Annotated in this window: 46 protein-coding genes and 2 tRNA genes; 31 read left to right on the top strand and 17 right to left on the bottom strand. The window is 38.9% G+C overall.

The features are described 5' to 3' along the window. Positions 1-357: 357 nt before the first annotated feature. The 4 genes from rlmN to ABD769_RS24310 all read right to left on the bottom strand — a co-directional run bounded on the left by rlmN (position 358) and on the right by ABD769_RS24310 (position 3,671). Positions 358-1,413, bottom strand: a complete 1,056-nt coding sequence (gene rlmN / locus ABD769_RS24325; RefSeq protein ID WP_344853967.1) for a dual-specificity RNA methyltransferase RlmN — start codon at positions 1,411-1,413, stop codon at positions 358-360. An 88-nt stretch (positions 1,414-1,501) separates the two neighbouring features. Then, positions 1,502-2,464 carry a 23S rRNA pseudouridine(2604) synthase RluF gene (gene rluF, locus ABD769_RS24320; RefSeq protein ID WP_344853966.1) on the bottom strand — a complete coding sequence of 321 codons (963 nt, stop codon included), beginning with the start codon at positions 2,462-2,464 and terminating at the stop codon, positions 1,502-1,504. A gap of 27 nt (positions 2,465-2,491) precedes the next feature. Next, complete coding sequence (locus tag ABD769_RS24315; RefSeq protein WP_344853965.1) at positions 2,492-3,013, bottom strand: NADPH-dependent FMN reductase; 522 nt, start codon at positions 3,011-3,013, stop codon at positions 2,492-2,494. A gap of 121 nt (positions 3,014-3,134) precedes the next feature. Continuing rightward, positions 3,135-3,671, bottom strand: coding sequence for a DinB family protein (locus ABD769_RS24310; protein ID WP_344853964.1), 537 nt, complete (start codon positions 3,669-3,671; stop codon positions 3,135-3,137). 137 nt (positions 3,672-3,808) lie between these two features. Between ABD769_RS24310 and ABD769_RS24305 the strand changes: the two genes are divergently transcribed. After that, positions 3,809-4,048, top strand: coding sequence for a hypothetical protein (locus ABD769_RS24305; RefSeq protein ID WP_344853963.1), 240 nt, complete (start codon positions 3,809-3,811; stop codon positions 4,046-4,048). Further along, positions 4,038-4,376, top strand: a complete 339-nt coding sequence (locus ABD769_RS24300) for a type II toxin-antitoxin system RelE/ParE family toxin (protein ID WP_344853962.1) — start codon at positions 4,038-4,040, stop codon at positions 4,374-4,376. Before ABD769_RS24305 ends, ABD769_RS24300 begins: the two co-directional genes overlap by 11 nt. Here the strand turns inward: ABD769_RS24300 and ABD769_RS24295 are convergent. Next, positions 4,373-5,062 (bottom strand): helix-turn-helix transcriptional regulator, encoded by a 690-nt coding sequence (locus ABD769_RS24295; protein ID WP_344853961.1) that lies wholly within the window; start codon positions 5,060-5,062, stop codon positions 4,373-4,375. The genes ABD769_RS24300 and ABD769_RS24295 overlap by 4 nt on opposite strands. A gap of 139 nt (positions 5,063-5,201) precedes the next feature. Here ABD769_RS24295 and ABD769_RS24290 point away from each other — a divergent pair, with 139 nt between their 5' ends. After that, positions 5,202-7,679, top strand: coding sequence for an ATP-binding protein (locus ABD769_RS24290; RefSeq protein WP_344853960.1), 2,478 nt, complete (start codon positions 5,202-5,204; stop codon positions 7,677-7,679). Here the strand turns inward: ABD769_RS24290 and ABD769_RS24285 are convergent, their stop codons facing one another. The 4 genes from ABD769_RS24285 to ABD769_RS24270 all read right to left on the bottom strand — a co-directional run bounded on the left by ABD769_RS24285 (position 7,680) and on the right by ABD769_RS24270 (position 10,185). Continuing rightward, entirely contained in the window at positions 7,680-9,011 is a 1,332-nt protein-coding gene (locus ABD769_RS24285; protein WP_344853959.1) for a sigma-54-dependent transcriptional regulator, read from the bottom strand. Between the two features lie 71 nt (positions 9,012-9,082). Next, positions 9,083-9,397 carry a hypothetical protein gene (locus ABD769_RS24280; protein WP_116169014.1) on the bottom strand — a complete coding sequence of 105 codons (315 nt, stop codon included), beginning with the start codon at positions 9,395-9,397 and terminating at the stop codon, positions 9,083-9,085. A 79-nt stretch (positions 9,398-9,476) separates the two neighbouring features. After that, a complete protein-coding gene (locus tag ABD769_RS24275) occupies positions 9,477-9,788 on the bottom strand; it encodes a hypothetical protein (protein WP_344853958.1) in 312 nt (103 codons plus the stop codon). An 82-nt stretch (positions 9,789-9,870) separates the two neighbouring features. After that, positions 9,871-10,185: a GDYXXLXY domain-containing protein gene (locus ABD769_RS24270; protein ID WP_147224473.1), complete on the bottom strand. Its 315-nt coding sequence runs from the start codon at positions 10,183-10,185 to the stop codon at positions 9,871-9,873. Positions 10,186-10,560: 375 nt separating this feature from the next. Here ABD769_RS24270 and ABD769_RS24265 point away from each other — a divergent pair. The 15 genes from ABD769_RS24265 to ABD769_RS24195 all read left to right on the top strand — a co-directional run bounded on the left by ABD769_RS24265 (position 10,561) and on the right by ABD769_RS24195 (position 25,325). Then, positions 10,561-10,633: transfer RNA gene (locus ABD769_RS24265), tRNA-Thr, on the top strand. Between the two features lie 120 nt (positions 10,634-10,753). Continuing rightward, positions 10,754-11,920: an amidohydrolase family protein gene (locus ABD769_RS24260; RefSeq protein ID WP_344853957.1), complete on the top strand. Its 1,167-nt coding sequence runs from the start codon at positions 10,754-10,756 to the stop codon at positions 11,918-11,920. Between the two features lie 182 nt (positions 11,921-12,102). After that, positions 12,103-13,239 (top strand): Fic family protein, encoded by a 1,137-nt coding sequence (locus ABD769_RS24255; RefSeq protein ID WP_344853956.1) that lies wholly within the window; start codon positions 12,103-12,105, stop codon positions 13,237-13,239. Between the two features lies 1 nt (position 13,240). Further along, positions 13,241-14,203: a D-2-hydroxyacid dehydrogenase family protein gene (locus tag ABD769_RS24250; protein WP_344853955.1), complete on the top strand. Its 963-nt coding sequence runs from the start codon at positions 13,241-13,243 to the stop codon at positions 14,201-14,203. A gap of 50 nt (positions 14,204-14,253) precedes the next feature. Then, positions 14,254-15,210: an NAD(P)H-dependent flavin oxidoreductase gene (locus tag ABD769_RS24245; protein ID WP_344853954.1), complete on the top strand. Its 957-nt coding sequence runs from the start codon at positions 14,254-14,256 to the stop codon at positions 15,208-15,210. A 66-nt stretch (positions 15,211-15,276) separates the two neighbouring features. Continuing rightward, complete coding sequence (locus ABD769_RS24240; RefSeq protein WP_344853953.1) at positions 15,277-15,549, top strand: acylphosphatase; 273 nt, start codon at positions 15,277-15,279, stop codon at positions 15,547-15,549. A 77-nt stretch (positions 15,550-15,626) separates the two neighbouring features. Next, positions 15,627-17,108, top strand: coding sequence for a lipopolysaccharide biosynthesis protein (locus ABD769_RS24235; protein ID WP_344853952.1), 1,482 nt, complete (start codon positions 15,627-15,629; stop codon positions 17,106-17,108). 74 nt (positions 17,109-17,182) lie between these two features. Beyond that, entirely contained in the window at positions 17,183-17,617 is a 435-nt protein-coding gene (gene dut, locus ABD769_RS24230; RefSeq protein WP_344853951.1) for a dUTP diphosphatase, read from the top strand. A gap of 125 nt (positions 17,618-17,742) precedes the next feature. Then, positions 17,743-19,437: a tetratricopeptide repeat protein gene (locus tag ABD769_RS24225; protein ID WP_344853950.1), complete on the top strand. Its 1,695-nt coding sequence runs from the start codon at positions 17,743-17,745 to the stop codon at positions 19,435-19,437. Continuing rightward, positions 19,415-20,206, top strand: coding sequence for a lipoprotein insertase outer membrane protein LolB1 (lolB1, locus tag ABD769_RS24220; RefSeq protein WP_344853949.1), 792 nt, complete (start codon positions 19,415-19,417; stop codon positions 20,204-20,206). The genes ABD769_RS24225 and lolB1 overlap by 23 nt, the downstream gene beginning before the upstream one ends. A 187-nt stretch (positions 20,207-20,393) precedes the next feature. Continuing rightward, positions 20,394-21,689 (top strand): murein hydrolase activator EnvC family protein, encoded by a 1,296-nt coding sequence (locus ABD769_RS24215; protein ID WP_344853948.1) that lies wholly within the window; start codon positions 20,394-20,396, stop codon positions 21,687-21,689. A 43-nt stretch (positions 21,690-21,732) separates the two neighbouring features. Further along, positions 21,733-22,092 carry a Sec-independent protein translocase subunit TatA/TatB gene (locus ABD769_RS24210; RefSeq protein ID WP_344853947.1) on the top strand — a complete coding sequence of 120 codons (360 nt, stop codon included), beginning with the start codon at positions 21,733-21,735 and terminating at the stop codon, positions 22,090-22,092. A gap of 11 nt (positions 22,093-22,103) precedes the next feature. Then, positions 22,104-22,304, top strand: a complete 201-nt coding sequence (locus ABD769_RS24205; protein ID WP_029986031.1) for a Sec-independent protein translocase subunit TatA/TatB — start codon at positions 22,104-22,106, stop codon at positions 22,302-22,304. 17 nt (positions 22,305-22,321) lie between these two features. Continuing rightward, entirely contained in the window at positions 22,322-23,740 is a 1,419-nt protein-coding gene (gatA, locus tag ABD769_RS24200; protein WP_344853946.1) for an Asp-tRNA(Asn)/Glu-tRNA(Gln) amidotransferase subunit GatA, read from the top strand. A gap of 181 nt (positions 23,741-23,921) precedes the next feature. Continuing rightward, positions 23,922-25,325 (top strand): lytic transglycosylase domain-containing protein, encoded by a 1,404-nt coding sequence (locus ABD769_RS24195; protein ID WP_344853945.1) that lies wholly within the window; start codon positions 23,922-23,924, stop codon positions 25,323-25,325. 181 nt (positions 25,326-25,506) lie between these two features. Here the strand turns inward: ABD769_RS24195 and ABD769_RS24190 are convergent, their stop codons facing one another. Continuing rightward, the gene (locus ABD769_RS24190; RefSeq protein WP_344853944.1) at positions 25,507-26,301 is read right to left on the bottom strand and encodes a hypothetical protein; all 795 of its coding nucleotides are present in this window, start codon (positions 26,299-26,301) and stop codon (positions 25,507-25,509) included. Continuing rightward, positions 26,298-27,527, bottom strand: a complete 1,230-nt coding sequence (locus tag ABD769_RS24185) for a hypothetical protein (RefSeq protein WP_344853943.1) — start codon at positions 27,525-27,527, stop codon at positions 26,298-26,300. The genes ABD769_RS24190 and ABD769_RS24185 overlap by 4 nt, the downstream gene beginning before the upstream one ends. Before the next feature lie 1,105 nt (positions 27,528-28,632). On the opposite strand from ABD769_RS24185, the gene ABD769_RS24180 reads away from it, so the two are divergent. From ABD769_RS24180 to feoB, 10 genes are all read left to right on the top strand, one after another. Beyond that, on the top strand, positions 28,633-30,954 hold the full coding sequence (locus tag ABD769_RS24180; RefSeq protein WP_344853942.1) for an NADP-dependent malic enzyme: 2,322 nt from the start codon (positions 28,633-28,635) through the stop codon (positions 30,952-30,954). Positions 30,955-30,960: 6 nt separating this feature from the next. Then, positions 30,961-31,545: a Holliday junction branch migration protein RuvA gene (gene ruvA, locus ABD769_RS24175; protein ID WP_086548088.1), complete on the top strand. Its 585-nt coding sequence runs from the start codon at positions 30,961-30,963 to the stop codon at positions 31,543-31,545. 12 nt (positions 31,546-31,557) lie between these two features. Continuing rightward, a complete protein-coding gene (gene sov / locus ABD769_RS24170) occupies positions 31,558-38,760 on the top strand; it encodes a T9SS outer membrane translocon Sov/SprA (RefSeq protein WP_344853941.1) in 7,203 nt (2,400 codons plus the stop codon). Positions 38,761-38,939: 179 nt separating this feature from the next. Continuing rightward, entirely contained in the window at positions 38,940-39,461 is a 522-nt protein-coding gene (locus ABD769_RS24165) for a hypothetical protein (RefSeq protein ID WP_344853940.1), read from the top strand. Positions 39,462-39,829: 368 nt separating this feature from the next. Next, on the top strand, positions 39,830-40,210 hold the full coding sequence (gene gcvH / locus ABD769_RS24160) for a glycine cleavage system protein GcvH (RefSeq protein ID WP_025145401.1): 381 nt from the start codon (positions 39,830-39,832) through the stop codon (positions 40,208-40,210). Between the two features lie 10 nt (positions 40,211-40,220). Continuing rightward, entirely contained in the window at positions 40,221-40,655 is a 435-nt protein-coding gene (locus ABD769_RS24155; protein ID WP_344853939.1) for a VanZ family protein, read from the top strand. Positions 40,656-40,916: 261 nt separating this feature from the next. Then, positions 40,917-43,733: an outer membrane beta-barrel protein gene (locus ABD769_RS24150; RefSeq protein ID WP_344853938.1), complete on the top strand. Its 2,817-nt coding sequence runs from the start codon at positions 40,917-40,919 to the stop codon at positions 43,731-43,733. 486 nt (positions 43,734-44,219) lie between these two features. After that, positions 44,220-46,979: an outer membrane beta-barrel protein gene (locus tag ABD769_RS24145; protein WP_344853937.1), complete on the top strand. Its 2,760-nt coding sequence runs from the start codon at positions 44,220-44,222 to the stop codon at positions 46,977-46,979. 97 nt (positions 46,980-47,076) lie between these two features. Beyond that, positions 47,077-47,292, top strand: coding sequence for a FeoA family protein (locus ABD769_RS24140; RefSeq protein WP_025145397.1), 216 nt, complete (start codon positions 47,077-47,079; stop codon positions 47,290-47,292). Between the two features lie 5 nt (positions 47,293-47,297). Beyond that, positions 47,298-49,412, top strand: coding sequence for a ferrous iron transport protein B (gene feoB / locus ABD769_RS24135; protein ID WP_344853968.1), 2,115 nt, complete (start codon positions 47,298-47,300; stop codon positions 49,410-49,412). Positions 49,413-50,175: 763 nt separating this feature from the next. On the opposite strand, the gene ABD769_RS24130 is transcribed toward feoB, so the two are convergent. Beyond that, the gene (locus ABD769_RS24130) at positions 50,176-50,652 is read right to left on the bottom strand and encodes an Lrp/AsnC ligand binding domain-containing protein (RefSeq protein WP_025145395.1); all 477 of its coding nucleotides are present in this window, start codon (positions 50,650-50,652) and stop codon (positions 50,176-50,178) included. A gap of 346 nt (positions 50,653-50,998) precedes the next feature. Here ABD769_RS24130 and ABD769_RS24125 point away from each other — a divergent pair. Next, positions 50,999-51,143, top strand: a tRNA-Asp gene (locus ABD769_RS24125). Positions 51,144-51,282: 139 nt separating this feature from the next. Continuing rightward, complete coding sequence (locus ABD769_RS24120; RefSeq protein WP_344853936.1) at positions 51,283-52,299, top strand: LacI family DNA-binding transcriptional regulator; 1,017 nt, start codon at positions 51,283-51,285, stop codon at positions 52,297-52,299. A 57-nt stretch (positions 52,300-52,356) separates the two neighbouring features. On the opposite strand, the gene frr is transcribed toward ABD769_RS24120, so the two are convergent. The 4 genes from frr to nagA form a co-directional block, all read right to left on the bottom strand. Continuing rightward, positions 52,357-52,920 carry a ribosome recycling factor gene (gene frr / locus ABD769_RS24115; protein WP_344853935.1) on the bottom strand — a complete coding sequence of 188 codons (564 nt, stop codon included), beginning with the start codon at positions 52,918-52,920 and terminating at the stop codon, positions 52,357-52,359. 42 nt (positions 52,921-52,962) lie between these two features. Then, positions 52,963-53,667, bottom strand: a complete 705-nt coding sequence (pyrH, locus tag ABD769_RS24110) for a UMP kinase (RefSeq protein WP_344853934.1) — start codon at positions 53,665-53,667, stop codon at positions 52,963-52,965. 158 nt (positions 53,668-53,825) lie between these two features. Then, positions 53,826-54,788, bottom strand: a complete 963-nt coding sequence (locus ABD769_RS24105) for an MBL fold metallo-hydrolase (RefSeq protein WP_344853933.1) — start codon at positions 54,786-54,788, stop codon at positions 53,826-53,828. A gap of 10 nt (positions 54,789-54,798) precedes the next feature. After that, complete coding sequence (gene nagA, locus ABD769_RS24100) at positions 54,799-55,890, bottom strand: N-acetylglucosamine-6-phosphate deacetylase (protein WP_344853932.1); 1,092 nt, start codon at positions 55,888-55,890, stop codon at positions 54,799-54,801. 85 nt (positions 55,891-55,975) lie between these two features. Between nagA and ABD769_RS24095 the strand changes: the two genes are divergently transcribed. After that, the gene (locus ABD769_RS24095; RefSeq protein WP_344853931.1) at positions 55,976-57,181 is read left to right on the top strand and encodes a metallophosphoesterase; all 1,206 of its coding nucleotides are present in this window, start codon (positions 55,976-55,978) and stop codon (positions 57,179-57,181) included. Between the two features lie 402 nt (positions 57,182-57,583). Here the strand turns inward: ABD769_RS24095 and ABD769_RS25045 are convergent, their stop codons facing one another. Further along, positions 57,584-57,667: an IS3 family transposase gene (locus ABD769_RS25045; protein ID WP_425568871.1), complete on the bottom strand. Its 84-nt coding sequence runs from the start codon at positions 57,665-57,667 to the stop codon at positions 57,584-57,586. Positions 57,668-57,671 lie beyond the last annotated feature (4 nt).

Genomic DNA, 57,671 nt, shown 5'->3' with positions numbered 1-57,671 from the left:
GTTTTACAGTTAAAGTTAAATTCCTTTTCTTAATGGCCTTAACTTCTTAATGATAAAAGGAACCTAAAGTATTTCTCACCATTAAGGAGTTTAGATAAGTTAAGGGTTGTTCCCGTAGATCATGCTGATTGCCGCAGAGGCAATTCCATCATCCGTTTTCCATCATATTTCTGTCATGGGTTAAATAGCCCTGATGGGAGCGGTATCCCTTTTGGGCAAAGATGATTGCTTATGTTAAAATGATTTCCCAAAAGGATTAAGCGTACAGCAGGACGGAACCCAACCCACACGCACAGAAACCTGCGCTCCAAAAAATATTTGAAGAAATACGGTTAAGAATAAAAACAGGGAAAATATTTAAGCGTTCGCCTCTTCTTTCACGGCTAACTGCCCACAGGCAGCATCGATATCTTTACCACGGCTACGACGGATGTTGGTATTAATTCCCTGACTTTTTAGGTAATTTGAAAATGCATCAATCTTATCTCCTTCAGCATTAGTAAAATCAGCAAAAGAAATTGGATTATATTCGATCAGGTTTACTTTACAAGGAATATGTTTACAGAATTTGGCTAAATCCATTGCATCCGATATCTCATCGTTAAAATGGTTGAAAACAATGTATTCGTAGGTTACCGGATTTTTGGTTTTAGCAAAATAGTATTTAAGCGCATCTGCCAGTGCTTTTAGAGAGTTGGCCTCATTAATAGGCATAATCTCATTACGCTTTTCATCGTTGGCAGCATGAAGCGATAGGGCAAGATTAAATTTAGCACCATCATCGCCCAGTTTTTTGATCATTTTCGCTATGCCTGCGGTAGATACGGTAATACGTTTATAGCTCATATTTAAGCCATCAGGAGCAGTGATACGCTCGATAGACTTTAATACGTTGGCATAATTCAATAATGGCTCTCCCATGCCCATATACACGATATTGGTAAGTGGATTATTGTAATTCAGTTTCGCCTGTTTATCAATCAGTACAACCTGGTCGTAAATCTCATCAGCGTTTAAATTACGCTTGCGGTCCATGTACCCCGTTGCACAGAATTTACAGGTTAAACTACAGCCTACCTGAGAACTCACACAAGCCGTCATTCGGTCTTCAAGAGGGATTAAAACCCCTTCAACAATGTTGCCATCGGCTAACCGGAAAGTATTTTTGATGGTATGATCGTTACTGAACTGGGAATTGTTCACCTGAACCGCATTAATGGCAAACGATTCATCCAAAGCCTTACGAAGATCTTTAGATAGATTACTCATTTGCTCGAAACTCGTAGCCGATTTTTCCCAAAGCCACTGGTAAATTTGCTTGGCCCTAAATGCAGGCTGTTGCATCGCTACAAGGTGTTGTTGCAATTGGGGAAGATCTAGTGCACGGATATCGGTTTTCTTTGCTGTTGCCATTTGTTGCAAAGGTACTTAAAAAGCCGTTAAGCTGAAAGACTAAAGCTAAAAGGCTACTAATCAGCACGTAATTTTACAATTGGTTGGCTTATCTTCCTCTGCCTCTTGTGTTTGACTTACCTTTTGCTGGTTTCGAATTTCTGTTGCCGGAATTACTTTTAACTGCAGGTTTTGGACCTGAATGACCACCTGGTTTCTTACCAAATGATTTTTGACCTGATGGTTTTGGTTTGAATGCTTTTTTAGGCTGTTCTTCTCTCAGTTCAGGGATTTCCTCCCAGGCATTTGTTTTTTTTCTGGTAGGGCTTTTGGTTTTGGGTTTAGCCTCAGAAGATGAGTTTTCGACACTTTTGGTAATGGCTTTCATCTCGTCTTCGGTAAGCTCCCTGAATTCTCCCGTAGGGATACCTTTAAGGTTTATATTCATAATCCGCGTACGCTCGAGTTTGGTTACTTCATAATCAAAATATTCGCACATTCTACGGATCTGCCTGTTTAAACCCTGAATTAAAATAATATTGAAAACAAATGTGCTGATCTGGCGAACCTTGCATTTTCGTGTATTTACCCCCAAAATTGGTACGCCATTACTCATTTCGAAAATGAAATCTTCGGTAATGGGTTTATTAACGGTAACCACATATTCCTTTTCGTGTTTATTCCCTGCCCTTAAAATTTTGTTTACAATATCACCATTATTGGTGAGGAAAATAAGGCCTGACGAATCTTTGTCAAGGCGGCCGATCGGGAATATCCTCTCACTATGGTTCACATAATCAACAATATTATCGCGCACACTGGCCTCAGTTGTACTTGTAATGCCAACGGGTTTATTAAAAGCCAGAAGAATAAAATTGCTTTCTTCTTTCGGCTCGATGTTGTGACCATTTACCATCACTTTATCGCCTGCAAAAACCTGATCGCCTACCTTTGCTCTTTTTCCATTGATGAAAACTGTGCCCTTTTCGATATAACGGTCTGCTTCACGGCGTGAACATAATCCACTTTCGCTGATGAATTTATTTAAACGGGTTGCAGAGTTATTGTTCATGCTGCAATTTTACGGAAATAAATTGTGTTATCCATTCTCTATGCCGGCAACAAATGCATCAATGGTATTTTTAAGGCTTGCTAAAGTTTGGTGATCTGTTACAATAGCATCATTATTAATCCGGGCTTTTGCAAACGGAATGAGCTGAGCAGATACCCTGGCCTCTAGAACGGTTAAAATATCGATAATAGATTGATAGGCTTTTTCTCCTTGTGTTGAAGCCACGATGGCTAATACGGGCTTACCAGAAAAAGATGCTGAACTCACGGTCCAATCAAGCAGGTTTTTTAGCGAGCCTGGTAAACCCATCGCATATTCTGGTGTAGAAATGATAACGCCATCAGCCTGCAGGATATTTAAGCGAAGATCCTGAATGCTTTGTGGTGGATTTTCCAGATCTAAATCAGGATTGAAATGTGGAATATCTGCAATAGACGGAAAAATTGTTACCTCATAAGCTGCCCCTAAAAGCTGGCTAATTGCCGAAAGGTAAAGTCCGTTGGTTGATGAAGCTTTTGTGCTGCCAGAAATCGCGAATATTTTTTTCATCGCTAAAAGTAGCAAAGAGGAGATAAATTATGAAAAAGGACTGGTAATCCGACCGTCATTTCGAATGAACCATTGAAACGTACCAGGTTTTCAATGGTTCATTTTAAAAAAGATTAAAAAGCTAAAAGTTCTGATCATCTGCACTTGGGCCATAACTTCCTGGGATTGGAATATCCAATAACCTTAAATATACACCCAATTGCGCACGGTGGTGGCTGGTTTGGCTAAGCGAGTGGCGGATGGTTTCATATTTAGAATAATCGGCAAGCACTTGTTTACCCATGCTCAGTACCCAGCGACCGTTTAAATTTTCTTCGGTGGCTTTTTCTAAATCTGCCTTGCCTTGTACGTAATTTTCCTCTAAAATTTTAACCAGGTCATCAGTACTTTCTACTGAAGGTTCTGTGTAAGGAGCCGTTTCAAAATCCAGTCCATCGGTAGTTAAAGCCAGTGTAACCCAGCGGGGCAAATCAGCAATGTGGACAGTAAGCGATTTCATTTTCATGCTTTTTTCATGTGGTGCCCAGTCGAATTTATCAGCGGGTACCAGTGCCAGGAATTTTTTTGTAGTATTAAATTCGGCTTCATACTCTTTCAATAATAATTTAATAATGTCCATATTTTTCTGTTTTGTTTTTTCTACTGTGTGTAATTCCATAAGTAATAAATCAGCTATGCTCATGATTTTTGATGTTGGTTTACACAAAGAAAATACGGGCTACTGACAACCCTATGGCAGTGTAAAAAAATAATTAATTAAGAAATGTTATATTCAAAAATTGTATTTTTGTGGTAATGACGACGTTAACAGTAAATATCGAAAACAAGAAATCTGAAAAAGCTGTAAAGGCTGTGCTTGATGCCTTGGGCTTGAACTACGAGGTCGCATCTAATATTAAAGCAAAAGAAAGAGCACCTAACAAGGCTGAACAGGCAATTTATAAACGTCTAAAAGATTCTTTTGAGCAAATCAAACTTCACCAAGAAGGAAAATTAGAATTTCGGGATGCCAAAGATTTTTTAGATGAGCTTTAAGGTTAAAACGGTTCCTAATTTTGAAAGGGAAGTTAAAAAAATCTTTAAGAAACACCGCTGCATAAAATCTGATTTATTAAAACTCATTAATGATTTAGAAATAAATCCTGAATTAGGGATTCATCTAGGCCAAAACATTTATAAAATACGATTATCCATTTCTGGTTCGAATAAAGGAAAATCCGGCGGTGCAAGGGTGATAACCTATGTAGTTATTGTTGAGAAGATGGTTTATCTTGCAGAAATTTACCTAAAGAGCAACCATTCAACTGTAAATATTGACGATGTTATATTACGTTTAAAAGAGGCCGGAATTATAGATTCTTAATAATTTACCGGCAGCAGATGCATGTAATCGCTTAATGGCATATGTTGCGTTTTCCTGAAAGGGACGCCCAGATTTTTTAGACAAACAATCCGCGTGAGGTTAAAATCTCGGTACTGGTTCCGGTAATGGCACCAGGCAATCAAATGCCAGCTAAAAGCGTAGAAAATTAAACCGATAGGCTCAACCTCTCTCTTACTTGCCTCACCCTTATTATTTTTATAATCGAGTTCGATGAGGTGTTTTTCGGCAATGGCGTGCTGAATAAGCGACAGGTATTCGAAGTTAAAACTTAATCTTTCAGGAATCTGTAATTTAATATGCTGGTTTAAAGTCTCCAGTTTTTCTTTCTGGCTTGTTTTTAATACCGCTTTTACCTTGGTTAGTGCAGAGGAGTAATGCGTTCGGATGGAGTTATCGGCAAAACCGTTTACCAAACTTTCTACCAGTAACAATGCATTGGCTTCGTCCATATTAAAAGAAACCGGCGGCAAAAAATAGCCCTGAACAAGATAATAACCTTTATGCTGCTCAAAACTTACCGGTATGCCCTGCTCGCAAAGTGCTTTAACATCGCGGTAAACCGTACGTACACTCATATTAAACCTTTCTGCAATTTTTTCTGCAGTAATATACTTTTTGGATTGGAGTAAAGTTAAAATTCCGAAAAGTCGGTCGATACGGTTCATGTCTGGTTTTTTTTAGGCTTGATAAAATTAAAGCTTTTTAACCAATTTTCTTGTGGTACGTTATTTGTAAACGATAAACAGATATCATTTCTAAACGATAAACCGTTATTATAATGGTTTAAGATATAATCTGAATTAAATGGCGGCTGTTATTCAAAAGCGTTTCTTCCGGGCAATAAAAAGTAAAGTAATTATAGGTTTCTTATTTGCCTGTTTTGCGCTGCTATTGGCATGGGGCATCAGCAAGTTTGCTTTTACACGGATGCTTAATACCGTTGAAGAAATTTCGGCGCCGAACGACCGATTAAGAATTGTTAATGATCTTTCGCATAAAATTGCAAGGCTAGATCAACTACAGCGCGATGAAGCCTTTAATAAACAGGGTACCTATAGTTTTCTTAAGGAATCGCGTAAATTAAGATCCAGCCTGGATACCTTACGGAAACTATACCGTGGCGATTCTGCCCAGTTGGCCAGGATCAAATCAATTAAAAATTTACTCTCAGACCGCGATAAACAGTTTGTAAATTACCTTAAAGTGCGCGAAACGCTGGTAAATACCAAATCGTTCTCTGATGAAGTTCAAAAACTAAATGAGCTGGTGGCTACAAGGGCAAGGCAAACCGATAGCGCTGTATTAACTACCGAAACCACCACCTCAACCACCACTGTAGCGCCAGAGGAAGAACAAAAATCGCGTGGTTTTCTGAGTAAACTTTTTGGAAAGAAAAAATCCGACGTTTACAAAATCATTAACGAGGAATTTAAAGTTAAACGCGATACCTTAAATGCAAAAGCTGAAGACAGCATCATGAAAAGCATGACGGGTTCATTAAAAAATATAGAACTCGAACAACGTCAGAAGAGCCAGAAGTTTTTAAAACGCGAAGCCGATTTATCAAGCGCCAGTAATGCTTTAACGGCTAAAATGCTGCAAATTTTGCGTGAAGTAGAAGGCGAAGCCGTAGCACAGGTAGATTTAAATGGCATCCAGGCCAAAGAAGTGGTTAACGATGGGATTACGCAAATCACCACCATTATTATCATTTTCTTTTTGTTGACGGTAATCCTGCTTTACCTGATCCTGGCAGATATTACCAAGAGCAATAGATACAGAAAGGCCTTGGAGCTGGCGAAAGATGAAGCTGAATATCATGGCAAAGCAAAACAGCGTTTCCTTTCTAACATGAGCCACGAAATCAGAACACCATTGCAATCTATTTTAGGTTATGCCGAATTGATTACCCAGCAGGATGTGCCCAATAAAAAGGATGTGGATGCCATTTACCAGTCCTCTATCCATTTATTACAAATTGTAAATGAAGTATTGGATTACAACCGGATTATTTCGGGCGAATTTAGTTTCAATAACCAGGTGTTTAATATCAGAAAAGCTTTAGATGAAGTGGTTTCGGTTATGAGGCCTTTGGCAGAACAAAAATCCCTTCAGTTAAATGTAGCCCTCGATCTGGCTAACCTCGAATTTGTAAAGGGCGATGCTTTTAGACTCAGGCAGATCTTATTTAATTTATTGGGTAACGCCGTTAAATTTACGCTGAAAGGCGAAATCGGTTTATCTGTTTCTTACAAAAGGCAGGGAGATGACCTGCATTTTCATTTTACGATAAAAGATACAGGGATTGGTTTCGAAGAAAAAGATATTCCTAAAATATTTAATGAATTTGAACAGATCGAATCTCCTGAAAAATATATCATCAATCAGACAGGTACAGGTTTAGGCTTACCTATTGTTAAATCATTGATCGAAACACAAGGTGGCCGGATTTACGTGAAAAGTAAGCCTGGCATCGGAACCACTTTTAATATTTTCATGAAATATGAAAATACAACTGAAAGGGTAAATGATGCGCTGGATTTGGAACATTATGCCATTATTAATCCTGGTACCGTATGGGTAATTGACGATGATAAACTGATTCTCGACTTATGCGGAATGATTTTTCAGAAAAACAAGATTCCTTTCAGAAGCTTTACACAAGTTGCCGACATTCTACACGCTGAAGCTGACCCCGATTTAAAATACGTTCTGGTTGATATGCGGATGCCTGAAATGACCGGTTTCGAACTTTGCCATTTATTAAAAAAGAAACTGCCGCAGCATGTAAAATTCTATGCTATTACCGCACAGGTTTTGCCAGAAGAACGTGAAATGGTTTTGAGTGAGGGTTTTGACGGGCTGATTATGAAACCGTTCAGGGCAGTGGATATCCTTTCGATTTTTGATAAAACAGAAATATTAGCCGAACAGCCCGAATTTGATTTTTCATCTATCGAAAAAATGACTTTTGGAGATCAGCAGATGCTTGAAAAAATCCTGAACCGTTTTAAACAGGATTCTATTGATGATGCTGCAGAACTGAAAAAGCATCTCCAGGACAATGATCAGGAAAAAAGCAGGTTACTGGTTCATCGTTTAGCAGGGCGTACGGCACAGATGGGTTCTAAAACTTTAGCGAATGCATTCCGCACTTTAGAGATAGAAATTGCCGAAAAAGGTTTAACGGATAAAACTAATGCTGAGGTTTTGGAACAAATTAAAAAATTGGATAGCCTGATTGCTTTTATTGAGCAAATGGATTATGCAAATGCAGAATAATTATTCAATCCCATAGCGCTCCATTTTTGCATAAAGCGTTTTGCGGTCGATATTTAAAATTTTAGCAGCTTTTGATTTGTTGTGTCTAACCTTAATGAGTGTTTCGGTAATCAATGTTTTTTCGTTCTGTTCGTTTACCGCTTTTAGGTCCGAAGAATTGCCCGGGGCCGATTGGTGCTGAACAGAAATCATCATTTCATCTGGCAATGCTTCAATCTGGGCAACATCACCAGGACTCAATAACACCATACGTTTAATCACATTACTCAGTTCGCGCAGATTGCCAGGCCAATCGTAACTTAACAGTAAGGCTTTAGCTTCTGCAGATACACTTTTAACATTCCGTTCCAGATCGCGGTTCGATAACTGGATAAAGTGGTTGATAAAGAGTTCCAAATCTCCACCTCTATCGCGTAATGGAGGCAACTGGATCTTAAATTCATTTAAGCGGTGGTATAAATCTTCCCTAAATTCTCCTTGTTGCATGCTATTGGCCAGGTCATCATTTGTAGCCGTGATAATGCGAACATTTACAGGAATCTGTTTAGTACTGCCCAATGGCTGTATTACCCTTTCCTGCAAAGCCCTGAGGAGTTTAATCTGTACTTCATAACTCAGGTTACCCACTTCATCCAGAAACAGTGTTCCACCATTGGCTGCCTCAAACTGACCTTTTTTATCATTCAAAGCACCGGTAAAAGCACCCTTAACATGGCCGAATAATTCGCTGGCGGCTAAATCTTTTGATAAAGCGCCACAATCAATGGCTACAAAAGGTTTATCTGCACGTTTGCTCTGCTGATGCAAAGTTCTGGCGGCAAATTCTTTCCCTGTTCCACTTTCTCCCTGTATAATTACCGACATATCGGTAGGTGCAACCAGGTTGATGTGTCCATATAACTTATCGGCAATTGCACTTTTGCCTTTAATAAAATCGCTGTTTGTTTCTTTTGGAGTAATGCTTTTTAAATCCTTTTTAGCCAAAGAATTTTTAATTACCATCAGTAATTCATCAGGGTTAACCGGTTTGGTAATGTAATCGAAAGCACCTAACTGGATTGATTTAACAGCCGTGCGTACATCATTAAAACTTGTCATGATGATAACCGGGATAGAAAGGCCCAAATCGCGGAGGTGAGTAAGCACTTCGAAACCGGTTCCATCAGGCAGCCGGTAATCAATTAAAAGTAAGTCGAATTCGCTGCTCTCCACTTGTTTAAAAGATTGCTTTACATGGGTTACAAGGGTAATCTCATGACCGTTTTTTGTTAAAAAACCTTCAAGTAATTGAGCAAATGTTGTATCGTCTTCTAGAATCAGGATTCTCGCCATGTAACAAAAATAAGAAAAGCCGGACATAATCCGGCTTTCTTTTGTAATAGGTAGATGTAATATTTGGGTTTTTATTGTACGGGTTTACCGTCTTTATCAATTTTAACCGAACCAGTTTCTGCTTCTTTTTTAACATTGATTAAGTAGTATTCCTTTGTTCCTTCTTTAACAGACCATGCTTCAGTAGCGGTCCAGCCTTTATAAGCATCAGATTTTAATGCTGTTGTTACCGGCTCAGGTAATTCTTCCAGTTTAACCGGAGTTTTAACTGCACTATCCTGAACTGCAACAATTGCAGCGTTTTTAATTGTATTTACTTCACTTGCCTGTACTGCTGAGAATCCTGCAAAAGCTAAGAACGCAGCTGATAAAATTAATTTTTTCATCTTGTTTCTTTTTTAGTTTATGCGCAGCCCGAAGGCCGCGCTTATGTTGATTATGCCTTTATGGCGTATTTATTTGAGATTATTGAACTGGTTTACCGTCTTTGTCGATTTTCACCGAACCGGTTTCAGCTTCTTTTTTAACGTTGATTAAATAATACTCTTTGGTACCTTCTTTAACCGACCAGGCTTCAGTAGCGGTCCATCCTTTATATGCATCAGATTTTAATGCGGTGGTTACCGGAGCAGGAAGCTCTTCTAGTTTAACCGGAGTTTTTACTGCACTATCCTGAACTGCGATAATTGCTGCGTTTTTGATTGTATTTACTTCACTTGCTTGTACTGCTGTAAATCCTGCGAATGCTAATGTAGCGGCTAAAATGATCTTTTTCATGATATTCTGTTTTAATATGATTGGTAACTTTCGTTACTGTTTAAATACTTGTTAATTACGGAGCGCTAATTTTTTATGTTGATTATTGAACTGGTTTACCGTCTTTATCGATTTTTACCGAACCGGTTTCAGCTTCTTTTTTTACGTTGATTAAATAATACTCTTTAGTACCTTCTTTAACCGACCACGCTTCTGTAGCGGTCCAACCTTTATATGCATCAGATTTTAATGCGGTTGTTACTGGCTCAGGTAATTCTTCCAGTTTAACCGGAGTTTTCACTGCGCTATCTTGAACTGCAACAATTGCAGTAGTTTTAAAATCTTTTACTTCACTTGCCTGTACTGCTGAGAATCCTGCGAATGCTAATACTGTAGCTGCTAAAACGAATTTTTTCATGGTATATATTTTAAAATTTATTTGTGTAACAATACTTGCTAATGTTTCATAATGGTGCCAAACAAATATTTTTATTTAAATAATTGATTTTCAGTAATTTATTGTTGTGCCAAAGTTTTAAAGTTGTGGAATTTCTCCACACTTTGTGGTGAATGACTACAAGTTTTGCAGTTATTTCTAACAGAAGTTCTTAATCTTTAGCATGCAGTTGGATGTTACCATACGACCGGGAGGGCAATTTTCAGGTAAAGATGAAATAGCTGCATTCTGAGATTACATAACTATCAGATGGAAACATCAGATAATGCAAAAAAAAAATAAATTTCAATTTTTGAAAAAAGAAGATTTTTTTCTATCATTGCAGCCCGATTAAAAGCCTCCTTAGCTCAGCTGGTAGAGCAACTGACTTGTAATCAGTAGGTCATTGGTTCGATTCCGATAGGAGGCTCTTTTTCTCTCCCGCTTTTCTAGTTTATTTAGAAAAAATCCTAAAATCATTTCATTTTCAAAAACAACCCAGGCGTAGAAAAATATTTTTTTTGCTGCTGTTATTGCGCTAATTTGCATCATGCTAAAATATTTTTCAGCCGATTGGATTTTTCCTGTTGCTTCGGCTCCGGTAAAAAATGGGGCGGTGGCTGTACGTCCGGATGGTGAAATTGCAGGAATCTTAACTGAAGAAGAGATTACAAACCATGGTCTGGACATCATAAAATACAAAGGCGCTATCGTTCCTGGTTTTATTAATACCCATTGCCATTTGGAACTTTCGCACATGCAGGGGCAAATTCCCGAACGCACTGGATTGGTCGAATTTGTGCGGAGCATTATTACAAACAGGCAGGCCGACGGAGAGCAGATTTTAGAGGCCATGTACAATGCTGATCAAAAGATGTTCGAAAACGGCATTGTGGCTGTTGGCGATATTTCAAACCAGGTTTCTTCCAAAGCAGTAAAACAAAAAAGTAAAATCCATTACCATACCTTTATAGAGGCATTGGGTTTTAACCCTGAAAGAGCTGGCGCCATAATGGACCATGTTAAAGGCGTTAAACAGGATTTTGAATCGCTGCCGGCATCTATCGTTCCACACGCACCCTATACTGTATCTCCCGAATTATTTGAATTAATCAGGGTTCAAGCTGAAAAAGATAATGCTTTTATCAGTGTGCATAATCAGGAAACGGATAATGAAAATGCTTTTTTCGAAAGTAAAACAGGAGGATTTTTAGACTTATACAAATTTTTAGGGCTGGATATCTCTTTTTTTGAACCCTTAAATAAAACATCATTACAAAGCTGGCTACCTTATATTAAGGAGCAAAAAGCTTTATTGGTGCACAATACCGTTTCAAATAAAGCTGATATCGAATTTGCGAAAGCACACAATCAGAATTTATATTGGTGCCTTTGTCCGCAGGCTAATCTTTATATTGAAAACACTTTGCCCGACGTTGATCTCCTGATAGGTGAAAAAGTGAAAATCACCTTGGGTACCGATAGTTTGGCGAGTAACCATCAGCTTAATATCCTGTCGGAAATGATCACCTTGCAAAAACATAAACAAGTAGACTTCGAAGCGCTTTTGAGTTGGGCAACTATAAACGGTGCCGAATTTTTAGCTCTTGACCAACACTTAGGAACAATAGAAACTGGTAAAAAACCAGGATTAAATCTGATCCAGCTATCGGCTGATTTTATAATTGAAAGTGATAAGGTAGAGAGATTAATATAATGGATTTAATGCCTTAAAACATCAAATTTTTTAAGGCATAAATTTAATTTGGATTAGATTTTAATAGCATTTATTAGTTTCGCATTAAAAAATCATTTTTTTAATGTGAAATGTGTTTGCCTTTAATGGTTTGAGGTGATTTTATATTTTGACATTAAATATTTAAATTTTTAATGTTAATAATGATATATTTGAATATGCCATTTGCCATTAATCCAGATCGTACCAAACCTTGGAACTCACTTCCTGAACTGCCAGTTGATCCAGTTATCTACCTTGACATTGATATTTTATTACAACTTGGCAATAGTAAAGCAGCATTAGGACGTCTTCAAGGTAGAAGTATTGTTATTCCCAATCAAGGACTACTTATTAATTCTATTAGTTTGCAGGAAGCAAAAGCATCAAGTGCGATTGAAAATATTTTTACTACGGATGATGAACTTTATAAAGCATATAGTGAAGAAAATGTCGGTCAGGTAAATGGTCCGGCAAAAGAAATTCTATATTATAGAGAAGCGTTATGGGAAGGTCATCAATATCTTCAGGAAAATAAACCTATCGATAGGGAATATTTTATCAAAATGTATCGGATTGTTAGTCGGTTTAATGATGGAATACGACCACCAGTGGCTCAAGTTGTAATTAAGGAGGGTGGCTCGGGACCAAATGCAGGAAAAGTGTTTTATACACCACCCAGGGGAGCGGGTGTAATCGAAGCTAAAATGGATAACCTGATTAATTTTCTTAATGATGAAATAAACTACCCGTTGGACCCATTACTTAAAATGGCAATAGGGCATTATCAATTTGAGGCAATACATCCATTTCGTGATGGTAACGGTAGAACAGGAAGAATTTTTAATATTAATTATTTAACGCAAAAAGGATTACTAGATTACCCCATACTTTTTTTAAGCAAGTATATTATGGAAAATAAAGAAGAGTATTATAGTGGTCTTGCAGGAATTACCCAACGTGGAAATTGGAAAAATTGGATACTTTATATGCTTAAAGCGGTTGAAGTAACAGCGAATATTACCTACGATAAAATAAATGATATTATTATAGCTAAAGAAGCAATTATGAGGGCTGTTTTAGAAGACACTGATATCCAGCGGCCAGATTCGTTAATAAATTCAATATTTACGCAACCCTTTACACGAGTTCAGCATTTGGTTAAGAAAGGAATATATGCAGAAAATACGGCAAGAAAGTATTTAGACCAGTTAACCGAAATGGGGATACTTGAAAAGAGGTCGGTAGGTAAAGGACATTATTTTCTTAATTTAGAATTGTATAGAATTCTTTCAGAATAATATGAAAATAGCCATATTAGACGATTATCAGGATGCGGTTAGAAAACTGAAATGTTTTAGTTTATTAAAGCAGCATGAAGTTGTTATTCTTAATCAGACAGAAAAAGATCCTAATGCTTTAGCCGAAAAAATAAAAGATGTTGAAGCCTTGGTTTTGATCAGGGAGCGGACAGCGATTACTGATGACTTACTTTCAAGGTTACCCAATTTAAAGCTAATCAGTCAAACAGGCAAAATTTCCAATCACCTTGATTTAAATGCCTGCACTAAATATAAAGTGGCGGTTGCCGAAGGGGTAGGCTCTCCAATTGCTCCGGCAGAATTAACCTGGATTTTGTTAATGAATGTTTTAAGACAGGTACCAAATGCAATTGAAGGGATGAAAAAAGGTAAGTGGCAAACGAATATCGGTGAAAGTGTGAGCGGAAAAACAATCGGGATTTGGGGTTATGGAAAAATCGGGAAACTAATCGCCGGTTATGCGAAAGCTTTCGGGGCAAAGGTTTTGGTGTGGGGCAGTGAGCAATCCAGATCCAATGCAGTAAATGATGGATTTGAAGCGGCACAAAGTAAAACCGATTTTTTTAAAACTGCCGATGTGGTTTCTCTTCACCTCCGTTTAAATAAAGAAACCACTGGTATTGTAAAGCAGGAAGATTTAAATGTAATGAAAACCTCTTCGGTTTTGATTAATACTTCCCGTGCAGAACTAATAGAAGAAGGAGACCTGATTAAAGCTTTAAAAGCAGGCCGGCCGGGTTTTGCCGGCATAGATGTTTATGAAAATGAGCCCGTTTACGATACCGGTTTCGAACTGCTCAATATGCCGAACGTGGTTTGCACACCGCATCTTGGTTATGTAGAAAAGAATAGTTACGAATTATATTTTAGTAAAGCATTCGAAAACATCATCAATTATATCAACGGAAAACCAACAAATATTGCCAACCCCGAAATACTTTAATATAAAGCGCAATGGTACGTGTCACCACGTACCATCACTAAAAAATTTTTATGAACCCAATCTGTAAACTCTTCAATATTCAATATCCCATTATCCAGGCCGGAATGGTTTGGTGTAGCGGCTGGAAGTTGGCCTCGGCAGTTTCTAATGCCGGTGGTTTGGGGATTATCGGTGCAGGCTCCATGTATCCTGAAGTTTTAAGAACGCACATCCAAAAGTGTAAATCAGCTACTGATCAACCTTTTGGAGTAAACATTCCATTGCTTTATCCAAATATTCAGGAAATCATTGAGGTAGTGATTGAAGAAGGTGTTAAGATTGTTTTTTCTTCAGCTGGTAATCCCGCTACCTGGACCGGCACCTTAAAAGAGAAAGGAATTACCGTTGTTCATGTGATAGCGAATACAAAATTTGCATTAAAGGCACAAGAAGCGGGCGTAGATGCCATTGTTGCCGAAGGTTTCGAAGCTGGCGGACATAACGGTAGGGAGGAAACCACTACCATATGTTTAATCCCGATGATTAAAGAAACAGTGCAAATTCCCGTGATTGCTGCCGGAGGTATCGGCAGTGGTAAAGCCATGTTAGCTGCTTTTGCTTTAGGTGCCGATGCCGTTCAGATCGGTTCTGCCTTTGCAGTTGCCGGAGAATCATCAGCCCATCCGGCTTTTAAGAATAAAATTATTTCTGCAGTAGAAGGAGATACCAAACTGGCCATGAAAAAGCTCGTTCCGGTAAGGTTATTGAAAAATGAATTTGCTGACGCTGTTTCCGTAGCTGAAGCCGAAGGAGCCGATCGAAGCCGCTTAATGGAACTTTTAGGCAGGGCAAGGGCAAAGTTAGGGATGTTTGAGGGAGATATGGAAAACGGGGAGCTCGAAATCGGCCAGGTTTCGGCATTACTCAAGGAAATTAAACCTGCAAAAGCCATTCTCGATGAAATCTGGCTGGAATTTAAATCCGGATTACAAAGATTTAACAGTTTATTCCACGAATTAAACTTATAAACAAATCGGTAAACGATTGGATTATTAACTTTGCAACATTAAAACATTTCAACCTTATCACAATAAATGAAACATCTTAATATAATTATAACCGGCAAAGTGCAGGGCGTTGGCTTTAGGGAAACTACCAAAATTATTGCCAACCAGATGATGGTTAACGGTTTTGTAAGGAATGAGAAAGACGGGTCGGTTTACATCGAAGCAGAAGGCGAAGAAATTTTCCTCGAAGAATTTGTGAACTGGTGCCACGAAGGTCCCGACCGCTCGCGTGTAGAAAATGTAACAGTAAGCGATGGCGAAGTAAAAAACTATCGTAATTTTGAAGTTTTAAGAAAATAAATTGCTGAATTGTTGGATTGCTATACTGTTCCCCAGGGAGCTTATCTCAATACGCAATGCTCAAATCTCAATACTAAATGTCTGTATATAAAAAATTTCTTGGGCAAACCATGATTTATGGTATCAGTACCATTTTTTCGCGGTTGTTCAACTTTATTTTAACGCCGGTTTACACGGGTGTTTTCGCTCCTGGTGTTTATGGTGTTTTTACCAAAATGTTCAGTTATGTATCTATCATCAATCCAATTTTGGCTTTTGGGATGGAAACCACTTTTTTCAGGTACTTAAATAAACATGAAGATCGGAAGCAGGAAGTGTACAATAACAGCTTTTTGGTAATTGCTTTTATATCAACCCTGTTTTTAATCACCGCATTAATTTTTTCAGATTACCTGGCCAGGTACACCTTAGATGGTAACATTGCAGAATTGGCCGACCAAGAATCTTATGTACATTATTTTGCGTGGATTTTATTTGTAGATGCCATTAGTGTAATCCCATTCGCCAAATTACGGGCCGATGGAAAGCCATTTAAATACAGCCTGATCAAATTCCTTAATATTGGCACTTTTGTAGGTTTAAATCTGGTTTTTATTTACGTTATTCCATTCCTCATCAAACATGATATATTAAGCGGATGGTTTACTTCCTGGTATAAAGGCCGTTGGGTGGGTTATGTGTTTGTTGCCAATTTAATTGCAAGTATAGTTACCCTGCTGATGCTTATCCCCCAGTTTTTAGAAATCCAGTTTAAATTCAATAAAAGCTTGTTCAATAATATGCTGGGCTACAGCTGGCCGGTTTTAGTTGCTAATTTATCTTTTATTATCAACGAAAATTTAGACAAAATTTTATTGGGAAAATACCTGCCAGAAAGCATTGCCAATCACGATGTAGGTATTTATGGGGCCGTGTGCAAACTGGCCATCTTCATTAGTATTTTTAATACCGCTTTTAGATTAGGTGCCGAACCGTTTTTCTTTAGTCATGCTAAAAATGCTAATGCTAAGCAAACCTATGCCAACATCTTATATTATTTTGTACTCGCTTTATCCATCCTTTTTGTGGGTTTAACAGCTAATATAGAGATCATTAAATATTTTATTAATTCGAGGTATTGGGTGGGGTTAAATGCCGTGCCTTTTTTATTATTCGGGTACGTTTGTTTAGGTATTTACATGAATTTATCCGTTTGGTACCGTTTATCCGATCAAACCAGGTATGGTCTGTACATTTCGTTGGTAGGAGCAGTTTTTACCATTATTATGAACATTCTGCTCATTCCTAAATTCAGCTATATGGGTTCGGCATGGGTATCCATGTTTGCGTATTTTATCATTATGGTAATCTCTTATTTATTGGGACAAAAACATTATCCTATACCTTATAAGCTTAAAGCCATGAGTTTATACATAGTGGTCTCAATAGTGATGGTGTACTTATCATTTTGGGTTTTTAAACGCAATATTTACATCGGAAACGGTATTTTAGTGTTATTTCTGCTAGGTATTTTCTATTTTGAGAAGAATAATGTGATGAAAATGCTGAAAAAGGGTTAAAATTTATAGTCCACAGCCTTTAAACTATGGACTAAATAAACTATGATCCATCAACCTAAACATCCAGCTATAAAATGGAAATAAAAATTATCAATACATCAGAACATCCGCTTCCGCAATACGAAACTGCGCATGCAGCCGGGATGGATCTTCGCGCTGCCACAACAGAAGAAATAATACTGAAACCTTTGCAGCGCTTATTGGTGCCAACAGGCCTGTTTATCGAACTGCCAATTGGTTATGAAGCGCAGATCAGGCCAAGGAGCGGACTTGCTTATAAACATGGCATTAGCATCGTAAATTCTCCTGGAACAATTGATGCCGATTACCGTGGCGAAATAAAAGTTTTATTGGTAAATTTATCAGATACAGATTTTAAAATTGTTAATGGCGACAGGATTGCCCAAATGGTAGTGGCCAAACACGAAACCGTAAGCTGGCAGCCTGTTACTGAACTGGGAGAAACGGCACGTGGAGAGGGTGGTTACGGGCATACGGGAAAAGTTTAAGGATCGAAAGATAGAATTAGTGATTAGATATACATAATTGAATTATTTAGACTTGATTTTGCACTTTGCCAATTCACTCATTCAAAATTCATTCATTCAAAATTCACTCATTCAAAATTATAATTATGGTTAGAGGGATTATTTTTCTTGTGTTAGGTTTTATATGTACCCAAACGTTTGGGCAAGGAACGGTTACGCCAGCTACCAATCGCGACAGCAATGTGGTAAAACAATTGTTTTTTGCCGGCTTGCGTGAGAAAATGTCCGAAAATTATGTGGTTGCCTCTACCAATTTTAATAAAATTGTTGGTTTAGATCCCAATAACCACGCTGCATATTTCGAGCTGGCCAATGCCAATCTCCGTTTAGATAAACTCCCCGAAGCAGAGCAGAATATAAAACAGGCCATTAAGTTAAATGCCGATAATTTATGGTACTGGCGTTTGCTTGGCGAAATATATAAACGCACCAATAAAATGCCCGAGCTGATTGAAGTTTTTAATCAGCTGATCCGCATTGACCCTGAAAATGATGCCTATTATTTCGATAAGGCCAATGCACAGTTTTTAGCTAACCAGTTGGATGCCGCTAAAAAAACCTATGATGAGATACAGGTTAAATTTGGCGATTCAAGAGATTTAACAAATGCCAGAAAACGGTTTCAGGCCAATGGAAGCGCCACCGAAAGTGATATTGTAAAATTACTGGAGGGTAACCAGGCCGATGTAAAAAATTATTTATATGCTGCTGGTCTGCTTTTACAAAAAGGAAATGATCCCGAAGCATTAAAAGTACTGGTTAGAGCACAAAAATTAGAACCCAATAATTTTGAAGTCAACCTTGCCCTGGCCGATATTTACCGCAGGCAAAAAAATGATGAAGCAGCTTTTGCTTCGCTAAAACTGGCTTTTGAAAGTGCCGAAATGCCTTTAACAGAAAAAGTTAAAATCATAGCAGCCTTATTCCCGAAACTGAGCCAGCCCATTGTGGCTAAAAACGTAACCGAGCTGAGCAAACTGGTCGCAGAAAAAAATCCAAATGATGCCAAAGCTTTAGCGCTCTATGGCGATGTGCTTTATCAGCAAAACAACCTGAAAGAGGCATTGGCTCAATATCAGACTGCTTTAAAACTTAACGAACAGGTTTATGTGGTTTGGGAGCAGGTTATCAATATTCAAACCTTATTGGGTCATTACGATGATGCTGTAAAAGTGGGTGATGAAGCCTTAACCATTTATCCCAACCAGGCCAGTTTATATTATTATATGGCCTATGCTTTATATAAAACAGGTAAATATGAGCCTGCGCTTGGCAATTTAAAAACTTCGCTGCAGCTGGATGTAGAAAATAAGAGTTTGCAGGCGCAGATTTATGCCTTACAGGGAGACATTTTTATTAATCAGAATAATTTTTCGGCAGCAAAAACCGCTTTCGAAAAAGCCATTTTAATAGAGCCCGATAATTACCTCATCATGAATAATTATGCCTATTATTTAGCGTTAAAGAATGATGATTTAACAAAAGCGGCAAAATATGCAGAAACTGCGGCCAACGGAATGCCAAATAATCCCTCTGTGATCGATACTTATGCCTTTATCCTGTTTAAACAGCAAAAATACGAGCTGGCAAAAACATGGATCGAAAAAGCGCTGCAAAACAATAGCGATAAAAATGGTGTTTACCTGGAACGCTATGGAGATATTCTTTTTATGAAAGGTGAAAAGGATCAGGCAGTTATCCAGTGGCAAAAAGCAAAAGAGGCCGGAAACGGATCAGAAGTATTAATTAAAAAGATAAATGAAAAGAAGTATTTTAAATAGCGTGTTCCTGTTGGGAGCGGTAGTTTTTGTTTCGGCCTGTAAGCCTAAAAAAGAAATTGTGGTGGCTCCGCCTACTAAAACGGAAACCAAAACCGATAATTCTAAAGCAGAAACCTTAACGCTGTTAAATAGTAAACAGCTTAAATTTAATACCTTATCTTTAAAAGCCAAGGCAACTTTGGATATCAGCGGCAATGCTAATGATGTAACCATGAATTTCAAAATGAAAGATAAGGAAACCATCTGGGTAAGCATTACTGCATTGGGCGGAATGGCAGAAGTTGCCCGTGCATTGATTACACCCGATAGCATCAAGATTATGAACCGCCTGAAAAGTGAATATTTGAAAAAGCCTTTCAGTTATGTTTATAATTTCACCAATAAACAGGTTAATTTTAATACTTTACAGTCTATTTTAACAGGTAATGCCATGGGCGAATTTTTAACCCAGCAATCAGATGTTAAACAGGAAAATGGTGTTTGGGTAGTTTCGGGCAGCAAAGCAGAACTGGATTACAAACTGCTTTTCAATACGCTTTTTAAAGTTGCTGAGACCAATCTGAACGATAGTAAAAACGGTCAGGCATTAAAGGTTACTTATGCCGATTATCAAAAACTAAACGAATCTTTATTCCCAGGTGCTTTACAAATCAACACGCTCTCTAAAGCGAAAAAAATAAACATCGATTTACAGTATGTAAAAATTGATGGCAATGTTCCGGTTGATTTTCCGTTTACTGTACCAAAGAGGTTTAAGGTTGTAAACTAGCTTCAGAGTTACATTTAATCATGATCATAAATGGTTTGCCAGGGTTAACTGCTCCTTAAGTAGCTTACCTTTGGCAAACTTTGTTTTATGTGAAGATTAGGTGAAGACGGTTCTGTAATAAGTAATTATGACTTTAGTATCTCGATTTTAATACTTTTTACTATAAAATTTTTATACTTTTGGCTTAATGAAGCTACAAAAACTCCTATTTATCCTTTTTTTAAGCGTGCTAACCCTTTCGGCGGTTGCGCAAACTGAAAGTCAGCTCAGAAGGAAAAAAGAAGCTATACAACGTGAAATCGAACAGCTTCAAAAGAATTTGAATAAAACTGCCAGTGGTAAAAAGCTTACCTTACAGCAGATTAATACCATAAATGCCCAGATCAGGTTGCGCCAGGATAAAATTGGTACAATCAATTCTGAAATTAAAAATCTGGATAACCAAATCTCTCAGAACACAAATACCGTACATACGTTGCAAGGTCAGCTGGGCGATCTTAAAAAAGAGTATGCTGGCATGATTCGTTTTGCACAGCGGAACAGGAACTCGTACGATAAAATGATGTTTATTTTCGCCTCGAAAGATTTTAACCAGGCTTATAAAAGGATCAAATACTTACAACAGTTTAGCCAGTACAGGAAAAAACAGGCTGGTTACATCGAAAACACACAGCAAGACCTGAATGGTAAGATCAAAGTGCTGGATAAAACACTTCGCGAAAAAAGCGACCTGTTAAAAGAGCAGGAGCGTGAGCGCGAGCGTTTAGGTAAAGATAAAAGTGAGCAGTCTGTTGTATTAAGTAAGTTGAGTAAAGATGAAAAGCAGTTTAAGCAGGATATCAATACCCGAAAGAAACAACAGGCGCAGATAGATAGGGCCATTAGTGCGGCTATCCAGAGGGCGATTGAAGAAGCCAGAAGAAAAGCTGCCGAAGAGGCCAGAAGAAAAGCAGCAGAAGAAGCGAGGATTGCTGCCGCAAAAGCCAAAGCAGAAAATAAACCGGCTCCTGCAGCCCCAGCAGCGCCAACGGCGAAAGCAAAATCGACCGGTGAGTTGCTAACCGCAACACCAGAAGCTGCAAGGTTATCGGCCGGCTTCGAAAACAACAGGGGAAGGTTACCTTGGCCGGTTGCTACAGGTACCATCACCGAACGTTTTGGCATGCACAAGGTAGACCAGGCCACATATACCAACGATGGGGTAGATATTACCACCAGCGATGGTGCAACAGTAAGGGCGGTATTTTCCGGTAAAGTTGCTGCTGTACAGGTGTTTATGGGCAGAACAGTGGTGTTGATCAACCATGGTGAATACTTTACGGTGTACCAGAATTTAAGATCGGTGAGTGTGAGTGTAGGTAATGATGTAGATACCAAACAGGCCATTGGCGTAGTGGCCAATACCGGGGATGATGCTATCCTTAAATTCCAGATCAGGAGAGGTCAGTCGGCTTTAAACCCTGAAGCCTGGATTAGTAAATAGAATAGTTTTTAAAATGTTTATATTTGTATAAATTATATTAGTGATGTATCAAGGCACGTTATTAGAGTTTTTAAACATGGGTGGATCGGAGATCGTGCTCATTTTAGTGGTAGTCTTATTATTGTTCGGTGGTAAAAAACTGCCTGAGCTGGCAAGAGGACTTGGAAAAGGGATCAGAGAGTTTAAAGATGCATCTGAGGGAGTAAAGCGTGAAATCCACAGGAATATTAATGCTATGGATTTAGATAAAGAAGAAGCGGAAGAAACAGCGGTAAACCATAGTCAGCGTCACCATCCGGCAGAAGAAACGCCTGTTGATGAAAAAGTTGCGGCAAGTGTGCCACATACGGAATCAAGCACCCCGGTTGACGAAAAAATTGTAGCAGACAATCATAAAGTTTAAACAAAAAAGTTATGTTAAATACAACAATAGCAGCAATGCTTGGAACACCAGAAATTATCATTATCGCGGTTGTGGTTTTGTTATTATTTGGTGGTAAAAAAATCCCTGAACTAATGAGAGGTTTAGGTAAAGGTGTTAAAGAATTTAAAGATGGAAAAGATGGTGTTGATGGAGATCAGGTAGATCCATCTAACCGTGATAAAACCGTTTAATTGCAATAATTTTAGTTTTGAAGAAATACAGCGCTCTAAAAGAGATACAGGCACTCATTTCGCAAAAGCAATTAACTTTACCCGATTTACTGGCTTATTATTTTAAGCAGATTAAAGATAAAGAACACCTCAATGCATTTAACGAGGTGTTTTTTTATTCGGCCGAAGTTCAGGCAAAAGCGATACAGCAAAAAATAGAAGCAGGTACTGCAGGTAAACTGGCAGGGATGGTAATTGGCATTAAAGACAATATCTGTTACAAAGACCATATTGTTACTGCTTCTTCAAAAATGCTCGAAGGTTTTGTATCTCCATATTCATCAACCGTTGTTGAACGTTTGTTACAGGAAGATGCCATCATTATCGGCCGTTTAAACTGTGATGAGTTTGCTATGGGCGGCTCTAACGAAACTTCTTACTATGGAGCGGTAAAAAATGCTGCAAATCCTGAGCTGGTTCCCGGTGGATCTTCCGGCGGTTCGGCAGTAGCTGTTCAGGCAGATATGTGTCTGGCGGCCTTGGGTACCGATACAGGAGGCTCAGTAAGGCAACCAGCTGCTTTTTGCGGGCAGATTGGCTTAAAGCCAACCTATGGCCGCATTTCGAGGTATGGCGTTATCGCTTATGCCTCTTCATTTGATCAGGTGGGGCCAATTACTTCATCGGTAGAAGATGCAGCTTTACTTTTGCAGGTTCTGGCTGGTGCCGATGAGCACGATTCGACTATTTCACCTTTGGCCGTTCCCGATTATCCTGCGCGTTTAAATGAACATAAAAAACAAAAAATAGCGGTTTTAAAAGAAACGATTGAGAGCGATGCCCTTGATCCGGAGATTAAATCGGCCATTTTAGCTTCGATAGAAAAGCTAAAAGCAGATGGACATACCGTTGAATATGTTTCATTCGATCTGCTGGATTACCTGGTTCCGGCTTATTATATTTTAACCGCGGCCGAAGCCTCTTCTAATCTTTCGCGTTACGATGGTGTACATTACGGACACCGCAATACCGAAGCGAAATCGTTAAACGAACTGTATAAATTATCCCGTGCCGAAGGTTTTGGCGAAGAGGTAAAACGCCGTATCCTTTTAGGTACTTTTGTTTTAAGTGCCGGATATTACGATGCTTACTACCAAAAAGCACAACAGGTTCGTCGCCTGATCAGGGAAAAAATGGATGATTTATTTCAGGATTACGATTTAATTCTGTCTCCTGTGGCACCAACAGCAGCCTTTAAAATCGGCGATAACGTACAGGATGCACTGGTTATGTACATGGCTGATATTTTTACCGTGTTACCATCATTGAGCGGAAATCCGGCTATTGCTTTGCCTTTGGGCAATAATGAAGCTGGTTTGCCGTTAAGTATTCAATTTACAGCCAAACATTTTGAGGAAGATAAGCTTTTAGCTTTTTCTCAGGCATTTTTATCATAGTTTTATCGTCGTTGCGAAATACGGAACATTTTAGCGCATTATTGCATTAAACTGAAGTATGGCAATGGCATTTCATGAGTCGTTTCCCTGAGGTAATCATGGAATTATTTATCCTGCTCCGTTTATGGATAGGATGATTAAGGTTTTGCACCGCGGCTTATGAAAATTTAACCAATAGCCCATGATTAAAAAATTACTTTTTGCTTCAATTTGTGCTTGCTTAGGATACATTTCTTCCGCTTCTGCGCAACAAACCCTTAAACTCGATAGTCTTCCGAAGATACACAACAACATCTTTATCAATACTGATACCGTTGCCGTACCTGCAGTTTCTGAAAATCCCCTCACCATGGGGCAAAACTTTATCTATAAACTCAGGCTCGATTCCATTGCTAAAGCCGTTCCGCTTCCTTATAATGAGTATGTTCAGCAGTATATAGACATCTACTCCAAGCGTAAGGATATGTTCGGGAAAATGATCGGCTTATCAAGTTACTACTTCCCGATTTTTGATAAAGCCTTAAAAGATTATAATATTCCGCAGGAAATAAAATACTTAACCATTGTAGAGTCGCAGATGAACCCCCATGCCATTTCGCGTGTGGGTGCAACGGGTATCTGGCAATTTATGTTTGGAACCGGTAAGGCTTATGGCTTAAAGATGGACAATTTTGTTGATGAACGTAAAGATCCGATCCAGGCCAGTTATGCTGCCGCGGCTTATTTTAGGGATGCTTTTGAAGAGCTTGGCGACTGGTTGCTGGCCATTGCAGCTTATAATTGTGGAAAAGGCAATGTAAAACGGGCAATAGACAAAGCAGGATCGAGGGACTTTTGGGTAATCAGACAGTTTTTACCTAAAGAAACCCGGAATTATGTGCCGGCATTTATTGCAGCTGTTTATGTGATGAATTACTCTGGCAAACACCAAATTACCGCACAGGCTTCGAACATGTTCCTGAAAACCGATACCGTTCAAACCACCCGTTTTGTATCATTAGCTACTTTGGCCAAAGCACTAAATATTGAGGAAGAAGCCATGATGGCCTTAAATCCATCTTATAAAAAGAAGATCGTAAATGGTACCGATGATGAACCCAAGCGGATCATAATGCCTAAATTAAGGGATATCGATTATGCAGGTATTTATGATGTGCTTAATAATCAGGAAGTTGATGTAAGCATGAAAGTAATAGAGGCCAGCACCGATGATGTAAGGGATCTAAGAAAGAAAAAAGTAAAAACCATTGCTGCATCTTCTGTAGTTTACCATAAAGTTACCGCCGGGCAAAATTTAAATGCGGTTGCCGATAAATATGGTGTAGAGGTTCAGGATCTGCGTGTTTGGAACGGCCTGAAAAGTAAAACCCTTGTGCCTGGACAGAAGCTAAAAATCTATGCTAAAAACCGCACCCCTTTAAAGGCTCCATCCTCATTTTTAAGTTATAAAGTAAAAACCGGCGATACCTTATCTGATATTGCTGAAAAATTTGATGGTGCAACCGTCCAAAGTATCAGAAGGGATAACCGCTTATCAAAAGCAGGTTTACAGGTAGGGATGATCCTTAAGATTAATAAGGGGTAGTTTACTCCATATCATATTGTCAGTTTGAGCTTGTCGAAAACATTTTTTCTTCGAAAGTAACATTTGTGCCTCATCCCGATCCTAGAGGAGAGATCTATGAAAATTATTCAAAGATTTATTTCCCGAATTAATGCCCCTACCGTTTAAATGGATCATTTTTTCTGATCCTGATAAAGATCTCTTATTGATCTTCCTTTTCATCTTGTTTAAACTTTTCAAAAGCCTGTTTTATTTCCAATAAGTCATGCTTGTTTAAGTTGGGCTCGAATATTTTCACATCAATCACCTTTTTCGGAATTGCTGCTCCACTGCTACTTTTCTCTTTACTTATAGGGTTAAAAATTAAATTGATGCGAACAAGCTTCATTTTCCGCACACTATCAATATTTTTGGATAATGTGTAGTTAATCTTATTTTTCCAGCTTTTGTCAAAAATCAGATAAGTCGAATCCGGATAGTTGTCTCCTGGATTGGCGGTATATTTATAAGTTTCCTGAACATAGCCTTCTTTTGTATTGGTTTTTGACAATAAAATGCTTTTATCATCAAAATCAGCCGTTCCGCCTTTTAGAATCGGATTTTCTATTAATAGTGAATCAAGATCAAAGCGTTTTTTACTTCCATTTGTTCCTACCGAATCATATCTTCTGCCCGTCTTTTGATCTATGTAATGGATGAAAAAACTGTGTTCAAAGGATCTTGAAGCTATTGTGGAAGGATCATCTCCAACTTCCATTACACCGTTTTTAATAGCCTTCTCGTTGTACACCGTTCCATGGATAGTTTTACGATATAAGATCATGTTCCCCAGTCTGGAAATTAAACTGGTATCAATATTTGTAGGTATGATAGCACCAGTCTGGCGGTCAACAATTTCTGCGTAGCTAGTCGTAGCTAGTATTTCAGGACTGGTATTGATACTACATGATGAAGCCAGTAATGCTGCTGCAAATAAAATGATTAGCAAAAATCTCATTCAAAAATATCGTTTACGTACCAAACTTCACACGTTGCACTCAGATTTTGATTTGTACCAGGAATTGGGTTCAATTTTGATTCGCAGAGCAATTTAGCCTTAAAGTTAAAATAAGCTTTCGCTGTTGCATAATATTTTCCGATTGTAGGCTGAAGCGTAAAATTAGAGACTGATATTTCTGTTGCAGGTGTAATCCCGCTTAAGCCTTCGCCTAAATGTTCCAGTTTATCCCACTGCCATTCATCTCCTATCTTTTTATGAAAGCCGCGTTCAGTGCTCATATATGACCAAAAACCAAACGAATTTCTTAAAAATGTCCATCGGTATATCATACTTCTTGTTGTACCTCCAGCTGCTTCATTATCAAGCACGATCAGGTTATTTTCACCAGCGAGTTCATAACTTAAAGCGTTTTCAGCTTTATCATTAGCACATGGATCTACTTCCGGTTCAGATGGAGGAGTGGTCGGGTTAATAACCTCTGGATCAGACTGATCTTCACAGGCATCATATAGCCATGTCTGAGAAATAATCCGCCCTGTTTGTTTGTCATAGATATAAAGATATACTGGTTCGCAATTAGAAGTGCCATATCCGTTCATCAATTTATTGGAAAAATTTGAAACATGGGCATTTGTTTTAGATCCAATTGAATTGCTTAGGCTTACTATTCTTCGCACTGCTAAATATCTGTTGCTTTCAATTTGTCCGTTTTTAATAGAAAAGCCCGCAACATTCATATTGTGTTTAGCGCTATACTGAAGAAAAATTCCATCAGCGATGTCAGATTTTCCAGACTTCAATTTGTTAAATGATGCCAAGATCTTTAGTCCTTTATCTTTAACTACAGCTTGTTTACCAAAAAAATCTACTTTTTGTACACGTATTATCTGTTTATCCTTAAATTTAAAAATTACGCCGGACACCATAGCCACATCACTGTCCTTATTGCGGCCATTGCTGGAAATACTTACCCCTTTTGTTTTGACAACCAAGATACTATCTCCTTCAAATACATAATTGCTCCAGTCTACGGCAAAGCGGCTTGTTGGAGCATCCGTTACTTTCATTTCGTATAACTTTTTTGCTGGCCCGATCAGTTCAAGCGCTTCTTTTTCGCTTAGGGCATTGTTACTACTGTCTGCGCCCTTTTTGCAAGAGTAGAGCGAGAGAATCAAACACATCAACATTGATGTTTTGAGCATTAGAGCGATAATCTTTTTCATTGTTTTCTATTTTTTTTTGATATAAGTTGTATGGATTAGTTGCGCTAAGATATAGGAAAATGCAGACGCAAATTGTTATTTTTTCATTACCATATTGTTAGCACATTGGTAAATATGAGGTGTATATATTCTTGGTAAATGCCCAATTAGTAGGCATATAAATTGAAATTATGGTTGCCAAATAGCCAACTATGTATTTTGGCACGGAAAAGATGTTCTTGGTTTCTTCAAATGCGCTGTGCAACTGAATATTCTCAAGGACTTCCAAATCATTGAAAAAGTAGGGCATATCATAAGGTTGTAAATAATTATGCCGGAGAACATAATCAAATATGTATTGAGGAATTTAAAAGTATATCCAATCAGTGATTAGGTAAATTATGTAGTTATAGGAAGCTAGCCCGAAACTGGCTTTTTCTATTAATAAGTGGTCATAGGTCATAATAGTATGTATAAAGAATAAGAAATACAATAAGAAATTTAAATTATCAACGGCAAATGTCTTACTCATATCAGCAATGGACTTTGCTCAAAACTCCAAAAACGACCGTTTAAAAATAATTATTTTTGACATTCTTCTACCGCTCTATGCCGCGAGGCATGGTACTTTGGAGCGCCAAAGTGCCCAACGCGCCTTGTCAATCCCGCAATGAGCCTTTTGCACAGTCTCATGCGCATCAAAAAACAGCGGCATTTCGTTTTGTGTTCAATTTTTTTAAAATAAAATCATCGTTTATGAACACAAAACCACTGCGTTTCAGGTTTGTTAGTTCCAATTTACCTGACCTTGCAACTGTTTTTTGATTTCCCCGCTCCTGAGATTGACAGCGTCCTTGGTTTAAATCTGTGCTTTATTTAAGTTAGTTAGCAAAATGCCTAAATTATCCTTAAGAAGATTTGTCCTTACGGTAAGACTTAATGTGAGACTGCACTTCATTCGATAGCTATCGGATCAAAATGTCAATCAAACAACTTAATCCGATTAATAAGTAATTACCTTAACATCTGTTAGCCCCACATCCCATTTAACTTTTTTTGAAAGGCATTTTATTTTAAGCCTCATAAAAAGAATTGTACCTTTGCACGGTCACTAATAAGTTACTTAATGAGTAATACGAATAGAAAGCAAGATGCGTTGGATTACCACTCGCAAGGCCGTCCGGGAAAGATACAAGTAGTACCCACGAAACCTACAACATCACAAAGGGATTTAACTTTAGCTTACTCTCCGGGAGTTGCAGAGCCCTGCTTAAAAATAGCAAATAATAAAGAAGATGTTTATAAATATACCGCTAAAGGTAATTTAGTTGCAGTAATTAGTAATGGAACGGCCGTTTTAGGTCTGGGCAATATTGGCCCCGAAGCTGGTAAACCCGTAATGGAAGGTAAAGGCCTTTTATTTAAAATTTTCTCTGATATCGATGTATTCGATTTAGAGCTGGATACCGAAAATGTTGATGATTTTGTAAAAATCGTTAAAGCATTGGAGCCAACTTTCGGGGGGATCAACCTCGAAGATATTAAAGCTCCTGAATGTTTCGAAATCGAGCGCCGTTTAAAACAGGAGATGAATATCCCTGTAATGCACGATGATCAGCACGGAACAGCCATTATCTCTGGCGCAGCTTTATTAAATGCCTGCGAAATCCAGAAAAAGAAAATCGATAAAATTCAGGTTGTAGTAAGCGGCGCAGGTGCTGCCGCGGTTTCCTGCTCTAAAATGTATCTGAGTTTAGGGGTTAAAAAAGAGAATTTGGTGATGTTCGATATCAACGGTTTAATTGATATCCACCGTACCGATCTCGACGATATCCGCATGAGCTTCGCCACCATCAGAAAGGATATTTCGAACATTGGAGAAGCCATGAAAGGTGCTGATGTTTTTATCGGACTTTCGGCTGCGAACGTAATTTCACCTGAAATGTTAATGGGTATGGCCAAAAATCCGATTGTTTTTGCCATGGCCAACCCAAATCCTGAAATTGCATACGAACTGGCCATTAAAACCCGTAAAGATCTCATTATGGCTACCGGCCGTTCTGATTATCCCAACCAGGTAAATAATGTATTGGGCTTCCCTTATATTTTCCGAGGAGCGTTGGATGTTAGGGCAACCAGCATTAACGAAGCCATGAAAATTGCTGCGGTGAAAGCCATTGCAGAACTCGCGAAGAAATCGGTTCCGGAGGCGGTTAACCTTGCTTACAATGCCCGTAACCTTAAATTTGGCAAAGATTATATCATTCCAAAACCTGTAGATTTCAGGTTAATTACCGAGGTTTCTACTGCTGTAGCAAAAGCTGCCATAGAAAGTGGTGTGGCCAGAAAAATTATTACCGATTGGGATGCTTATAATGAAGAACTGAGAAAACGTTTAGGTTTGGATGATGCCATCATGAGGGCGGTAACCACCAAAGCCAAAATGGATCCCAAGCGTGTGGTGTTTGCCGAGGCTGATAATTATAAAATCTTAAAAGCAGCCCAGATTGTAAAAGATGAGAATATTGCTATTCCGATTCTTTTAGGTAACAGGGATAAAATCCAGGCCATTATTGATGAACATGCGCTGGAACTGGAAGGTGTAGAGATTATTGATCAGATGCAAAATCCTGAGAAAACCAAACAATATGCCGAGGCACTTTTTAAAAAGCGTCAGCGTAAAGGGGTTTCTTCTATGCGAGATGCAACGAAATTGTTGAGAGACCGTAACTATTACGGAGCATCAATGGTCGAGTTTGGCGAGGCTGATGCAATGATTTCGGGCTTAACAAAAAACTATGGTGCTACCATTAAACCAGCCTTACAGGTAATTGGTGTAAAGCCGGGGGTAAAACGCGTTGCCGGCATGTACATGATGATGACCAAAAAAGGTCCGGTTTTCTTTGGCGATACCACGGTAAATGTTGATCCAACTGCAGAAGAACTTGTTGACATTACATTATTGATTGATAAATCGGTAAAACAGTTCAACATTAAGCCACGTATTGCACTTTTATCGTATTCAAATTTTGGCTCAAACGATGGCGTAACCCCAAATAAAGTAAGGGAAACTGTTAATCTGCTTCATAAAAATCACCCGGAAATCGTAGTAGATGGGGAGATGCAGGGAAATTTTGCCATTAACAACGAGTTGCTAAAAGATAACTTTCCTTTTAGTACATTAGCTGATGCTCCGGCCAATACTTTGGTGTTCCCAAATCTTGAGTCAGGCAACATTGCATACAAATTGTTACAAGAGCTTGGTGGTGCAGAAGCGGTTGGCCCGATCCTTTTAGGATTGAATAAACCTGTTCATATTGTTCAGTTAGGCAGTTCGGTACGCGAAATTGTAAATATGGTTACCATTGCTGTTGTAGATGTTCAGGCAAAAGAAGAAATTGAAACTTCGAAACGAAAAGGTATATTTGGGAAAACAAACAAAAAGTAGAATTGCATGTACGCCTATATTGATGGTAAATTGACATTCAAAAACCCAGCTTATGTTGTGGTTGAAGCCGGAGGTATAGGCTATCATATTAACATTTCTTTAAATACTTACAGCGCTTTGGGCGATGCAGAAAGGTGTAAACTCTACACCTGGCTGCATGTAAAAGAAGACGCACATACATTATACGGCTTCGCTGATGAGGGCGAACGCCGTTTATTTTTACATTTGATTTCGGTATCAGGAATCGGACCAAATACCGGCAGGATGATTTTATCATCCATTACACCTATAGAAATCCAGACTGCAATTGTTAAAGCAGATTTGCCTCTTATTCAAAGAATTAAGGGGCTTGGTGCGAAAACCGCACAACGCCTGGTTTTAGAATTACAGGATAAACTGAAAAAAGAAGGGGCAGATTCATTAATTTCTATGCCTCAGCACAATACTGTTAAAGATGAAGCGTTATCTGCATTGGTAATGCTCGGATTTGCCAAACAAACCGCCGAAAAAACTATAGACCAGATATTAAAAGTGACAGAGGGAACACTTTCGGTAGAGCAACTAATTAAACAAGCTTTAAAAACCTTATAGACCAAACTGCCTTTGAAGAGAATATCTACATTTCTGTTTCTCATCCCACTTTTCTTAATTGCTTCTCAAAACACTTTTTCCCAAGTTGTTCCAAGCAAAGCGGATACCATTACGCCAAAAAATAACTTCGGCCTCAAAGAAAAAGAGCGCCTGGGGCTTAGTCCGGCTGTTAATCCCTTTTATCCGGCACCGAATAACTTAAGGCGCGTGGTAGAATACGATGCCAAAAACAAGCGTTATGTGGTTAAAGAAATTATAGGCGACCGGTTTGTTTTAAATACACAATATTTAACCATTGATGAATACCAGCGGCTGGTAAACAGCGAGATAAAACGTGGCAACTGGCGCAGCATTTCTAATGCTGAGGTAAGCGATTACCGCAGTACCGGTATTATCCCTCAGATTCAGGTAAACAGCAAGGCCTTCGAAAAACTATTCGGCGGTACCACCATTGATATTCAGCCACGCGGAGAAGCTGAACTTACTTTCTTAGGCCGCATCAATAAAAATGAAAATCCCCTTTTTAACGAAAGGCAAAGGGTACAAACCAATTTCGACTTTAACCAAAGGATCCAGATGGACCTTGTTGGAAATATTGGCACGAAATTAAAAATCAAAAGCAATTACAACACTGAGGCGCAGTTCGATTTTGAAAATCAGATTAAACTCGATTATACTGGTGGAGCAGATGATATTATCCAGAAAATTGAGGCCGGTAACGTAAGTTTACCTTTAAATACTTCTTTAATTACCGGAACACAGGCACTATTCGGTATTAAAACGCAGTTAAAATTTGGTAAATTAAATGTAACCAGTGTTTATACCCAGCAAAAATCACAATCGAGGGAAATTAAGATTACCAATGGTGCACAGCAAAATACCACAACCGTAAGTATTGATAGTTACGAGGCAAATAAACACTATTTCTTATCACAATATTTCAGGAATAACTACAATAAAAACCTGGCTAACGCACCAATTATTACTTCTCCGATCCAGATTACCAAAATAGAGGTATGGATTACGAATAAGGCAGGCAACACTACCGATTCAAGAGATGTATTGGGTTTGATGGATTTAGGCGAAAACGTTCCTTTTAACAACCTTTTGCTTACAGGCGGAACTTCGGGCCTGCCTGCCGGAACTACTGCAACAGGCTTTGCACAACAATCGAATAATTTAATTGCACAGTTAAACGCTTACCAGGGAGGGGCCGTAAGGCAAACCAATTCTAATGCTGTTCTTTCGTTCTTCCAAACAACCCCTGTTAACACCAGCAATACCGATAACTTTGCCAAACTAATCTACGCCAGAAAATTAACTGAGCGTGAGTTTACCTTTCAGCCACAACTGGGATATTTATCATTAAACAACCCCTTAAACGCGGATGAGGTTTTGGCTGTGGCTTATCGCTATACCTATAATGGTGTGGAGTACCAGGTGGGTGAGTTTTCTACTGATATCCCTTTTGATGCGGCAAACCCAAAGGTACTTTACGCCAAATTATTAAAAAACGAAACCACCAAAATTCAGTTGCCTACCTGGGATCTGATGATGAAAAATATCTACTCTATCGGTGGGTATCAGATCAGCAGTCAGAATTTTAAACTCGATATTTACCGCATTGATAACGAAACCGGTGTAGATAATCCGGTAATGACGGAAGGACAGAATACGGCAAATAAACAATGGATTGCTCTGACCGAGTTTGACCGTTTAAACCAGCAAAACGAGCGTAGACCAGATGGTGTTTTCGATTTCGTGGCGGCAAACAATGCTTTTGGTTCTTATTCTACAGCAAGCAACGCCAACCAGGCCAGTTTGTTTGGTACCGGAAGTAACGGGCAAACTTCATTAATTACCAATACAAATTCGGGTTACATCACCATTGATCCTGCAAATGGAAGGATCATTTTTCCGGTGATTGAACCTTTTGGTAAAGATTTAGCCGCCAGGTTTTTGCCCAGCGAGCAGGCCCTGATCAATAAATATACTTTTACCGCACTTTACGATTCAACACAGACCATTGCAAAGCAATTGTTCCAGAACCAAAACAGGTATGTGATCAAGGTTAATTACCAATCTGATATTTCTTCTGAATTTAGTTTAAATGCCATCAATGTTCCCGAAGGATCGGTAAAGGTTTTCGCCGGAACGATGCCATTAACGGAAGGGGTAGATTTTACCGTTGATTATCAGGGTGGCCGGGTAAGTATTATTAACCAGGCCCTATTAATTTCTGGTCAGCCAATCAGGATTACGACTGAAAACAACGAACTTTTCGGACTGCAGCAGCGTTCACTTTTTGGTACCCGTTTAGATTATCGTGTAAACAATAAGCTAAACCTCGGTGGAACGATTATGAACCTCACCGAAAAACCTCTCACCCAAAAAGTAAACATCGGCGAAGAACCCATTTCGAATACCATCTGGGGAGCCGATATTAATTATAGCTCGCCATCAAGATTTCTAACAAAACTGGTTGATAAACTTCCGTTCATTTCAACCAAAGCACCATCAAGCGTAACCTTTTATGGTGAGTTTGCACAGTTGATTCCTGGTCACCCAAGGGCACTGAATTTTGCCGGAAGTAAAAATGGTGTAAGTTATTTAGATGATTTCGAAGCGTCAAGATCGGTGATCGATTTAAAAAGCGCTATCGCCTGGCAACTGTCGGGCACACCGCAACTTTTCGCCGAATCTAACAAATCCAACGATTTATCTTATGGCTATAACCGTGCAAGGATTGCCTTTTATAATATCGACCCTACTTTTTATAACTCAGCGGCATCTACCACTCCAGCCAACATCCGGAACAACCGGAATGAGCTTTCTAACCACTATGTAAGGGAAGTTATTGAGCAGGAGGTATTCCCTTTTAAAGAAACAGCAACCGGACAGGCTTTAAATATTACCACGCTTGATGTGGCCTACTATCCAACCGTGAGGGGACCATATAACTTCCGTACTACCGATTTTAGGCCTGACGGATCTTTACTGCAACCTAAAAATAACTGGGGTGGTTTTCAGAGGAAAATCGAAACCAACGATTTCGAAGCCTTAAATGTTGGCTTTATTGAGCTTTGGGTAATGGATCCTTTTATTTATAAACCAAATTCTGCCGGTGGTGATATGTATTTCAACTTAGGAAATATCTCCGAAGATATCCTTAAAGATGGCAGAAAATCACTGGAAAACGGTTTGCCGGCTACCAACGATCCGAGTAAATATGATGAAACAGCGTGGGGTCGTGTACCAAAATTACAACCCGTTGTGCAGGCTTTTGATAATAATCCCGATTCGCGCCGTGCGCAGGATGTGGGTTTAGATGGACTATCGGATGCAGATGAAAAAACAAAATTTGCTGCGGCCATCACACAGATTAAATCGCAATTAAATGCTACTGCTGCTGCTGCAATTGATGCCGATCCATCATCAGATAACTACTCCTATTTCAGGGGACCTGCTTTAGATCAGATTAATGCCGGTATCCTTAAACGTTACGAAAAATATAACGGAACAGAGGGTAACTCTAAAACTTCGCAACAATCGCAGGCAGAATTAGGCCTCGAAAATTCGGCTTCTACTTCATTGCCTGACGGGGAAGATATTAACCGCGACAACAACATGACCCAAAGCGATGAATACTTTCAATATAAAGTTTCTATCCGCCCCGGCGATTTAAATGTTGGACAGAATTTCATTACCGATAAAGTAACTTCACAGGTAAAACTGGCTAACGGAAATACACAGGCTGTTACCTGGTATCAGTTCAGGATTCCGATTGGTCAGTATCAGGATCGTGTGGGTGGCATCCAGGATTTTAAATCGATCCGCTTTTTCAGGATGTTCATGACCAACTTCGCCGATACTGCAGTATTGCGTTTTGCAAAACTTCAACTGATCCGTGGCGAATGGAGAGAATACAATGCATCAAATGTTGCCGCTCAGGTAATTGTTGATCCATCTTTACCTGCCTTAACGCCAGATAATTCTACCATCGAAGTTTCAACTGTAAATATCGAAGAAAACGGTAAACGTTCTCCAATTCCTTATGTTACCCCTCCGGGCATTCTGCGTGAACGCGATTACAGTAATTACCGTGGCGATACCAGGCTGAACGAGCAATCTTTATCGGTTACTGTTAAATCTTTAAGAGATGGTTATGGCAGGGCGGCCTTTAAAACGGCCTACAGCGATTTCAGGTCTTACAAGCATTTAGAAATGTTTGTGCATGCTGAGGCGGTTAATAACCAGCTTCTAAATGATAATGATGTTTCGGCCTTTTTAAGGATCGGTACCGATAACCAGGATAACTATTACGAATATGTAATGCCTTTAAAGGTTACCAATCCGGGAACCAGTGATCCTGATGCCATCTGGCCGGAGGCGAATAGAATGGACATCGATTTAACGCTTTTCCAGAATGCCAAATTGGCCCGTAATGTGGCTAAACTGGCTAATGGACAACCCTGGCCAACCAATGTTCCATTTACCTATACAGATGGTGCAAGAACCATTGTGGTAAAAGGACAGCCCGATATGAGTAAGGTGAGGGTTTATATGGTGGGTATTAAAAACCCGTTACGTGCGGCCAATGATGATGGTATCCGCGATGACGGTCAGGATAAAAGTGCTTTGGTTTGGTTTAACGAATTAAGGTTAACCGAATTTGATGAAAAAGGTGGCTGGGCTGCAACAGGAAGGTTGAATTTAAAACTGGCAGATTTTGCCGATGTAAATATTTCGGGTAGTAAATCTACCGTGGGTTTTGGTTCTATCGATTCAAAAGTAAGCGAAAGAAACCGGGCTGATAATGTATTACTGGATGTTTCTTCAGCCATGGAATTGGGTAAATTCCTGCCGCAGAAATCAGGGGTAAAAATCCCGATGTTTGTGAGTTATTCGAAACAGGTTTCTACCCCGCAGTACAATCCAAGGACGCCGGATATCGAACTGAAAAATGCTTTGGAGCAATCAACCAAGGCACAAAAAGATTCGATCTTAAATTTTGCGCAGGATTATACGGTTAGAAGGGGGATCAACTTTACCAATGTGCGTAAAGACCGTGTAAACACGAGTAAACCGGTTCATCTCTGGGATATTGAAAACTTTGCAGCGAGTTATGCTTATACCCAGTATAATCACCGCGATTTTATTAACCAAAGCAGTATCCAGAATACTTACAGGGCATCTTTACAGTACAGTTATTCTAAAGAAGCCAAAACCATAGCGCCTTTCGAGAAGATCATCAAATCGAATATGCTTGCTTTACTGAGGGATTTCAACTTTAGTATTTTTCCAAGTGCCATTAACTTCAGGATTGATGTAGATCGTTTGTATTCAGAAAATACGTTGAGAAATAACGACCCGAACAATACCATTGGTTTGTACCAAAATGGTTATGGCACAACTTTTAACAAAAACTTTACCATGAGCCGCGTGTATGGTATCGCCTGGAACCTTACGCGTTCGTTACAGTTAGATTTTAATGCCACCAACTATTCAATTATTGATGAACCAGATGGTAGAATTGAAGGTTTAAAACGCGATACTGTTTGGCAGAATTTAAAACGTTTGGGCCGTACAACCGATTATAATCACAATTTAAATGTTACTTATAACCTGCCAATCGATAAAATTCCGGGTTTAAACTGGGTAAGTGTTAAAACCCGTTACGGTACAACCTTTAACTGGCAAACTGAACCACTTTCTACCCTGCGCGATCCGAATATTAACCTGGGTAATACTGTGCAGAACAGCAGAACAATCCAGGTAAACCCAACATTGAATTTAACAACTTTATACAATAAATTTGGTTTTATCCGGAATACTGGCAACGACCAGGATGGTAGTAAAGCGAAGAAGTTCTTCATTAACATATTAACGAGTTTGAAAAACGTTAATGCCAGTTATGTACAAACAAAAGGTATTTTCTTGCCGGGTTACCTGCCAACCACCAAATATTTTGGTATTGATAATGCAACAGGAGCCCCGGGGCTTGGCTTTGCTTTCGGTAGTCAGCGTGATATCCGCGAAATGGCGCTTAACAATGGCTGGTTAACTACTGATACCCTGCAGAACCAATTGTATGTAAATACATTAAGGGAAGATTTTCAGCTTACCGGGCAGATAGAGCCGTTTAAAGATTTACGGATTACTTTAAAGGCCAATAAAGCGCAAACGAGAAATTTCTCTACCAATTTCAGGTATGTGGCAAGTGTATCATCATTCGAGAATTTAAGTGCCATTACCACTGGTGATTATAGCATTTCGTATATCGCGATTGGTACTGCTTTTAAAGAGAAAAACTCAAATACTGTTTCTAGCCTGTTTAACCAGTTTATGGCCAACAGGATTATTGTTTCGAGAAGATTGGGCGCTCAAAATCCCAATTCATCAGGTATTAACGGAGGTTATGCAGATGGTTACAGCAAAGAAAGTCAGGATGTAATTATTTCTGCCTTTATGGCTGCCTATTCAGGGAAAGATGCAAGCAAATCAACAATGAATGCCTTCCCTAAAATACCGCTTCCAAACTGGAATTTAACCTATAGCGGCTTAACAAGTATTCCTTTTATAGCCGATAAATTTACCTCTGTTGATATCAGGCATGGTTACCGTTCTGCCTATAACATCAATGGCTTTAATTCATTGTTGCGTTATCAGGAGACCAACGGCGCTTCGAGCAGCAGGGACGTAAATAATAACTTCCTGCCCGAGTATCAGTTTGCGCAGGTAACTGTTTCAGAGTATTTTGCTCCGCTGGTTGGGGTAGATACCAGGTTTAAAAATAACCTGACTGCCTCTTTCGAACTAAACCGTTCGAGGCTATTGGGTTTGAGCTTATCAAACAGTCAATTGGCGCAGTTATCGGAGAACAATATGGTTTTAGGTTTGGGCTACCGCACCAATAAATTCCGTTTTCCTTTTGGCTGGTTTAAAAGCCTGAAAATGGATAACAATATGGACTTTAAACTGGATGTGGCCATCCGCGATAACAAAACTGTTATTTACCGAGCAGATATTACCGAAGCAGAAGTTTCTTCAGGTGCGAAAAACATTAGCTTAAGACCAAGTGTAGATTACGTGTTAAACCAGAAGTTTAATATTAAGTTATTTTACGATTCGAACATTACAAAGCCTTATACTTCGCAAACATTTAATACTTCGTTCAGTAATTTCGGTTTTAGTTTAAGGTTTACACTGAATTAATGAAATATAATCTAGACTATAAAATCAACAGATTATGTTTATTAAAGTATAATTATACTTTTTTGTTGTTTCAACGTCCTTGCTTTATTATTGTTATTAGTATTTGAATAGCTCATAAAATTAGTGCATAATTTGTTTTTTTAAACTGATTAACTTATTTTAGGATAAAATAACGCTCAATGCAAGAATTATTGTTATCCAGCTTAACTGGGTTAATTTCAGGGGTAGTATCCTCGTTGCTATTTTTTTGGTTTATGTCAATGATGCGACCTAAAATAGAATTAAGTAATAGTATCTGCACGGACACAGATAAAGACGGAAGATATTACGCTTTCAAGATAGTCAATAATACTAGCTATAACTTAATAGACCTCAGAGCAGAAATGATTTTGAAAACACCAGTAAATTCAAATGGTGGGCCAAATTATACTCATCGTTGGATTACATTGAAAAAAGAAAATATATTACTATTTCCAAAGTACAATAAAAAGGATGCTAAAGCTGAATATGCTTTAGTTCTAGGTACAAGGGAAGATCTTTCTAGCCTTTGGACAGATCAGGCACAATTCTTGCAAGTAAAAATTCACTTAAAACATTCCTTCAGCGGAATATCGAAATCCTTTGTCCAAGAATATTACACAAAAAAGAGTTGTATAAAAGATGGAATGTTTAATTTTGGCAAATCTTTTGAGATAAGTTAGAGATTGGTTATTAAATTAATGTATAATAAAACCCCTACCGCTATGATAAATGACACAGTTTTAGTTTAAAGAATTAAAAAAAATTATTAATTAAACTAAGCCACTCTCAAAAAGAGTGGCTTTAATTTATAAAAAAAATATCTATTAAACATCCTAGAGAGTTTTCCTTATATTAAATTATTATCTCAACCTTAAACTTTCTTAGAATATAGGTATTAATTAAAAGTTAATTTCTAGCCATTGCGATTAGCCAAACTAAATTGTATTTTTGAGGCTTAAACTACAGAAAAGCTTTATTCTTTTGCAGTAGAATTTGCTAACATCCTGAGATAAAACATAATAACTTATATTCAAATACTTATAAACAAATGAATTTTCCATCAGAATTAAAATACACTAAAGACCACGAGTGGGTTAGAGTTGAAGGTAACGAAGCTTTTATCGGTGTTACCGATTTCGCTCAGCGCGAATTAGGTGATATTGTTTATGTTGACATTAACACTGTAGGTAGCGAAGTGGCAAAAGAAGAAGTTTTTGGTACTGTAGAAGCCGTTAAAACCGTTTCTGATTTATATATGCCAGTTACCGGAACCGTATTGGAAGTTAATGCTGAATTAAATGATAACCCGGAATTGGTTAACTCTGATCCTTACGGACAAGGCTGGATGGTAAAAGTATCTTTAGCTGATTTAGCTGAAGTAGAAGGTTTATTAACAGCAGAAGCTTACCAGGAACTGGTAGGAGCTTAATCTTTATATTTTGTACAAAGCACTAAAACATCAAAAATGGGCCATTCTCTGGACCATCGTTGTTTTAGTGTTTTGTAATATGCACATTTCCGATTCTGTCGGGAAAAGCGGCTTTTTCTTTGAAGGCTTTGATAAAATGACCCATATGGGTTTTTTCTTTGTGCTATCAGTCCTGCTCTTTTTTGGTAAGATAAAATATCAGCATACCTACGCTTTCAGAACACTAACCATTTTTAAAATTTTGCTCATCAATGCAATAATCGGTGGCGGAATTGAGTTACTACAATGGAAAGTTTTTACCTATCGCTCTGCAGAATGGTGGGATTTTGGATGCGACATGTTAGGTGCATGTATGGCTGTTTTTAGCTATGTGTTGCTCCATAAATTAAATTTCGATGAAACCTCCGCTGAAAATAAAACAGACTCCTATGAAAATAAGATTTAGCATCATCTGTGTAGTTGTGGCCATTAGTTTAAGTGGATGCAGCATCTTCAAAAAAGACTGTCACTGTCCAAAAGTGTACTACAAAAGTTATCCTTCTCAACGGAAATAATAACTTCATTTCACCTTCCTTTTTTCGATTTGGTAACCTGCCGGTGGGCTGTATTTAAAATGTTACCAAGCTTTTAACACACCTTAACAAACCTTTGGGCTTTTCTATAGTCTGATAGCTTAGTTTTATACAATAATATCTAATTTTTTTTGATGAAAAGAAACGTTCAGAGGGCAATATTTGTGGTGCTCCTATTTTGTGGTTATATCGCTCAGGCCCAAAATACTGGTTCTATCAGCGGTAAAGTAATTAATGCTAAAGATAAAAAGCCGGTTGATTTTGCTACTGTAGCAGTTAAAAGTTTAAAAGATTCAAGCGTAGTGGCTTCCGGACAGACTAATCCTGACGGAACTTTCAGCTTTAAAGCCATTGCCCCAGGTAAGTACCGTATTTATTCGGCTTTTTTAGGTTTAAAAACTGCAACAAAAGATGTTGAAGTAGCTAAAGCAGCTGTAAATGCCGGCGATATTGCCATGAGCGACGATGGTGTAGATTTAAATACAGTTAACGTTACAGCAACCATCCCGATTGTGGTAAAGAAAGATACTTTGGAATTTGATGCAAAATCAATCAAAGTACGCGAAAATGCCGTGGTAGAAGACCTTTTGAAAAAAGTACCTGGTGTAGAAGTAGCGAAAGATGGTAGCGTAAAAGCCCAGGGTGAAACCATTACCAAAGTAAAAGTAGATGGTAAAGAGTTTTTTGGTAATGATCCGTTACTGGCAACCAAAAACCTTCCTGCCGATATGGTAGATAAAATCCAGGTAATTGATGAGCTTTCTGAACAGGCACAGTTTACCGGTATAGATGATGGAACAAGAAATAAAATCCTGAACATCACCACTAAAAACGGAATGAAACATGGCTATTTCGGAAACAGTACCGCAGGTTATGGTTCTAACGACCGTTATGATGCCAGCTTAAACGTAAACAAATTTGATGATGACAGGCAGATCAGTTTTATCGGCCAGTTTAACAACGTAAACAAACAGAACTTTGGTCAGGGTGGTGGCGTAGGTAACGGCTTTGGCGGTGGGGGCGGCGGTGGCCGTGGTGGCAATACCAGTGGCGGTAATTCTGGCAGTAGTAACAGCGGCATTACCAATACCAATGCAGCGGGTTTAAACTTTGCCGATACCTATAAAGATGGTACCCAGTTTCAGGCCAGTTATTTCTTTAATAAGGCAAACTCAGAAAGAATCCAGAATTCTAATACACAAAACCTTACTGGCGGTACCAATAATATTGCTGAGGCAATAACCAATACTACCGATCGTATTAACCACCGGTTTAACTTTATGGTTGATACCAAGATAGATCCGTCGTTATCTATTAAAATACAACCAAATCTGGCCTATACCGAAACAGATGGGAATAATTTGAATGAATATACGAGAACCCTTACTGATGCCTCAACTGTTGGTACGCAACGCAATACCACAACTGCTGCTACGCCTACCATCAGCAATAATTTACTGATCCGTAAGAGTTTTAAACGCAGAGGCCGTACCCTTTCCTTAAATGTTAATACCAGCATTAACGATAACGATGGTACCAACCTTAATTACCGTAAGGAAACCATTACCATGGATGGTGTATCAAGGGATTCGTTAACAAATCAGTTAAACAATACAACCAGTCACTCATTAAATAACACCACGCGTGTTGTTTATACAGAGCCATTAAACAAAACCTTAAGCGTAGAGTTTAACTACCAGAATGGTTATTCAAACAGCGATTCGCAAAGGGATGTATTCAATTACAATCCTTCAACCCTGCAGTTTGATATTGTTGATGATACCTTTTCGAATATCTATAACAACCGTACCTTAACCAATGCGGTAGGTGCCAGTTTAACCACTACTGAAAAAAAATATAACTGGAATATTGGTGTAGCCGCGCAGCAAACCAACAGGGTAAATACCAATTTAACTACTGGTTTAAGACGTACGCAGAACTTTATTAATATCACACCTTCAGCACAGTTTAGGTATAACTTTAGCAACCGTAAACGTTTATTTATTAACTACCGCGGTTCTACCACACAACCAAGTATCGATCAGATCCAGCCGATTCCTGATAATACCAATTCACAAACCATTTATGTAGGAAACCCGGCGTTAAAACCTTCATTTAATAACCAGTTGAGGATCAATTTTAACAACTTCAATATTGAAAATGGCCGGTTCTTTTTTGCAGGTTTAAACCTGACCCAAACATTTAATAGCATTGGTAACAGTGTAGCTCAGTTGCCTAGTGGTATCCAGCAGGTAAGTTATATCAATGTTGATGGTGTTTACGCAGGTAATGCCAACGCAACATGGTCTTTACCATTAATGGCAGAGCGTAAATTAACCCTAAATATTTCAGGAAACGGTGCTTATAACAGAAATGTGAATTATATCATTCCTCAGGGAGGCACCACATCTGTAAAAAATGTTACAAATAGTTATACCATTTCGAATGGTTATAAGCTGGTTACCAATGTTGATAAATTCGATCTAACAGGTGGTATTACCGGTAGCTACACCAATTCAACGTTCTCAGCTCAACAATCAGCAAATACCCAGTTTTATACCATTAACCCAAGTTTTGATGTGAGTTACGTGCTGCCGGGAAATATCAGGTTAGCGATGGATATTGATTATTTCAGAAATTTTGGTGGTGGCGATTTATATAACCAGGAATACACCATTCTTAATCCTTACATCAGCCGTCAGTTCTTTAAAAACCGTGGTACATTTAAATTCTCGGTAAATGATGCATTAAACCAGAACACAGGCGTAAGCAGAACAGCTACTGGTACTTCCATTACCGATTTAAACTATAATGTATTAAAACGTTATTACATGCTCTCATTTACTTATTCTTTAACCCGTATTGGCGGAAGAAATATGAGTGGCGATATGCAGATGCCGGGTCAGCGCGGTAATGGCGGTGGTGGCGGCGGTGGTCGTCAGAGAATGTAATCTCCAGCGTACCGTTTCGTCATTTCGACCTGAGTGGAGAAATCTGAAGGATGATTTTTAAATGGTCGGTTCTCCATCTGCCATAATTAATACAATAACACAAAGTCCTGGTTTTAACCGGGACTTTTTATTATTTAATCCAAACGGCATTTAATTTTTAAATATGATATTCTTAGCACTTTAAGAATTGGATTCTCAATTCGATGCGTTACCATAACAAACTTTATAAAAAGCATCGTCATCTCGACTGGAGCAACGCGGAATGGAGAGATCTAACTCGAGATAGATCTCTCGGCTGCGTTGCACTTCGCTCGAAATGACGTATCGGGTACCTTAATTTAGCACTTCTGTTATTAATATTACTTTTTACACAATAAATTATTCTTCTAAGTGACGATAATTTGTATGTATTTCAAATGTTACCTTCTCAAAAATAAACCTTTAGCAAAGTCGGTAGTCTTTATCTCAACCAATCAAACTAACCGAATGAAACAAATTTTTACGCTGCTTCTTATTTTATCATCATTTTATGTTTATGCCCAGAAAACCGGTTCGGTAAGTGGCAGGGTAATCCAGTCGAAAGATAAAAAACCGATTGATTATGCCTCACTTGCTGTAAAAAACCTGAGCGATTCGAGTATGGTTGGTGCAGTTAGTACAACAGAAGATGGGAAATTTGTTTTCAAAAACTTAAAACCAGGTAGTTACAGGCTGTATGCTGCATTTTTAGGTTTAAAAAACACCACAAAAGATTTTACCATTACCGCTGATAAAACAGATGTGGCTTTGGGCGATATTATTCTGGAAGGTGGCGCAATCGATCTTCAAACCGTTGATATCAAAGCCGAAGTTCCGCCGATTGTGGTGAAAAAAGATACACTCGAATTTAACGCCAGCTCTTTTAAAGTAGTAGAAAACGCCGTGGTAGAAGATTTGTTAAAGAAACTGCCAGGCGTTGAAGTAGATAAGGCGGGAACAGTAAAAGCGCAGGGTGAAACCATTACCAAAGTAAAAGTTGATGGTAAAGAATTTTTTGGTAACGATCCCTTACTGGCCACCAAAAACCTTCCGGCAGATATGATCGATAAAATCCAGATTATTGATGAGCTTTCCGATCAGGCGCAGTTTACCGGCATTGATGATGGCTCGCGCACCAAGATCATTAACATTACCACCCGAAAAGATAAGAAAAACGGTTATTTTGGCAACAGTACTGGAGGTTATGGTTCTGATAACCGTTACGATGTAAATGCAAACATTAACCATTTTAGCCAGGATAAACGTTTAAGTGTAATAGCGCAGTTTAATAACGTAAATAAGCAGAATTTTGGCGGTGGTCTGGGAGGTGGAAACGGGGGAAGCAATGGTGGCCGTGGCGGGATTACCGATACCAAGGCCGGGGGATTTAATTTCTCGGATGTTTATGGCGATCAGACAGAAGTGAGCCTGAGTTATTTCGTGAATAAATCAGATAACCTGATTCTCAGGAACAGCGTAACCCAAAATTTGCTCGGCGACGTAACCACGGTTTTTAATAATGACCAGACCAATAATTCAGACCGTTTAAATCACCGTTTAAACTTTATGATCGATACTAAAATCGATTCCCTGACTTCGCTTAAAGTACAACCCAATTTAAGCTATACCGATAACGAGAGTTTAAACAGCAGTATTTATACCCGCGATTATAAAACTTATATGATTAATGGTACGCAATCGCTCAGAAACCATAATACGGCACCATCAATCAGCAATAATATTTTGTTGCGGAAAAAATTTATGCGCCGTGGCAGAACATTATCTTTAAACTTCAATACCAATATCAATAATAACGATGCCGATAATTACAATATCAACCCCGAAACGCGTAAAGAAAACGGAGTGGAAACCAAAAAAACTACCGATCAGTTTAATGATCAGGAAAGTGAGTCGATCAGTCAGAATACGCGATTGGTGTACACCGAGCCCCTGGATAAAACTTTAAGTTTAGAGCTGAACTACCAGAACGGTTATAACCACAATACATCCGACCGTTTTACCTATAATTTTAACCCGCTTACCCTGAAATACGATTTGCTGGATACAACCTTTAGCAACGCTTACGAAAATACCATCATCACCAATGCTGCAGGCCTTAGTTTTAATAAAATGGCCAAAAAATACAACTGGAATGTGGGAATTGCCGTTCAAAACACCGATAGGACCAATAACAACATCAGCGGTGGATATGTGCTGAAGCAAAACGTGTTCAATTATACCCCTTCGGCCATGTTCAGGTATAATTTTAGCAATAGTAAACGTTTGGTGTTCAACTATAGGGGAAGTACCAATCAGCCAACCATTCAGCAGTTGCAGCCCATCCGGAACAATACCAATACCCAAAGTATTCCGGTAGGTAATCCTGATCTGAAACCTGAATTTAACAACACCCTCCGCGTGGCTTACAATACTTTTACCGTGGGGAAAAACAGGTCGTTATTCGTGAATTTAAACCTGACACAAACTTCTAACCGAATTGCAAACAGCACCAGTTTAATTCAAACCGGTCCAGATCAGGGTAAGCTTGCTGTAACACCTGTTAACGTTAGTGGTGTATATTCAGGATCCGTTTCTTCTTCTTTAAGTTTGCCGATTATGGCTGAGAATAAATTGAATTTCCACATTAATGTGAGCGGTAATTACGATCGCGATGTAAATTTTACCAATTCACTTAAAAATATTACCAACAGCTGGTCTGTTACCAATGGATACCGCCTGGTTTCCAATCTGGATAAACTTGATTTAACTGCAGGTGTAAACGGATCGATCAACCGCGCCACTTATTCCGTGCAGCCAAATTCAAATACCCGTTTTTATACTTTTAGTCCGAATATCAGCGTAAGCTATTTATTCCCCGGTGATATCCGTTGGTCGGTTGATGCCGATTATAACCAGAATACCGGCAGGGGTGAAGCTTTCGATACCCATTTTACACTCGTAAATTCTTACATCAGCAAACAGTTTTTCAAAAACCGTGGAACCTTTAAAGCAGCGGTAAACGATTTGCTAAACGAAAACCAGGGCGTGAGCCGTACCGCCAATAACAACACCATTCAGGATGTGAGTTATAATGTGTTGCAGCGCTATTTTATGTTTTCATTTACCTATTCTTTAAACCGAATGGGAGGTAAAAACAGGATCAGGGGAGGCGAGGAAGGTGGTAGAAATCGTGGTGGCGGTTTTGGCGGCGGCAGGCAAAGAAATTAAATCATTTAAGGGTAAAGCTGTGTAATTTCTCTTTTCATAATCGCCATCTTATTTGGAATAAATCTAAAGAAAGGGTAACTTGCGCCAAATTTAGCACATGAAGCTGTCGCACCTGAAAATTGGAGAAAAAGGAACAATTGTAGCATTTACAGATTTAGATATGTCTGTAAAGTTAATGGAGATGGGCTGTTTGCCGGGCGAGGTAGTAGAAGTTGAGCGTTTTGCTCCACTTGGCGACCCGATGGCGATCCGTGTTGCTGGTTATCAGCTTTGCTTGCGTAAAAGTGAAGCCGATGTGATCATTATACAATAAATAAGCTGGGTTTGGATATTAAAGTTGCGTTAGTTGGTAATCCCAATACAGGTAAATCTACTTTATTTAACCGTTTAACAGGGTTAAATCAGAAAATAGGAAACTTTCCAGGTATCACTGTCGATAAGAAAACTGGTTTTTCAAAACTTGTGGGCGGCAGAGAAGCTGAGATTATCGATTTACCCGGAACCTATAGCTTATATCCAAAAAGTGCTGACGAAAGTATCGTTTTTCAGGTACTTGCCGATAAAAACAACAATAGCCATCCCGATGTAATTGTATTAATTGCTGATGCTTCCAATCTGAAAAGGAACATGCTGCTGTATTCACAGGTGGCAGATTTGGGGATCCCGATGATTTTGGCTTTAAACATGATCGATCTTTCTGCAAAACAGGGAATTGAAATCGATCTGGATAAACTTGCCGAAAAACTGGGCATCCAGGTGGTTTCCATTTCTGCAAGGAACAATATTGGTATCGATAAATTAAAACAAGCCATTGCCAATACCAATAAAATTGCGACCCAGTTTCAGGATGTTGATGTGAATTTTCTGGCGCCTGAAGCCATTAATGCCATTAAATCGAAACTGAATTCGGATAACGATTATTATGCATTACAGGTTTTGCATCAGCATGAGTACCTTACTTTTTTTACTGAAAAAGAACAGGAAGAAATTGAGGAGATAGAGCAATCACATCATTTCGAATCGTCTAAAATACAGGCAGCAGAAACCATTGCCCGCTATAAACACCTCAGTAGTATATTATCAGGTGTAGTGGTAGATAAAGGCACCGAAAAGAAATTTTCTTTCAGCGATAAACTCGACGGAATTCTTACCCATAAAGTTTGGGGATTCGCCATCTTTTTGCTGATCCTGTTTGTTATTTTTAATGCCATTTTTGCCTGGTCATCTTATCCTATGGATTTGATTGAAAGCGGATTTGGTTATCTCACCAGCTTAGGTCACGAATACCTGCCCGAGGGTATGTTAACAGACCTTGTGTTAGATGGCGTTATTGCAGGTTTGGGCGGTATTTTTGTGTTTATTCCGCAAATTGCCATTCTTTTTGCTTTTATATCCATTTTGGAAGATACCGGTTATATGGCCCGTGTTACCTTTATGATGGATAAAGTGATGAGTAAAGTTGGTCTTAACGGAAAATCGGTGGTGCCGATGATCGGGGGGTTGGCCTGTGCCGTTCCTTCCATTATGGCTGCCAGAAACATCGAAAACTGGAAAGACAGGATGATTACCATCATGGTTACCCCATTGATAAGCTGCTCGGCCAGGCTCCCGGTGTATATTTTGATTATATCCTTAATTATCCCTTCAAAAACGGTTTTAGGTATTTTTAACCTGCAGGGTTTAGCATTGATGGTGATGTACCTGGTGGGTATTGTTGCTGCGGTATTAGTGGCCTGGGTAATGAAATTTATCATCAAAACCAAAGAAAGGTCTTATTTCATTATGGAATTACCGGTTTACCGCATGCCCAGGTGGAAAAACGTTTTTTATACCATGTATGAAAAATCAAAAACCTTTGTTTTTGAAGCCGGTAAAGTAATTATTGCCATTTCGATTATCCTTTGGGTAATGGCCTCATTCGGACCTGGAAACCGTTTCGAAAGCATTGATAAAAAATACGAAAATGCACTGGCCGATACTACAAGAAATACCGACCACATTAAAACTTTGGTGGCTACAGAGAAACTTGAAAACTCTTATGTCGGGATTCTTGGTCATGCCATTGAGCCTGCCATCCGTCCATTAGGTTACGATTGGAAGATTGGTATTGGTTTAATTACCTCTTTTGCCGCCCGTGAAGCTTTTGTGGGTACCATGGCAACCATTTACAGTGTGGATGGTGGTGATGAAGATACCAGCACGATCAGGGAGCGTATGTCGGCCTCTAAAAATAGCCGCGATGGCTTGCCTGTTTATACTTTTGCTACAGGAATTTCGCTGATGCTTTTTTATGCTTTTGCCATGCAGTGCATGAGTACGGTTGCCATTGTTTACCGCGAAACCAAAGGCTGGAAATGGCCGGTTATCCAACTGGCATACATGACGGCTATGGCCTATATCGCCGCATTGGTGGCTTATCAGTTGTTGAAATAGCTACTGCTTTTATAGATTACGTCATTTCGAGCGAAGTGAAACGCAGTCGAGAAATCTATTTAGGTAATTCTCTTCCGCATATCGTCACCCTGAACTTGTTTCAGGGTCTTTCATGCACGATAGATCTCTCCACTCCGCCATGCTCCGGTCGAGATGACGCCCGTTTTGTTAAATTGTCATCCTGAGCGGAGTCGAAGGGTAGATCATTGAGATTTGGAGAGCAGCACCTGTACAAGTATTTTAGTTTCCTCCCGCTTTCCGTTTTATCCCGATGAAAAATCGGGATGCTCACTTCAATCGGGTCTAGGTGGCCAATATTATGATGCTATTAAGGGTTGGAAATATAGCCCGGTTACACCAATTTTACACCGGTAGTGAAATCGTAAGAAAACTGTTTCAAGATAGATCTCTCCCCGCCTGTACGGGCAGGCATTCCGCTGCGCTATAGTCGAGATGACGACTGCTATAGTAGCGTAATTTTAGGGTTTGTCATCCTGAGCGGAGTTGAAGGATTATCAGGCGAATCGCTACTTATTGCACAACCCTTTGTTAAATAAACCCGGTAGAAGCGGTTCCGATTCTTTACCGATGAACCGGCACTAAATTAGCATCGGAATTAGCGGATAACGGGACTGCAGTTCCCCAAGCCCTACTGAACGTTTGTTTTCAAATAAGTCACTAATAGTTATTAAATTTTTTACCATATAAGACATATGAGGTCATTCAGGCTCAGGTATTTTTAAATAAATTTGGTCTTTCTTCTTTATCCCAACTCAATCTGCCGCTTGATGCTCTCTTCCAGTGAAATTAATGTCTCAGTACGCTGAATGCCATTAACGGCCTGTATTTCTTCGTTTAACACATGGCGTAAATGGTTCGTATCCCTGCAGATAATTTTAGCAAACATACTGTAAGCACCTGTTGTGTAATGAAGCTCTACTACCTCTTTAATTTTGCTCAGCTGTGCAACGGCATCTTTATACTGGATCCCCTTTTCTAGGTAAATACCCAAAAAGGCACAGATATCGTAGCCAGCTTTTTGTGGATCGATAATTAAATGAGAACCTTTTATAATGCCCATTTCCTGTAGTTTCTTCATCCTAACATGTATTGTTCCGCCCGAAACAATCAGATCTTTAGCGATTTCTGTATAGGGTTTAGTGGCATCCTGCATCAATTGTTTCAATATATCAATGTCGAGGTTGTCAATTTCTAAATTGGAATTGTCTTTTTTAAGCATATTTTTGAATTATGATAAGCGAATTTACAAATATTTATCAATATTATAAAAATAAAATTAAATGTTTAAAATATTTGTAAGGTAATGGTTGTTCCTTTACATTTGTATCAAGCAATTAACAAAAAGGAAACGTTCTTTCAAAATTGTTTAACAAAATGTAGGGTGGTGAAACAGGCAGACACACCTCCTTGTCTCGGTGGCGGAGAATAATGGGAATATACTGGCAACAGTACTAACCACTCCTTGAAGGTTCGATTCCTTCCCCTACAGCGGCTTTAGTCCTAAGTCAAGAGTCCATAGTCTTTAGTAGACTCACGACTGCAGACTTTGGACTAATGACTAAAATTGTTGGGTGGTGAAATTGGCAGACACGCCTCCTTGTCTCGGTGGTGGGGAATAATGGGACAAACGCAGTTTATTGGGTTGACCACAAATTAATTTTTTGAACTGTAGCTAACTACCCCTTGAAGGTTCGACTCCTTCCCCAACAGCATTTTTTATGAATAATAAGTTAGTTAATTGAGCAATCCTGGATAGGTTGCTCTTTTTCTTTTTACGGGTATTTTTACATTTTTGTAGATATATTCCTATATTACCAGTTCAATTTATTCTAACTGTGTAATGCCTGTAATGAAAAAACGAATATCCATAAAAGATATCGCCAAACAATTAAATATTTCCATTACAACCGTATCGTTCGTAATTAATGGAAAAGCGAGAGAGAAAAACATCAGCGAATCGCTTACCAAAAAAGTTTTAGACCTTGTTGCCGAATTAAACTATCAGCCTAATGCCCTTGCTACGAGCCTACGGACGGGAAAAACAAAAATTATCGGCTTTTTGGTTGATGATATTTCAGAGCCTTTTTTCTCTGGTATAGCGCGCCGCATTGATGAAATCGCCTCCAGCCTGGGCTATAAAATTCTTTTTAGCAGTACCCGTAATGATACCGAAAAAGCGATAGAGTTATTGCAGATTTTTAAAGACAGGCACGTAGATGGCTACATTATGGCCCTTCCCGAAGGTTTAGAAGAAGAAGTTAAAAAGCTGATTCAAACGGATGCGCCGGTGGTGCTTTTCGACCGTTATGTGCAGGATGTAAAAACTGATTATGTAATTATCGATAACAAAAATAGCACGTTCGAAGCTACAGAGCACCTGATTAACAATGGTTATAAAAATATAGGTTTTGTTACCATAGATACCGTTCAGCAGCAAATGGTCGATCGTTTATCAGGGTACGAAACTGCGGTAGAAAAGCATAAACTTCCAGCCATTGTAAAAAAGATCAGCTATGTAAATTCGGCTGAATCGATTAAGGAAATGGTGAAATTTTTTAAAAAAGAAAAGCAATTGGATGCGGTAATCTTCGCGGCTAACTACATTTGTTTAGATGGTTTGAGGACTTTCAGAAAAGAAGGCATCCGCATTCATAAAGATCTGGCCGTTGTATCTTTCGATGATTTCGAAATCCTGGAGTTCTGCGATCCGCCTGTTACGGCAATTGCGCAACCGCTTGAAGCCATTGCAGAGAACATCATGAAAATATTATTGAATAAGCTTAAAAAGGCAGGTAGAAATGTCGAAAATGCTCAGGTATCGCTACCAACAATATTAAATGTACGGGCATCGAGCTCAAAAAAATAGCATAAAAAAAGGGAATAGATTATAGATCCATTCCCTTTATCATGAGTTTGATGCAGATTAAACGGTCATTACATCTTTTTCTTTCGCTTCTGCGTGTTTATCAACCTTAATGATATAGGCATCAGTTAATTTCTGTACTTCGCCTTCACCGGTTTTAATTTCATCATCTGATACGCCTTCGCCTTTTAATTTCTGAATTTTGGTATTGGCATCTTTACGGATATTACGCACAGTAACACGGCCTCTTTCGGCTTCTTCTTTTACTTTTTTAACCAGGTCTTTCCTGCGCTCTTCGGTTAAAGGAGGTACTACCAGACGGATCACAATACCATCATTCTGAGGATTGATACCAATATTGGCTACCTGTATAGCCTTTTCGATAGTGGTTAAAAGTGATTTTTCCCAGGGTTGGATCACAATTGTCCTGGCATCAGGAGTATTGATACTGGCCACTTGAGCTAATGCTGTAGAAGCGCCATAATAATCAACAAAGATACCATCCAACATTCCAGCTGATGCCTTACCAGCCCTAATTTTAGTTAATTCAGCTTCACAATGATCGATTGCTTTATCCATTGCAGATTGAGCATCCATTAATTGTAATTGTATGAGGTCGTTCATAATCGTGTGTATTTCTACAAAAATAATATTTTTTTTAAATGCTTACTTTACCAGGGTTCCAATTGGCTCGCCATTGGCGATTTTCATGAAATTACCATGTTTGTTCATATCAAACACAATAATTGGAAGTTGGTTTTCTTCACAAAGGGTAAAAGCCGTCATATCCATTACATTAAGGCCTTTATCATACACTTCTCTGAACGAAATTTCTCCGTATTTTGTTGCTAAAGGATCTTTTTCCGGATCGGCGGTGTAAATTCCATCAACACGTGTACCTTTTAAAACCACATCGGCTTTAATTTCGATGGCACGTAAAGCTGCTGCAGAATCGGTGGTGAAATATGGATTTCCGGTACCGGCACCAAAAATAACCACACGGCCTTTTTCTAAATGGCGCACAGCTCTTCTTCGGATAAACGGTTCGCAAATCTGCTCCATTTTAATTGCCGTAAGCAAACGGGTTTTGATACCAACTTTCTCCAAAGCATCTTGCAAGGCCATAGAGTTGATTACCGTTGCCAACATACCCATGTAATCAGCCTGAGCCCTGTCCATCCCACTTTTTTCGGCGCTTAAGCCTCTAAAAATATTTCCTCCTCCAATTACGATGGCGATTTCTAAGCCTTTATCGTGTACTGCTTTGATATCTTCTGCATATTGCTTAACACGATCATTATCAATACCGTATTGTTTGTCGCCCATTAGCGATTCTCCGCTAAGCTTTAGTAGGATGCGCTTGTATTTCATGACCTCAAAAATATCAACAATTTTTTAATACCGGGCTATGCTTTTTAATAATTGATGTAAATTGTTTATTGGATTTTACTGTCAAACCATAAAAGCTACAATCAAGGGGCTTTTATAGTCAAACTGCAAGGTCAAATCTGACTGGTGATATTCTAAAATTAGTTAATTGTGAAGCGCCTGCCTTGCTCCGGAAAGATTAGTTTTAAGCCTTCTCTATTTCCTGAAATCAATTGTTGCTTTACTTTTTCTGCGGTTTGTTGCGGAGGTTTTGTATGGGTAACAATAAAAGAAATCTTTTTAAAAGCTTTTTCGTTGGTTAAAGCTTCAAGTTTCGAAAGTTCGCTGAAGAAAAGCTTTGGTGTAAGGTGACCGAATAATTGCTTTTCAGGCTGTTCATTAGGAAAAGAAACCTCTAAAAATATGGCTTTTAACTGGCCTGAAATAATAAACGGGGATATATTTTGCCACAACCTGGCGAGTTTATCTGATTTTTCTATTTCATCAGCTCCGGTATCACCCAGGTATAGTGCATAGCTGTCCGGATGGCTAATCAGAAAGGCCGTGCTTTTATAAGGATTACCGTGGCTGAGTTCAAAGGCTTTTACCTTCATTTCTGTGCCTTCAAGCGGATAAGTATTGCCTTCAACCAAAGGAAAATAGGTGTATTTTTTCAATTGTGGTTTTTCACCCTCATTGGCAAAATTGGCCCAGGCATCCCAGGTGAAATATTTATCTCTTAAAATGTTGAGTACAGCAGGTAAACTGTAGATATTTTTAGCTGTATCAGCCGGGGAATTGATAATTAAGCCAGCAACATGATCTAAATGGGCATGCGAGATCAGGTACCCTTTTATCTGTTTTCGTTGGATTTCTTCGCTGATGCCTTTTAGGGATTTAAGGTCTATTGCTTTCTGGATACCGGCATTTATGGTGCCTGCATCAAGACAAACATAATTTTCGCTTCCTTTTGGCGCAATCATGTACGATGATAAATTGCTCTCGTCATCACCGCCTTTAACACCAAGTGGGATAATGGTAAAAGCAGTATTTATTTCCTGCGACCAGCAATAATTGGCGTAAATGGATAAAAAGATAAATGCTGAAAGGATCCTTCTGAACATATTGGTTTGATTATACCGTTTTTCCTTTAAAAATGACTTCTTTTAAATTTAATTCATCATCAAGCATCACTAAATTTGCTAATTCGCCGCTTGCTATATTCGCTGTAAGGTTCTCGATACCAATTAATGTAGCAGGATAACTTGTAGCCATTTTAACAGCATCATTTAAGTTGATGTCGCAATGCATGACACAATTTTTAACAGCTTCTAACATGGTAAGTGATGAGCCTGAAAGTGTGCCATCAGGCATTACATATTTGTTCCCTTTCTGGATGTGCTGATAAGGACCCGTTGAACATGCCGTAACCGCATCAGTAATGAGGAACAACCGATTTTTTAATAGTTTCTGCGCAAATTTAACTACCTCGAAATCTACATGCTGCCCATCGGCAATAATACTGGCTATAGCTTTATCGTGGCTGAAAACAGCAGTGGGTATGCCAGGTTCGCGGTGGTGAATGGGACTCATGGCGTTAAAAAGATGCGTAGTGGTTTGGATGCCCTTATTATAGGCAGCTGTCGCTTCTTCGAAAGTTGCATTACTGTGTCCTAATGAAACAACTACACCGTTATTTAACAGGTATTCTATTACGTCATCATCCTGAAGTTCAGGGGCAATGGTCATCATTTTGATTACGCCATCACCAAAATCGATCAGTTTTTTAATTTCCTCTAAAGAGGCTTTTCGTACAAATGCAGGTACGTGTGCACCCAAACGTTTGGGGTTTAAAAACGGCCCTTCTAAATGTAAACCCAGGCAATTTTTAGCTGCTGGGCGGTGCTCCTTCGCAACTTTAATACATTCGTTAAAAACTTCTGGAGAATTTGTTGCTATACAAGCCAGAAAGCCTGTAGTTCCTTTTTTTAACAGATCTTCTTCCATTATAGTCAAAGATTCTACACTTGGATCAGCAGAAAATAACCTGTCACCGGCGCCATATATCTGTAGATCTATAAAGCCTGGAACAACAAGGGAATGATTATTTTCTTTACTGTTGCTGTCACTAATATTAGAAATGACATCACCATCAATAATCAGATCTTGATTATACTTTAAATCGTTGCCCTGAAAATAGGAGGTATTGGGGATTACTTTAGGCATATCAAACGTTTGAGTAAATTTAATCTTACACGGTCAAAGTTAAATATTGTGGCTATATATTTGGGTAATAAGATAAAATAACCAAATGAATGAAAATCAGCCCAATAGAAGAAGTTTTTTAAAGGCCAGTCTAACTTTAAGTGCAGCTACATTGGTGGCGCCAACAATGGCAATTGCTGATGTAACTGAAAGAGAAGATGCATTTAAGATTGCAGTTGGTCCTTATCTCCAAACGAATTTCAATAACGAAATGACCATTCTTTGGTTAACCAATCAAAATGCTGCAGGTTGGGTAGAATATGGAGAACAGGCTGATCAGTTGAATCAAAAGGCTTACGGAAAAGCAGAATTGGGACTGATGCAGGCCAATAGTAAGCTTAATGCCGTTAACCTTCGTCACTTAAAACCCGGGGTTAAATACTATTATAAAATCGTTTCGAAAGAGATTAAAGATTTTCAGCCTTATAAATTAACTTATGGGGAAACAGTGAGTAGTCCGGTTGAGGAATTTGTTAATGCTGATCTGAATAAAGCGGAAGTTTCATTTTTAATGTTGAACGATACGCATGACAGGCCTGAATCTATTCCACATTTGTTAGGCCTTGTTCCCGATCAAAAACAGGATTTTATCTTCTTTAATGGCGATATCTTCGATTACCAGACGGATGAAAAACAGATTATTGAGCACATGCTTCAACCCTGTGCAGATAATTTTGCTAAGAACACGCCCTTTATTTATGTAAGGGGCAATCATGAAACCCGGGGTAAGTTTGCCCGCCAATTTCCTCAGTATTACATGCATGTTGGCCATACTGCTTTTACATTAGGGCCGGTGCGCTTTGTGATTTTAGATACCGGTGAGGATAAGGAAGATGCGCATCCGGTTTATGCCGGCATTGTAAATTTTGATGATTACCGCGTTCAGCAGGCAGAATGGTTTAAATCGGAGATCAACTCCAAAGAATTTAAAAAAGCGCCGTTCAGGATTGTAATGATGCATATTCCACCACGTTTCTCTGGAGATGCCCATGGACCCAAACACTGTACCGAATTGTTCGAACCACTATTGAATCAGGGAAAGGTTGATCTGGTATTAAGTGGCCATACGCATAAATACATGGTTCATCAGCCTGATAAAAACTTAAATCATTATCCTTTAATTATTGGTGGCGGACCTAAAACCGGTACAAGAACCATTACAAAAATAAAAGCCGATAAAAGTAAAGTAACGGTGAGTATGCTTGATGATTTTGGGAAGGAAGTTGGGAAATATACTGCTTTGAGGAAGTAGGGGAATTGCATGCGGCCGTCCATTGATAACAAGGTTCCCTTCATACCGTCATTTCGAGCGCAGTGCAGCGGAGCCGAGAAATCTGTCTCAGGAAAGATCTCTCTGCTCCGCCATGCTCCGGTCGAGATGACGTTGCTTTATTTAGGTCTGTCAATAAGTAGCGGAGTACAACGAAGCTGAGAACCCACATGCTCTGCGAAGCTAAACCTATTTCGAGCGTGTTTTTGATTTAGATCTCTCCCTGCCCGATACAGGTGGGCATTTCGCTGTGCTTCAGTCGAGATGACGACGTCTTTTATTGAAGTGAATGGAATGGAGAGATGACGGATATAATTGAAGTAAAGCGCATAAAAAAAGCCCCAGTTTTAGACTGAACCCAAAAAGTTGGACAAAGTTAAAAAATTAATTAGACTGATGAGCTCGATATTTTATCGGGCTCATCCCGTTTAAATTGAGTCTGATTCTGTCGTTATTATAATAGTGAATATAT

Source organism: Pedobacter jeongneungensis, from assembly GCF_039538295.1.
GTDB classification, from domain to species: Bacteria; Bacteroidota; Bacteroidia; order Sphingobacteriales; family Sphingobacteriaceae; genus Pedobacter; species Pedobacter jeongneungensis.
The sequence above is the reverse complement of the archived record's forward strand: the minus strand, read 5'-3'. Positions and strand labels throughout refer to the sequence as shown.

Bases quoted from the DNA above. Each gene is read 5' to 3' on its own strand.
- ABD769_RS24180 (WP_344853942.1), top strand. From the start codon at position 28,633: ATGAGTAATACGAATAGAAAGCAAGATGCGTTGGATTACCACTCGCAA.
- ABD769_RS24280 (WP_116169014.1), bottom strand. From the start codon at position 9,397: ATGAAAAAATTAATTTTATCAGCTGCGTTCTTAGCTTTTGCAGGATTC.
- ABD769_RS24205 (WP_029986031.1), top strand. From the start codon at position 22,104: ATGTTAAATACAACAATAGCAGCAATGCTTGGAACACCAGAAATTATC.
- lolB1 (WP_344853949.1), top strand. From the start codon at position 19,415: ATGAAAAGAAGTATTTTAAATAGCGTGTTCCTGTTGGGAGCGGTAGTT.
- ABD769_RS24095 (WP_344853931.1), top strand. From the start codon at position 55,976: ATGAATGAAAATCAGCCCAATAGAAGAAGTTTTTTAAAGGCCAGTCTA.
- pyrH (WP_344853934.1), bottom strand. From the start codon at position 53,667: ATGAAATACAAGCGCATCCTACTAAAGCTTAGCGGAGAATCGCTAATG.
- ABD769_RS24225 (WP_344853950.1), top strand. From the start codon at position 17,743: ATGGTTAGAGGGATTATTTTTCTTGTGTTAGGTTTTATATGTACCCAA.
- ABD769_RS24215 (WP_344853948.1), top strand. From the start codon at position 20,394: ATGAAGCTACAAAAACTCCTATTTATCCTTTTTTTAAGCGTGCTAACC.
- rlmN (WP_344853967.1), bottom strand. From the start codon at position 1,413: ATGGCAACAGCAAAGAAAACCGATATCCGTGCACTAGATCTTCCCCAA.
- ABD769_RS24130 (WP_025145395.1), bottom strand. From the start codon at position 50,652: ATGCTTAAAAAAGACAATTCCAATTTAGAAATTGACAACCTCGACATT.
- ABD769_RS24260 (WP_344853957.1), top strand. From the start codon at position 10,754: ATGCTAAAATATTTTTCAGCCGATTGGATTTTTCCTGTTGCTTCGGCT.
- ABD769_RS24285 (WP_344853959.1), bottom strand. From the start codon at position 9,011: ATGGCGAGAATCCTGATTCTAGAAGACGATACAACATTTGCTCAATTA.
- ABD769_RS24250 (WP_344853955.1), top strand. From the start codon at position 13,241: ATGAAAATAGCCATATTAGACGATTATCAGGATGCGGTTAGAAAACTG.
- ABD769_RS24310 (WP_344853964.1), bottom strand. From the start codon at position 3,671: ATGGAATTACACACAGTAGAAAAAACAAAACAGAAAAATATGGACATT.
- ABD769_RS24235 (WP_344853952.1), top strand. From the start codon at position 15,627: ATGTCTGTATATAAAAAATTTCTTGGGCAAACCATGATTTATGGTATC.
- ABD769_RS24150 (WP_344853938.1), top strand. From the start codon at position 40,917: ATGAAAAGAAACGTTCAGAGGGCAATATTTGTGGTGCTCCTATTTTGT.
- ABD769_RS24105 (WP_344853933.1), bottom strand. From the start codon at position 54,788: ATGTTCAGAAGGATCCTTTCAGCATTTATCTTTTTATCCATTTACGCC.
- ABD769_RS24275 (WP_344853958.1), bottom strand. From the start codon at position 9,788: ATGAAAAAGATCATTTTAGCCGCTACATTAGCATTCGCAGGATTTACA.
- ABD769_RS24195 (WP_344853945.1), top strand. From the start codon at position 23,922: ATGATTAAAAAATTACTTTTTGCTTCAATTTGTGCTTGCTTAGGATAC.
- ABD769_RS24120 (WP_344853936.1), top strand. From the start codon at position 51,283: ATGAAAAAACGAATATCCATAAAAGATATCGCCAAACAATTAAATATT.
- nagA (WP_344853932.1), bottom strand. From the start codon at position 55,890: ATGCCTAAAGTAATCCCCAATACCTCCTATTTTCAGGGCAACGATTTA.
- ABD769_RS24300 (WP_344853962.1), top strand. From the start codon at position 4,038: ATGAGCTTTAAGGTTAAAACGGTTCCTAATTTTGAAAGGGAAGTTAAA.
- ABD769_RS24315 (WP_344853965.1), bottom strand. From the start codon at position 3,013: ATGAAAAAAATATTCGCGATTTCTGGCAGCACAAAAGCTTCATCAACC.
- frr (WP_344853935.1), bottom strand. From the start codon at position 52,920: ATGAACGACCTCATACAATTACAATTAATGGATGCTCAATCTGCAATG.
- ABD769_RS24240 (WP_344853953.1), top strand. From the start codon at position 15,277: ATGAAACATCTTAATATAATTATAACCGGCAAAGTGCAGGGCGTTGGC.
- ABD769_RS24140 (WP_025145397.1), top strand. From the start codon at position 47,077: ATGAAGCTGTCGCACCTGAAAATTGGAGAAAAAGGAACAATTGTAGCA.
- ABD769_RS24255 (WP_344853956.1), top strand. From the start codon at position 12,103: ATGATATATTTGAATATGCCATTTGCCATTAATCCAGATCGTACCAAA.
- ABD769_RS24270 (WP_147224473.1), bottom strand. From the start codon at position 10,185: ATGAAAAAATTCGTTTTAGCAGCTACAGTATTAGCATTCGCAGGATTC.
- ABD769_RS24210 (WP_344853947.1), top strand. From the start codon at position 21,733: ATGTATCAAGGCACGTTATTAGAGTTTTTAAACATGGGTGGATCGGAG.
- ABD769_RS24305 (WP_344853963.1), top strand. From the start codon at position 3,809: ATGACGACGTTAACAGTAAATATCGAAAACAAGAAATCTGAAAAAGCT.
- ABD769_RS24145 (WP_344853937.1), top strand. From the start codon at position 44,220: ATGAAACAAATTTTTACGCTGCTTCTTATTTTATCATCATTTTATGTT.
- dut (WP_344853951.1), top strand. From the start codon at position 17,183: ATGGAAATAAAAATTATCAATACATCAGAACATCCGCTTCCGCAATAC.
- gcvH (WP_025145401.1), top strand. From the start codon at position 39,830: ATGAATTTTCCATCAGAATTAAAATACACTAAAGACCACGAGTGGGTT.
- ruvA (WP_086548088.1), top strand. From the start codon at position 30,961: ATGTACGCCTATATTGATGGTAAATTGACATTCAAAAACCCAGCTTAT.
- ABD769_RS24185 (WP_344853943.1), bottom strand. From the start codon at position 27,527: ATGAAAAAGATTATCGCTCTAATGCTCAAAACATCAATGTTGATGTGT.
- ABD769_RS24295 (WP_344853961.1), bottom strand. From the start codon at position 5,062: ATGAACCGTATCGACCGACTTTTCGGAATTTTAACTTTACTCCAATCC.
- rluF (WP_344853966.1), bottom strand. From the start codon at position 2,464: ATGAACAATAACTCTGCAACCCGTTTAAATAAATTCATCAGCGAAAGT.
- ABD769_RS24290 (WP_344853960.1), top strand. From the start codon at position 5,202: ATGGCGGCTGTTATTCAAAAGCGTTTCTTCCGGGCAATAAAAAGTAAA.
- ABD769_RS24245 (WP_344853954.1), top strand. From the start codon at position 14,254: ATGAACCCAATCTGTAAACTCTTCAATATTCAATATCCCATTATCCAG.
- ABD769_RS24165 (WP_344853940.1), top strand. From the start codon at position 38,940: ATGCAAGAATTATTGTTATCCAGCTTAACTGGGTTAATTTCAGGGGTA.
- ABD769_RS24190 (WP_344853944.1), bottom strand. From the start codon at position 26,301: ATGAGATTTTTGCTAATCATTTTATTTGCAGCAGCATTACTGGCTTCA.